Source organism: Mesorhizobium sp. BR1-1-13, from assembly GCF_020165515.1.
GTDB lineage: Bacteria > Pseudomonadota > Alphaproteobacteria > Rhizobiales > Rhizobiaceae > Mesorhizobium.
In genome coordinates, this window is sequence record NZ_JAIUIH010000004.1 from 57,672 (window position 1) to 115,080 (window position 57,409).

The 57,409-nt window shown below is 63.3% G+C and carries 53 protein-coding genes, 1 pseudogene and 1 riboswitch (2 of these 55 only partly in view); of the genes and pseudogenes, 21 read left to right on the plus strand and 33 right to left on the minus strand.

Translation table 11 applies throughout. The annotated features are described in order from the left end of the window. Positions 1-349: the beginning of a PleD family two-component system response regulator gene (locus LB533_RS11020; protein ID WP_224677162.1), read on the minus strand. The gene continues 1,031 nt to the left of window position 1, outside the view; only the first 349 of its 1,380 coding nucleotides appear in the window; it begins with the start codon at positions 347-349; the stop codon falls past the left edge of the window. 33 nt (positions 350-382) lie between these two features. Continuing rightward, complete coding sequence (locus LB533_RS11025; RefSeq protein ID WP_140501538.1) at positions 383-754, minus strand: response regulator; 372 nt, start codon at positions 752-754, stop codon at positions 383-385. 235 nt (positions 755-989) lie between these two features. Between LB533_RS11025 and LB533_RS11030 the strand changes: the two genes are divergently transcribed. Further along, on the plus strand, positions 990-1,289 hold the full coding sequence (locus LB533_RS11030; protein WP_140501536.1) for a DUF3572 domain-containing protein: 300 nt from the start codon (positions 990-992) through the stop codon (positions 1,287-1,289). Between the two features lie 204 nt (positions 1,290-1,493). Here the strand turns inward: LB533_RS11030 and LB533_RS11035 are convergent, their stop codons facing one another. Beyond that, positions 1,494-2,960 (minus strand): hypothetical protein, encoded by a 1,467-nt coding sequence (locus LB533_RS11035; RefSeq protein WP_411970881.1) that lies wholly within the window; start codon positions 2,958-2,960, stop codon positions 1,494-1,496. 85 nt (positions 2,961-3,045) lie between these two features. Continuing rightward, on the minus strand, positions 3,046-3,633 hold the full coding sequence (locus LB533_RS11040) for a GNAT family N-acetyltransferase (RefSeq protein ID WP_224677163.1): 588 nt from the start codon (positions 3,631-3,633) through the stop codon (positions 3,046-3,048). Between the two features lie 65 nt (positions 3,634-3,698). Between LB533_RS11040 and LB533_RS11045 the strand changes: the two genes are divergently transcribed. Beyond that, positions 3,699-5,027, plus strand: a complete 1,329-nt coding sequence (locus LB533_RS11045) for a DNA polymerase IV (RefSeq protein WP_224677164.1) — start codon at positions 3,699-3,701, stop codon at positions 5,025-5,027. 237 nt (positions 5,028-5,264) lie between these two features. Here the strand turns inward: LB533_RS11045 and LB533_RS11050 are convergent, their stop codons facing one another. After that, the gene (locus LB533_RS11050) at positions 5,265-5,771 is read right to left on the minus strand and encodes a hypothetical protein (RefSeq protein WP_224677165.1); all 507 of its coding nucleotides are present in this window, start codon (positions 5,769-5,771) and stop codon (positions 5,265-5,267) included. A 179-nt stretch (positions 5,772-5,950) separates the two neighbouring features. Here LB533_RS11050 and LB533_RS11055 point away from each other — a divergent pair, with 179 nt between their 5' ends. Then, positions 5,951-6,832, plus strand: coding sequence for a DMT family transporter (locus tag LB533_RS11055; protein WP_140562437.1), 882 nt, complete (start codon positions 5,951-5,953; stop codon positions 6,830-6,832). A 28-nt stretch (positions 6,833-6,860) separates the two neighbouring features. Here LB533_RS11055 and LB533_RS11060 read toward each other — a convergent pair. The 3 genes and pseudogenes from LB533_RS11060 to LB533_RS11070 all read right to left on the minus strand — a co-directional run bounded on the left by LB533_RS11060 (position 6,861) and on the right by LB533_RS11070 (position 13,383). Further along, positions 6,861-7,663: pseudogene (locus LB533_RS11060) on the minus strand (potassium channel family protein). Positions 7,664-7,730: 67 nt separating this feature from the next. After that, on the minus strand, positions 7,731-11,258 hold the full coding sequence (gene dnaE, locus LB533_RS11065) for a DNA polymerase III subunit alpha (RefSeq protein WP_140638880.1): 3,528 nt from the start codon (positions 11,256-11,258) through the stop codon (positions 7,731-7,733). Positions 11,259-11,370: 112 nt separating this feature from the next. Then, positions 11,371-13,383, minus strand: a complete 2,013-nt coding sequence (locus LB533_RS11070; protein ID WP_140638881.1) for an acetyl/propionyl/methylcrotonyl-CoA carboxylase subunit alpha — start codon at positions 13,381-13,383, stop codon at positions 11,371-11,373. 202 nt (positions 13,384-13,585) lie between these two features. Here LB533_RS11070 and LB533_RS11075 point away from each other — a divergent pair, with 202 nt between their 5' ends. The 9 genes from LB533_RS11075 (at position 13,586) to gcvP (ending at position 23,127) form a co-directional block, all read left to right on the plus strand. After that, positions 13,586-14,713, plus strand: a complete 1,128-nt coding sequence (locus LB533_RS11075) for an S-(hydroxymethyl)glutathione dehydrogenase/class III alcohol dehydrogenase (protein WP_140638882.1) — start codon at positions 13,586-13,588, stop codon at positions 14,711-14,713. A 63-nt stretch (positions 14,714-14,776) separates the two neighbouring features. After that, entirely contained in the window at positions 14,777-15,346 is a 570-nt protein-coding gene (gfa, locus tag LB533_RS11080) for an S-(hydroxymethyl)glutathione synthase (RefSeq protein WP_140638883.1), read from the plus strand. Between the two features lie 63 nt (positions 15,347-15,409). Further along, positions 15,410-15,877 carry a YaiI/YqxD family protein gene (locus tag LB533_RS11085; protein ID WP_140638884.1) on the plus strand — a complete coding sequence of 156 codons (468 nt, stop codon included), beginning with the start codon at positions 15,410-15,412 and terminating at the stop codon, positions 15,875-15,877. Positions 15,878-15,902: 25 nt separating this feature from the next. Continuing rightward, entirely contained in the window at positions 15,903-16,580 is a 678-nt protein-coding gene (locus tag LB533_RS11090; protein WP_140638885.1) for a DUF1345 domain-containing protein, read from the plus strand. A gap of 116 nt (positions 16,581-16,696) precedes the next feature. Next, positions 16,697-17,575, plus strand: a complete 879-nt coding sequence (locus tag LB533_RS11095; RefSeq protein ID WP_140639218.1) for a cytochrome b/b6 domain-containing protein — start codon at positions 16,697-16,699, stop codon at positions 17,573-17,575. 1 nt (position 17,576) lies between these two features. After that, a complete protein-coding gene (locus LB533_RS11100; protein WP_140638886.1) occupies positions 17,577-18,368 on the plus strand; it encodes a molybdopterin-binding protein in 792 nt (263 codons plus the stop codon). A gap of 222 nt (positions 18,369-18,590) precedes the next feature. Next, a riboswitch (glycine riboswitch) is annotated at positions 18,591-18,677 on the plus strand. Positions 18,678-18,825: 148 nt separating this feature from the next. Further along, a complete protein-coding gene (gcvT, locus tag LB533_RS11105) occupies positions 18,826-19,923 on the plus strand; it encodes a glycine cleavage system aminomethyltransferase GcvT (RefSeq protein ID WP_140638887.1) in 1,098 nt (365 codons plus the stop codon). A gap of 7 nt (positions 19,924-19,930) precedes the next feature. Further along, positions 19,931-20,299 (plus strand): glycine cleavage system protein GcvH, encoded by a 369-nt coding sequence (gene gcvH, locus LB533_RS11110; RefSeq protein ID WP_224677166.1) that lies wholly within the window; start codon positions 19,931-19,933, stop codon positions 20,297-20,299. 17 nt (positions 20,300-20,316) lie between these two features. Then, positions 20,317-23,127 carry an aminomethyl-transferring glycine dehydrogenase gene (gene gcvP / locus LB533_RS11115; RefSeq protein ID WP_140638888.1) on the plus strand — a complete coding sequence of 937 codons (2,811 nt, stop codon included), beginning with the start codon at positions 20,317-20,319 and terminating at the stop codon, positions 23,125-23,127. Positions 23,128-23,136: 9 nt separating this feature from the next. On the opposite strand, the gene LB533_RS11120 is transcribed toward gcvP, so the two are convergent. From LB533_RS11120 to cpaB, 10 genes are all read right to left on the minus strand, one after another. Continuing rightward, positions 23,137-24,312, minus strand: a complete 1,176-nt coding sequence (locus LB533_RS11120; protein ID WP_140638889.1) for a GGDEF domain-containing protein — start codon at positions 24,310-24,312, stop codon at positions 23,137-23,139. A 174-nt stretch (positions 24,313-24,486) separates the two neighbouring features. Beyond that, positions 24,487-24,957, minus strand: coding sequence for a tetratricopeptide repeat protein (locus LB533_RS11125; protein ID WP_140638890.1), 471 nt, complete (start codon positions 24,955-24,957; stop codon positions 24,487-24,489). A 161-nt stretch (positions 24,958-25,118) separates the two neighbouring features. Then, positions 25,119-25,964 carry a hypothetical protein gene (locus LB533_RS11130; RefSeq protein WP_224556630.1) on the minus strand — a complete coding sequence of 282 codons (846 nt, stop codon included), beginning with the start codon at positions 25,962-25,964 and terminating at the stop codon, positions 25,119-25,121. Between the two features lie 51 nt (positions 25,965-26,015). Then, the gene (locus LB533_RS11135; RefSeq protein WP_140638891.1) at positions 26,016-26,978 is read right to left on the minus strand and encodes a type II secretion system F family protein; all 963 of its coding nucleotides are present in this window, start codon (positions 26,976-26,978) and stop codon (positions 26,016-26,018) included. A 1-nt stretch (position 26,979) separates the two neighbouring features. Next, positions 26,980-27,945, minus strand: a complete 966-nt coding sequence (locus LB533_RS11140) for a type II secretion system F family protein (RefSeq protein ID WP_224677167.1) — start codon at positions 27,943-27,945, stop codon at positions 26,980-26,982. A gap of 4 nt (positions 27,946-27,949) precedes the next feature. Next, complete coding sequence (locus tag LB533_RS11145) at positions 27,950-29,371, minus strand: CpaF family protein (protein WP_140564048.1); 1,422 nt, start codon at positions 29,369-29,371, stop codon at positions 27,950-27,952. Beyond that, entirely contained in the window at positions 29,368-30,582 is a 1,215-nt protein-coding gene (locus tag LB533_RS11150; RefSeq protein ID WP_140638894.1) for a CpaE family protein, read from the minus strand. Before LB533_RS11150 ends, LB533_RS11145 begins: the two co-directional genes overlap by 4 nt. A 24-nt stretch (positions 30,583-30,606) precedes the next feature. Further along, entirely contained in the window at positions 30,607-30,876 is a 270-nt protein-coding gene (locus LB533_RS11155) for a hypothetical protein (protein ID WP_140638895.1), read from the minus strand. Between the two features lie 4 nt (positions 30,877-30,880). Further along, positions 30,881-32,320: a type II and III secretion system protein family protein gene (locus LB533_RS11160; RefSeq protein WP_140638896.1), complete on the minus strand. Its 1,440-nt coding sequence runs from the start codon at positions 32,318-32,320 to the stop codon at positions 30,881-30,883. Positions 32,321-32,382: 62 nt separating this feature from the next. Continuing rightward, entirely contained in the window at positions 32,383-33,309 is a 927-nt protein-coding gene (cpaB, locus tag LB533_RS11165) for a Flp pilus assembly protein CpaB (protein WP_246674427.1), read from the minus strand. A gap of 235 nt (positions 33,310-33,544) precedes the next feature. Between cpaB and parE the strand changes: the two genes are divergently transcribed. Further along, complete coding sequence (gene parE / locus LB533_RS11170; protein WP_140638897.1) at positions 33,545-35,605, plus strand: DNA topoisomerase IV subunit B; 2,061 nt, start codon at positions 33,545-33,547, stop codon at positions 35,603-35,605. 38 nt (positions 35,606-35,643) lie between these two features. Continuing rightward, positions 35,644-37,710: an FUSC family protein gene (locus LB533_RS11175; RefSeq protein ID WP_140638898.1), complete on the plus strand. Its 2,067-nt coding sequence runs from the start codon at positions 35,644-35,646 to the stop codon at positions 37,708-37,710. A gap of 15 nt (positions 37,711-37,725) precedes the next feature. Here LB533_RS11175 and LB533_RS11180 read toward each other — a convergent pair whose 3' ends face one another. Further along, entirely contained in the window at positions 37,726-38,850 is a 1,125-nt protein-coding gene (locus tag LB533_RS11180; protein WP_140638899.1) for a DUF2336 domain-containing protein, read from the minus strand. A gap of 150 nt (positions 38,851-39,000) precedes the next feature. Between LB533_RS11180 and LB533_RS11185 the strand changes: the two genes are divergently transcribed. Both LB533_RS11185 and LB533_RS11190 read left to right on the plus strand, forming a co-directional pair. After that, a complete protein-coding gene (locus LB533_RS11185) occupies positions 39,001-39,453 on the plus strand; it encodes a MaoC family dehydratase (RefSeq protein WP_140551514.1) in 453 nt (150 codons plus the stop codon). Then, complete coding sequence (locus tag LB533_RS11190) at positions 39,453-40,334, plus strand: HpcH/HpaI aldolase/citrate lyase family protein (protein WP_140638900.1); 882 nt, start codon at positions 39,453-39,455, stop codon at positions 40,332-40,334. The genes LB533_RS11185 and LB533_RS11190 overlap by 1 nt, the downstream gene beginning before the upstream one ends. A 3-nt stretch (positions 40,335-40,337) precedes the next feature. Here LB533_RS11190 and LB533_RS11195 read toward each other — a convergent pair whose 3' ends face one another. The 3 genes from LB533_RS11195 to LB533_RS11205 all read right to left on the minus strand — a co-directional run bounded on the left by LB533_RS11195 (position 40,338) and on the right by LB533_RS11205 (position 42,408). After that, positions 40,338-41,012 carry a methyltransferase family protein gene (locus tag LB533_RS11195; protein ID WP_140638901.1) on the minus strand — a complete coding sequence of 225 codons (675 nt, stop codon included), beginning with the start codon at positions 41,010-41,012 and terminating at the stop codon, positions 40,338-40,340. Positions 41,013-41,214: 202 nt separating this feature from the next. Next, positions 41,215-41,823 (minus strand): flavin reductase family protein, encoded by a 609-nt coding sequence (locus LB533_RS11200; protein WP_140638902.1) that lies wholly within the window; start codon positions 41,821-41,823, stop codon positions 41,215-41,217. Next, the gene (locus LB533_RS11205; RefSeq protein WP_140638903.1) at positions 41,824-42,408 is read right to left on the minus strand and encodes a nitroreductase; all 585 of its coding nucleotides are present in this window, start codon (positions 42,406-42,408) and stop codon (positions 41,824-41,826) included. It abuts the gene before it with no gap. 154 nt (positions 42,409-42,562) lie between these two features. Between LB533_RS11205 and LB533_RS11210 the strand changes: the two genes are divergently transcribed. Further along, positions 42,563-43,522, plus strand: a complete 960-nt coding sequence (locus LB533_RS11210) for a hypothetical protein (RefSeq protein ID WP_140638904.1) — start codon at positions 42,563-42,565, stop codon at positions 43,520-43,522. Positions 43,523-43,577: 55 nt separating this feature from the next. Here LB533_RS11210 and LB533_RS11215 read toward each other — a convergent pair whose 3' ends face one another. The 4 genes from LB533_RS11215 to yidD form a co-directional block, all read right to left on the minus strand. Further along, positions 43,578-44,516 carry a lysophospholipid acyltransferase family protein gene (locus tag LB533_RS11215; RefSeq protein WP_140638905.1) on the minus strand — a complete coding sequence of 313 codons (939 nt, stop codon included), beginning with the start codon at positions 44,514-44,516 and terminating at the stop codon, positions 43,578-43,580. Between the two features lie 101 nt (positions 44,517-44,617). Further along, the gene (gene thrS, locus LB533_RS11220; RefSeq protein WP_224677168.1) at positions 44,618-46,594 is read right to left on the minus strand and encodes a threonine--tRNA ligase; all 1,977 of its coding nucleotides are present in this window, start codon (positions 46,592-46,594) and stop codon (positions 44,618-44,620) included. A 164-nt stretch (positions 46,595-46,758) separates the two neighbouring features. Next, entirely contained in the window at positions 46,759-47,577 is an 819-nt protein-coding gene (gene blaOXA, locus LB533_RS11225) for a class D beta-lactamase (protein WP_224677169.1), read from the minus strand. 140 nt (positions 47,578-47,717) lie between these two features. Next, entirely contained in the window at positions 47,718-48,092 is a 375-nt protein-coding gene (gene yidD, locus LB533_RS11230) for a membrane protein insertion efficiency factor YidD (protein WP_140638908.1), read from the minus strand. Between the two features lie 326 nt (positions 48,093-48,418). Here yidD and LB533_RS11235 point away from each other — a divergent pair, with 326 nt between their 5' ends. Continuing rightward, a complete protein-coding gene (locus tag LB533_RS11235) occupies positions 48,419-49,324 on the plus strand; it encodes a LysR substrate-binding domain-containing protein (protein WP_224677170.1) in 906 nt (301 codons plus the stop codon). Positions 49,325-49,340: 16 nt separating this feature from the next. On the opposite strand, the gene LB533_RS11240 is transcribed toward LB533_RS11235, so the two are convergent. Continuing rightward, positions 49,341-49,787 carry an iron-sulfur cluster assembly scaffold protein gene (locus LB533_RS11240; RefSeq protein ID WP_224677171.1) on the minus strand — a complete coding sequence of 149 codons (447 nt, stop codon included), beginning with the start codon at positions 49,785-49,787 and terminating at the stop codon, positions 49,341-49,343. A 241-nt stretch (positions 49,788-50,028) separates the two neighbouring features. On the opposite strand from LB533_RS11240, the gene folE reads away from it, so the two are divergent. The 3 genes from folE (at position 50,029) to LB533_RS11255 (ending at position 52,282) form a co-directional block, all read left to right on the plus strand. Next, a complete protein-coding gene (gene folE, locus LB533_RS11245) occupies positions 50,029-50,664 on the plus strand; it encodes a GTP cyclohydrolase I FolE (protein ID WP_140517057.1) in 636 nt (211 codons plus the stop codon). A 90-nt stretch (positions 50,665-50,754) separates the two neighbouring features. Then, positions 50,755-51,213 (plus strand): phosphoribosyl-AMP cyclohydrolase, encoded by a 459-nt coding sequence (gene hisI / locus LB533_RS11250; RefSeq protein ID WP_140551552.1) that lies wholly within the window; start codon positions 50,755-50,757, stop codon positions 51,211-51,213. Between the two features lie 97 nt (positions 51,214-51,310). Then, positions 51,311-52,282, plus strand: a complete 972-nt coding sequence (locus LB533_RS11255; RefSeq protein ID WP_140638910.1) for a patatin family protein — start codon at positions 51,311-51,313, stop codon at positions 52,280-52,282. 11 nt (positions 52,283-52,293) lie between these two features. Here the strand turns inward: LB533_RS11255 and recJ are convergent, their stop codons facing one another. The 6 genes from recJ to LB533_RS11285 all read right to left on the minus strand — a co-directional run. Further along, positions 52,294-54,078 carry a single-stranded-DNA-specific exonuclease RecJ gene (gene recJ, locus LB533_RS11260; protein ID WP_224677172.1) on the minus strand — a complete coding sequence of 595 codons (1,785 nt, stop codon included), beginning with the start codon at positions 54,076-54,078 and terminating at the stop codon, positions 52,294-52,296. A gap of 60 nt (positions 54,079-54,138) precedes the next feature. Then, complete coding sequence (gene glpX / locus LB533_RS11265; protein ID WP_224677173.1) at positions 54,139-55,122, minus strand: class II fructose-bisphosphatase; 984 nt, start codon at positions 55,120-55,122, stop codon at positions 54,139-54,141. 178 nt (positions 55,123-55,300) lie between these two features. Continuing rightward, the gene (locus LB533_RS11270) at positions 55,301-55,468 is read right to left on the minus strand and encodes a Thivi_2564 family membrane protein (RefSeq protein WP_140551503.1); all 168 of its coding nucleotides are present in this window, start codon (positions 55,466-55,468) and stop codon (positions 55,301-55,303) included. Between the two features lie 65 nt (positions 55,469-55,533). Next, complete coding sequence (locus LB533_RS11275; RefSeq protein ID WP_224677174.1) at positions 55,534-55,902, minus strand: hypothetical protein; 369 nt, start codon at positions 55,900-55,902, stop codon at positions 55,534-55,536. Positions 55,903-56,030: 128 nt separating this feature from the next. Next, a complete protein-coding gene (locus LB533_RS11280) occupies positions 56,031-57,344 on the minus strand; it encodes a homoserine dehydrogenase (protein ID WP_224677175.1) in 1,314 nt (437 codons plus the stop codon). Positions 57,345-57,392: 48 nt separating this feature from the next. Next, positions 57,393-57,409, minus strand: the 3' portion of a protein-coding gene (locus LB533_RS11285) for an LL-diaminopimelate aminotransferase (RefSeq protein ID WP_224677176.1). The gene runs 1,201 nt beyond the window's last position; 17 of the gene's 1,218 nt are visible here — the last part of the coding sequence; the start codon falls outside the window, past its right edge — the gene reads right to left on this strand; it ends in the stop codon at positions 57,393-57,395.

The window sequence follows — 57,409 nt, forward strand, 5'->3', positions numbered from 1 at the left end:
TGACGCGCGTCATCAGTTGCAGGTCGTTGACGGGTTTGGTCAGGAAATCGTCGGCGCCGGCCTCAAGCCCGCGCACCCTGTCGGAAACCTGGTCGAGTGCGGTGATCATCACCACTGGAATATGCGACGTCGCCGGATCGCTCTTCAGGCGGCGGCAGACCTCGAAGCCGTCCATATCCGGCATCATGACGTCGAGCAGCACGACGTCGACCTTGCCGTTCTCGCAGGTCTCGATTGCATCCGGGCCGTTGGTGGCGGTCAACACCTCGAAATATTCGGCCAGCAGCCGAACCTCCAGCAGCCTCACATTGGCAGGGATGTCGTCGACGACGAGAATCCGAGCGGTCATTTCACAAGGCTCCGGCTTTGGCGGCAAGGTGCATCAGGAATCACCCAAGTAGGACTTGATGGTTTCGATGAAGCGCGGCACCGAGATCGGCTTGGAGATATAAGCCTCGCAGCCGCCCTGGCGAATGCGCTCCTCGTCGCCCTTCATCGCGAAGGCGGTGACGGCAATGACCGGGATGACGTGCAGGTCGTCATCTTCCTTCAGCCATTTCGTCACCTCCAGCCCCGACACTTCAGGCAACTGGATGTCCATCAAAATGAGATCCGGCCGGTGCTGACGCGCCAGATCGAGCGCTTCCAGACCGTTGCGGGTGCGAACTGTCTCGTAACCGCTTGCTTCGATGAGGTCCCGAAAGAGCTTCATGTTGAGCTCATTGTCCTCGACGATCATGACCTTCTTAGGCATCGATATCCCGTCCCGGCCGCTGTTCCGATCGAAGCGGCCGTTATGCGCCCTTCCGGAACGCACCAAACCCTGGTTGACTGTACGGCAATATGATTGACGAAACGGAAACCTGCGGCGAGAAAAGCTGCTCCGCTTCCACCTCGGGCCCCGCACTGAAGAGGTAGTGACTTGCCGCAAGCGACGCTTGCCATTACTGCGGAAGAGACTCACATTCCGCATACCCTGAAAGGTAATGATGGCAAACGCAGCGTCAATGCGCGAAGAGGCCGAAACCATTGCCGTGAAGGCTCTGGCCTTCGTCGCCTCAGATCCCGAACTGCTGCCTCGCTTCCTGGCGATCACCGGCATCGAGGCGCATTCGATCCGCAAAGCTGCCGGCGAGCCGGGATTTCTGGCCGGTGTGCTGCAGTTCGTTCTCGCCCACGAACCCACATTGCTGCGTTTTGCCGAGGAAACCGGCACGCCACCGGCCTCCGTCGGCAAGGCGTTGCGCGCGCTGCCGCTGGGCGACGACAACCACGAGCATTCGATATGAGTGACAATCCCAAGACGGCGCCGCCGATCGCCAGGTCGCGCGAAGTTTGACGCTTGTCGACCAACGGATTTCGGTTTGGGAGAACGACATGCACAAAATGACGGCTTGAAGCGCGTCGCCTGAATCTGTTCGAACGCGACGCGCTTTGGTGAGCCGAGTGGTTACTGTGCCGGATCCGCCTGGTCCGTCTCGTCGCCGCCATCGTCAATGCTGTCGTCCTCGGCAGGATCGGCCGGCTTCAGCATGACGCCATTGACAATGACCGAACCGTCCGGCTTGGCGTTGATGACCCATTCCATACGGCCGTCCGTCAAGGTCTTGCCGAACCCTTTCACCATCAGGACCACAGGCACGTACTGCGCCACTTCTGGTTCCGATTTCGCCGCTTCCTGCAGGCCTTCGACGATCTTGTCGAAGCCGGCGACGTCCCGTCACATTGGCTTCGGGCTTCTCGCTAGGAAATGTCATTTCGCCTTCCAAGGCGATTTCGGTATCCTTGTTCTTGATGGTGCTATGGCCAATGACGACCTTCGGCGTCTTGGCCATGAAGTCGGTTTTGAGCTGCTCTCCGAATTCGGCCGACAGCGGCGGGTTCTTATTGAGATCAAAGGCTTCGATTGCCTTCTTCGCCATGCTGTCGAGATCGATATTGGCGCCGCCGACGTTCAGATCGATATCGGTCGGCAGCAGCGCCATGCTCCAGCTCGGCAGAAGCTGCTGCGGCACGGTCAACCCCGACGCCTTGATGCCGTAGCCGAGCGTACCGCTCTGGGCGACGCCATCCATTCCGAAGGCGGTGCTGAGCTGCGCCGCGCCGAACGTGCCGACCGGGCTCTCGACCGCGAAATCCTTGAACCCGTATGTCCCGTCGATGCGCTCCCACACGGGTAATGCGGCGAGCAGAAGCGATTTGAGCTGCGCCTGGTTGGCTTTCAGCGTGGCTTCGTTCTCATTGGCGACGGCAAATGCCAGGAGATTAAGCAGCGGCTTCGCCTGCACGCCCTTACCATTGGCCTCGACAGACAGTTCCGGTGATTTGATGGTGACCGGGAATTTCAATCCGCTTTCAGGATCGTCGAACTTGATCGCCTCGACAAAGTTCGAGATTTTTTGCGACATCGTGAAATCGACGCCGCCATTGGCAGCCTTGGTGGCGGCCATGGTCGCGGTGCCGGCGTCGGCGCTGATTTCCATGTGCTGCTTGGCATCTTGCGAGGCCATCGTCATGCCCGCCATCGAACTGGTGCCGCTGGTAAAGGCCGCCAGATTGGGATCGTAGACACCGGAACCCTTGCCGTCCTTGATCGAAAATTGCGTGCTTTGCAGCCCCTGGGGCCCGTTGAACGCGAAGGACGCGCTTTGCGAAAGATCCATCGAGACATCCCAGGTCCCATCGCTGCGCGGCTTGACCAGCAGGGCGTAGGGCGCAAAGTCGAATTTCAACAGCTTCTGGTCGGGCAAAGTGCCGGCGAGCGCCTTGAAATCGAACACGATCTTGTAGGCGCCGCCTTCGACCGAAACCTTCAGAATGCCCTTGTCGAGCGCCTGTTTGCCGACATAGCGGGACAGGTCCTCGGATAGTTGCCTTGCACCCTGGCTGTCGACGCTCTGGCCGAAAGCGGGCGCGCTGAGCAGAAGCGCGATAAAGGCGATTGGCAACATCCGGTTCACGTAGAATTCTCCGTTTGGTCGAAAAGGCAAAATCGTATCCTGCCTGTGGTAGGGAATGACCGTCGCAACTGCAAGATGGCGAAGTTCAGGCGCTCGGCTCCAGCACCAGCCGCATCAACGGCCGGCCCGCCTTGCGCTCCAGGAGCCGCTCAAACCCGGCCTTCTCGAACACGCGCGACGAGCCCACGAACAGCCCGATGGAGCGTGAATCCTTCGACAGGTCTATCGGGCAGGCTTCGACCATTCGCGCGCCGTTCCTGCGGGCGAAATCGATGCCGCCTTCGACCAGGCGATGGCTGATGCCCCGGCCCCGCGCCTTGGCGCGGATGAAGAAACAGGAAATCGCCCAGACGCCCGGATCCGACGCATCCGCGGGATCGACCGGAGCCGAGCCCCGGCCCCGGTTGTTCCATTCGGGCACGTCGGCGCGCGGCCCGATCTGCATCCAGCCGACTGCTTTGCCGTCCTCGAACGCCAGCATGCCCGGTGGCGGGCCTGCTTCGATGCGTGCCCGGATGTGGTCCTTGTTGCGTTCGCGGCTGCTTTCGCGACGGACCGCCGGCGCCAACCGGAAATGCGTGCACCAGCAGCCGTAGCAGGCGCCCTGCTTGCCGAAGAGATCTTCGAATTCAGGCCAGAGCTCAGGCGTCAGCGGCACTATGGTCGTGCTCATGCGTTCTCCCCAGGCCAAGCTTGTCGCTAGCCTTGCACTGTCGTACCATTGCGTTTGTTCTCTTTATGTTCGCAGCGATGGCGGCTCCTGTCAATAATCCTGATCACGGTTTCTGCCGCGACTGCCTGGCCTTTCAGCGCAGCGATGCCAGGCGCTGCGAGCGATGCGGCAGCCCCAGGCTTGCTCGTCATCCCGAGCTGTACCGGCTGCATCTGGCCCATATCGACTGCGACGCTTTCTATGCGGCGATCGAAAAACGCGACAACCCGGCACTGAAGGACAAGCCGCTGATCATCGGCGGCGGCAAGCGCGGCGTCGTCTCCACCGCCTGCTACATCGCCCGGATAAGGGGCGTGCGTTCCGCCATGCCCATGTTCAAGGCGCTCGAGGCTTGCCCCGAAGCGGTGGTTATCCCGCCCAACATGGAAAAATATGTGGCCGTCGGGCGCGAGGTGCGCGCCATGATGCAAGCGCTGACGCCGCTGGTCGAGCCGCTCTCGATCGACGAGGCGTTTCTCGACCTTGCCGGAACCGAACGGCTGCACGGCCTGCCGCCGGCGGTGGTGCTGGCCCGTTTCGCGCTGGCCGTCGAGAAGGAGATCGGCATCACCGTTTCGTCAGGTCTGTCCTACTGCAAGTTCCTGGCCAAGGTGGCGTCGGATTTCCGCAAACCGCGCGGCTTCTCGGTTATCGGCGAAGCGGAAGCCGTGGGCTTCCTCGCCGCACAGCCGGTGAGCATGATCTGGGGTGTCGGCAAGGCATTCAACGCCACGCTCGAACAGGACGGCATCCGCACCATCGGCCAGATCCAGAAGATGGACCGCGGCGACCTCATGCGCCGCTATGGCGTGATGGGCGACCGGCTTTACCGGCTCTCGCGCGGTGAGGACGTTCGCCGCGTCGATCCCGACCAGGACGCCAAGAGCGTATCGGCCGAAACCACTTTCGACACCGATATAGCTTCGCTGGACGAGCTGATCTCGGTACTGCGGGGCCTTTCGGAAAAGGTCTCGGCACGATTGAAGAAATCCGGTATCGCCGGACGCACGGTGGTGCTCAAGCTGAAGACGCAGGATTTCAAGATCCGCACCCGCAACCGCCAGCTCGGCGACCCGACCCGGCTCGCCGACCGCATCTTTTCGACCGGGGTCGAGCTGCTGCGCAAGGAAACCGACGGCACCAAATACCGGCTGCTCGGCATCGGCGTCAGCGATCTTTCCCCCGATGACAAGGCCGATCCGCCCGATCTGGTCGATATCCAGTCGCGCAAGCGGGCCATGGCCGAAGGCGCCATCGACGCGCTGCGCGACAAGTTCGGCCGCAAGGCGGTGGAAACCGGCTATACGTTCGGCAAGGGCCGCGACACCCACACGCCGGAGCCGCTGGAAGACTAAGCTTTAACGGGCTGATGAAGAAGGTCCACCAGTGTGGCAAAGCGCGTCACACCGCTACCACCTCCGTCATCCTCGGGCTTGTCCCGAGGGTCTACGTGCCTGGAAAGAAAAGCTATTACATCCAGTTAGTTGTGGTGATGATGGCAGGTCCTCGGGACAAGCCCGAGGATGACGGGAATCGCGGTGCGCTGCACTCCTGGCGCCGGTTTGAAATTGAGAGCCTCTTTCAGCAGCCCACTAAGTTCGGGTTAGGTCTATCCTGCTCGTCACCATGCTCTTGCCGGTTTTCGGATCAGTGTCGATCACCGTCAGCCGCATGCCGTTCTCGCCTCGTTTCTCGACCTTCATCTGCGCCTTTCGGTCACCATTGACTTCCTTGGCCCAACGGATGCCGAGATTGATCGCGTTGCCCGAACGGGTGCCGTTCAATTGCGCAGGCCCGGTACGAGACCCGACATAAGTGCCGCTATATTTCGCTCCGGCAGTCCTCAGGTCCGCGCTGATGGCGCGGGTCACCACGATAAGCCCTCGGCAATTGCCATCGAGCGACAATGAGGTCGACGTCGCGTTTGACCTGAACGTGCAGGACACATTCACCGTCGGCGCGTCGGTGGTCACCTTGACGATGCCCTTGCCGGTGAAATTGCCCTTGAACGACTGGAGAAATCTGGACTCGTCGGCATGTGCCGCGCCTGCCGTGACCAACAGACAGCCAGCAAGCGCAAATTGCGCAAATGATCTCATCGAAGTTCTCCTATCGACATTGAAAGGCACCTGCGAAGCACTTCCGATATTCGGAACTCAACGCCCCCTGCCGTGCCAGGTTCCGCCTTCAACATGACTGTTTTGCAACATCCGGCTGGCCCAGAAGAATGCGGCTGCTAGCGGTTGCGGCAAAAGCCACGGCCTGCGACATAGCGGAGATGGCACCCACCCCTTCCATCCCCAAGGCCGCGTTCTGGATGGCGCTGTCGATCGCCTCGTTCCTGGCGATGTCGGTCGCGGGCCGCGCCACCACGGCCGAGCTCAACGTTTTCCAAGTGCTGGAGCTGCGCTCGGTGATCGGCTTTTTCATCCTGCTGCCGCTGGTCATGCAAAATGGCGGCTTTGCCGCTATGCGCACTGGGCGGCCGCTCGCCCATGTCACGCGCAACGTGGTTCACTATACGGGCCAGGCGGCGTGGCTCTACGCTCTGACGCTGATCCCATTGGCGGTACTGATCTCGATCGAATTCACGACACCGATCTGGACGGCGATCCTGGCGGTCACCTTTCTCGGCGAAAGGCTCACCCGGCCGAAGCTCGGGGCCGTGGCGCTCGGGCTGATCGGTGTTGTGATTATTGTGCGCCCCGGCGTCGGCTCGGTCGATCCGGGACATCTGGTCGTGCTGGGCGCGGCAATGTGCTTCGGCATCTCGCTGGTCCTGGTCAAGTCGCTGACGCGGACCGACAGCGTTGTGCGAATCATCTTCTGGATGCTGATCATCCAGTCGGTGCTCGGCCTGATCCCGGCGCTCTACGAATGGCGTAACCCGTCGCTCGAGCTGTGGCCGTGGATCCTGCTGATCGCCTTCACCGGCATGTCGTCGCATTTCTGCATGGCCTGGGCGCTGAGCTACGCCGATGCCACTGTCATTTCGCCGATGGATTTCCTGCGCGTGCCGCTGTCGGCATTGATCGGCTGGCTGCTCTACCAGGAGCAGATCGACGCCTTCACCGCAGGCGGGGCATTGCTGATCCTCATGGGCAATATGCTCAACCTGCAGCGCCGGCAGCCAAAGCCGGCGCAAGCGGCGGCATCGTAGCGCGCCTCAATCGCCCCTCAACCTCCCCTCAATCACCACTGTCGGGTATGTTGAGGAGGTGGCCGCAGGCCTTGCAGTGAACGGCGTCCGGCTCGTGCCGTTGCAGGCCGCATTGTGGACAGGGAAAGAACACCTTGGCCGGTCGGAAGATCGCCTGCGCCAGCCTGACGAACAGCGATATGCCGATGATCATGGTCACGATCGCCGTCAGTTTGCCGGCCATTCCCGGCAGCACGATGTCGCCGAACCCGGTCGTGGTTACCGTCGCGACGGTAAAGTAAAGCGCGTCGATGTAGCTTTCCAGCCCGCTCCGCTGCGGAAGAAGAAAGTGTAGACGAAACCGGTGATCACGAAGAGGAACGTCAAGAGATTGATCACCGCGTGGCTCGCTTCGCGCCAGGGCCGCAGGCCCTGCATCTCGAAATGGCGCCAGAGCGAACCGCTGCGCGACAGCGACCATAGCCGCAGGATACGCAGAAAGCCGAGATTGGCGAGCGCCGTCGGCATCAGCAGCGTCAAAAGGATGAAAATGTCCACCCAGGAGGTCGGCTGCTTCATCAGCCGCAGCATGTCATTCGAGGCAAGCAGCCTGGCAACCAGGTCGGCGGCGACCAGAGCCGCCACCGCATAGTCGAGCCACAGGAATGAGGCCGACTGCTGGATGACGGGCGTTGCGATGAAGAAGGCGATGATGGCTAGGTCGATGATGATCGCAACCAGCTGAAACCAAAAGGCCGCCGGCGTGCGGCCGTGGTAGAGCTTGCGCAACGTGTCGCGCAGCCGCGCCGTTGTGGAACGGTCCTGCAATCCGTCGCTGTCTTTCGTCTTCATGGCAATTGCGGTGATTTGAGCGGCGGATGCCGCCCGGCGGATTGCCACCAGTCCCCGGACGGGGCGATCACACCAGCTCCACTTCGACCACGCCTGGCACGGCGCGCATCGCCGAGGCGATTTGCGGCGAGACGCGGTAGCCCCCCTGCAGGGCAATCTCCACCTCGCCCTGCGCTTCTTCCTTGATAACGATGATGCTCACCTGACTTTCACCGCGCTGGGTAAGCTGCGACTGAATGATCGAGGCAGGCGCATCGTTTCTGACGAAGATGCGCAGCGCCTTCTGGATGCGGCTGGCCTCGTCCTCAAGCGACTGCACGGTCTGTATGCGCAGGTTGACGCCTTCCGGCCTGTCTTCCGCCGCCACGGTGATGACGACGGAGCGGCCCGGCTCCAGCATGTCGCGATACTGCGCCAATCCTTCGGAAAACAGCACCGCCTCATACTGGCCGGACGTGTCCGAGAACTGCACCACGCCCATCTTGTTGCCGGTCCGCGTCTTGCGCTCCTGCTTGGTGGTCACGGTGCCGGCGAGGCGCCCTGCGGTGGCACCGCGCTTGACCGCGGCCGAAAACTCCGCCCAGTTCTGCACCCGCATCTTCTGCAGCGCCGCCTTGTACTCGTCCAGCGGATGGGCGGAGAGATAGAAACCGACCACCTGGAATTCGCGGTGCAGGCGGTCGGCGGCGAGCCACGGTTCGGTCACGGGCAAGTTGAGCGCCTGCGACTGTGCCCCTAGAGACGCGCCGAAAATGTCGGCCTGGCCTGAGACGGCGTTCTGCTGCGCCAGTGACGCCAGCCCCATCATCCGCTCGACGCCAGCCATCATCGCGGCGCGGTCATGGCCGAAACAGTCTAGCGCTCCGGCCATGATCAGGCTTTCGAAGACGCGCTTGCCGACGATTTTCGGATCGACCCTTTCGCAGAAATCGGCCAGGCTCTTGAACGGCTTCTCGCCGCGCATGGCGACGATATGCTCAACCGCCGCGTCGCCGACGCCCTTGAGCGCGGCCATCGAATAGTAGATGCGGTTCTCGCCGACCTCGAAGGGACGAAAGCTTGATATCACCGACGGCGCCACCACCTCGATGCCGAGGCGCAGCGCATCCTGGCGAAAGTCGGCGAGCTTGTCGGTGTTGCCCATGTCGAGCGTCATCGACGCCGCCAGGAATTCGACCGGATAATGCGCCTTGAGATAGGCGGTCTGGTAGGAGACGACGGCGTAGGCGGCCGCGTGCGATTTGTTGAAACCGTAGTCGGCGAACTTTGCCAGCAGATCGAAGATGAAGTCGGCCTGCGGCTTTGCGACGCCACGTTCGACCGCGCCCGAGACAAAGCGCTCACGCTGCTTGTCCATCTCGGCGCGGATCTTCTTGCCCATGGCACGGCGCAGAAGGTCGGCTTCGCCGAGCGAATAGCCGGACAGCTCCTGCGCGATCTGCATCACCTGTTCCTGGTAGACGATGACGCCTTGCGTTTCCTTCACCAGATGGTCGATCTTGGGATGGATCGACGCCATCTCCTCCTCGCCATGCTTTCTGGCGTTGTAGGTCGGGATGTTCTCCATCGGCCCCGGCCGGTAGAGCGCCACCAGCGCGATGATGTCCTCGATGCAGTCGGGTCGCATGCCGATCAGCGCCTTGCGCATGCCGGCACTTTCCACCTGGAACACGCCGACCACTTCGCCGCGCGACAGCATCGCGTAGGTGTCGGGATCGTCGAGCGGGATCGTCGCCAGGTCGATGTCGATGCCGCGGCGGCGAATCAGCTTCACCGCCGTCTCCAGCACGGTCAGCGTCTTCAGGCCGAGAAAGTCGAACTTCACGAGCCCGGCCTGCTCGACATATTTCATGTTGAACTGGGTGACCGGCATGTCCGAACGAGGATCGCGGTACATCGGCACCAGCTCCGACAGCGGCCGGTCCCCGATGACGATGCCGGCGGCGTGCGTCGACGCGTGGCGATAAAGGCCTTCCAGCTTCTGTGCCATGTCGAGCAGCGTCTGGACGATCGGCTCCTTTTCGGCCTCCTCGGCGAAACGCGGCTCGTTGGCGATGGCGTCCGCCAGTTTTACCGGATTGGCCGGGTTCTGCGGCACCATCTTGGACAGCTTATCGACCTGGCCGTAAGGCATCTGCAGCACGCGGCCGACGTCGCGCAGCACGGCGCGGGCTTGCAGCGTTCCAAAGGTGATGATCTGGCCGACCTGGTCGCGTCCATATTTCTGCTGGACGTAGCGGATCACCTCTTCGCGGCGGTCCTGGCAGAAGTCGATGTCGAAATCGGGCATCGACACGCGGTCCGGATTGAGGAAGCGCTCGAACAGCAGCGAGAAACGCAGCGGATCGATGTCGGTGATGGTGGTGGAATAGGCGACCAGCGAGCCCGCACCCGAGCCGCGCCCCGGCCCCACTGGAATGCCTTGCGACTTGGCCCATTTGATGAAGTCGGCAACGATCAGGAAGTAGCCCGGGAATTTCATCTTCTCGATGATGCCGAGCTCGAATTCGAGCCTCTCGCGGTATTGCTCGACCGTATACCCCGGCGTCGGTCCGTGCGCGGCAAGCCGGGCCTCCAGCCCTTCACGCGCCTGGCGGGCGAGTTCGGCGGCCTCGGCCTTCTCGGCTGCGTCCTTGTCGGACGCGTCGCCGCCGGTGAATCGCGGCAGGATCGGGCTGCGGGTTTTCGGATAATAGGAGCAGCGCAACGCGATCTCGACCGTGTTGTCGATCGCTTCCGGCAGGTCGGCGAACAACGCTGCCATCTCAGCCTGGCTACGCAGGAAATTGTCCGGCGAAAGCCGGCGGCGATTGTCCACGGCGACGACCGAGCCCTCCGCTATGGCGATCAGCGCATCATGCGCCTCATAGTCGTCGCGCGACGAGAAGAACGCCTCGTTGGTGGCGACGAGCGGCAATTCGTGGGCATAGGCGAGATCGATCGTGGAATGTTCTATCAGCCGGTCGTAACCGGAAACTCGTTCCAGTTCGACATAGAGCCGATCGCCGAACAGGGCTTTCAGGGTCGACAGCCGGGTCTCCGCGAGATCGCGTCGATCCTCCTTCAGAGCCGCGCCGATAGGGCCGCGGGGACCGCCGCTGAGGCAGATCAACCCCTCGGCCTGGCCCTCCAGCATCTCGCTGGTCAGATGCACCGCCTCGCCGGGCGGCGTCTCCAGGTAAACGCGGCTCACCAGCCTGACCAGATTGGAATAGCCGGCTTCGGTCGCCGCGATAAGCACGACTGGTCGCATCTCGGGCCCCTGCCGTCGGCGGTCGCGCTGGCCGTCAACGTTCTCGCCGGAAAAGGCGAGCGCGATCTGGCAGCCGATGATCGGCTGGATGCCGTCCTTCACCGCCTTCTGCGCGAATTCGAGCGCGCCGAACAGATTGTTGGTATCGGTGACCGCGATAGCCGGACACTCGTCCTTGACCGCATGGCCGACGATCTTCCCGAGCTGGAGCGCGCCTTCCAGCAGCGAATAGGCCGAATGCACGCGAAGATGCACGAAAGGACGCGCCGGCGCTTCGGGCGCCGCCGCCTTCACGGCCGCTTCGCGCAGCAAGGGGTCGCGTGGAAGTCTATCATCCGCCATGGTTTTTCGCGTTTCCCGAAGGACTTGAGTCGATCAAGATGTATTGTCCGGCACCGGGCGATGCCAGTCCAGCACAAACGAACATCGGCCACAGGCTTCCGCCCGCCCCGCTTCAGGCGAATTCCATGATCACTGCGTCGACGGCCAGGCTGTCGCCCGGCTTGGCGTTGAGTTTCGCCACCACGAGATCGCGCTCGGCGCGCAGCACGTTCTCCATCTTCATCGCCTCGACGACGGCCAGAGTCTCGCCGGCCTTGACCTCCTGGCCCTCGGCGACGGCGATCGACACGACGAGGCCGGGCATGGGACATAGCAGCAGGTTGGACGTGTCGGGCGCCAGCTTTTCCGGCATCAGCCTTTCCAGCGCGGCAATGCGCGGCAGCATGGCGCGCGCCGTCACCGAAAGCCCTTTCCAGGCGATGCGAAGGCCGTTTGGCGCCGGGCGCAGTTGCGCCACCATTTCACGCCCGCCGACGATGCCGCGCCAGACCAGTTCGCCCGGCCGCCAGGCCGATGAAACCGTCAGCGGCTTGCCGCCCTCGATGGACAAGTCGACTTCCATCGGAATGGAGATCATGCCCTCCAGGATGCACGCGGACAAATAGTCCTTGCCAATCTTCACCACCCAGTCGCGCTTGAGTGTTCCCGAATGCGGCGCCAAGCGCCCGCCCAGCCGGTCGAGCCGGTCGCGGCGCAGCAATTCGATCACGGTGGCGACCGCCGCCAACACGGCCTTGTCGTCATGATCGGGCAGGATCGGCGCAAAGCCGTCGGGATATTCCTCCGCGATGAATCCGGTCGAAATCCGCCCTTCCCGCCAGCGCGGATGCTGCATGAGCGCCGCCAGGAATGGAATGTTGTGCTCGATGCCGTCGACGACAAAACTGTCCAACGCTTCGGACATCGCGTCGATTGCCTCCAGCCGGGTCGGCGCCCAGGTGCACAGCTTGGCAATCATCGGGTCGTAGAACATCGAAATCTCCGATCCCTCGGTGACGCCGGTGTCGTTGCGGATGACGACGTCGCCGACTTGCCCTTCCTGTGGCGGTCGATAGCGCGTCAGGCGACCGATCGACGGCAGGAAGTTGCGGTAGGGATCCTCGGCATAAAGCCGGCTCTCCACCGCCCAGCCATTCAGTTTCACGTCGCTTTGCTTCAAGGCGAGCTTCTCGCCGGCTGCCACACGGATCATCTGCTCGACCAGATCGACACCGGTGACAAGCTCCGTCACCGGATGCTCGACCTGCAATCGTGTATTCATTTCAAGAAAATAGAAGTTTTTCTCAGCGTCGACGATGAATTCCACCGTGCCGGCGCTCTGGTAGTCGACGGCCCTGGCCAGCGCCACCGACTGCTCGCCCATGGCCTTACGCGTCCTGGCATCGAGAAAAGGCGATGGCGCCTCCTCGGCTACCTTCTGGTTGCGGCGCTGGATCGAGCATTCGCGCTCGCCGAGATAGAGTGCGTTGCCATGCGCGTCGGCCAGCACCTGGATCTCGATGTGGCGTGGATCGACGATGAACTTCTCGATGAACACGCGATCGTCGCCGAACGAGCTCTTGGCCTCCGAACGCGCCCGGTCGAAGCCGTCGCGCACTTCCGATCGGTTCCAGGCGATGCGCATGCCCTTACCGCCGCCGCCGGCCGAGGCCTTGATCATCACGGGATAGCCGATCTCTCCGGCGATCTTCTGAGCGTGGTCGGCGTTCTCGACGACGCCGAGCCAGCCGGGAACCGTCGAAACATTGGCGGCGTTGGCGAATTTCTTCGATTCGATTTTGTCGCCCATGGCCTTGATGGCCTTCGGCTTCGGCCCGATGAAGACGATGCCCTCCTTCTCTAGCGCCTCGCAGAAGGATGCGCGCTCAGACAGGAAGCCATAGCCGGGATGCACAGCCTGAGCGCCGGTCGCCTTGCACGCCGCGATGATTTTCTCAGGCACGAGATAGCTCTGCGCGGCTGGCGACGGTCCGATATGCACCGCCTCGTCGGCCATCTCGACATGCACGGCATCGCGATCGGCGTCGGAATAGACAGCGACCGTGGCGATGCCCATCCTGCGCGCGGTCTTGATGACGCGGCAGGCGATCTCGCCACGGTTGGCGATCAGGATTTTGGTGAACATGCGGGCAAATTCCCCTCCTGCGGACGGTCCAGTTCTATGTATTATGTCGCTATGTCTCAAGTACCGTGTGCGTGGCACGAACGCCTGCGGTCAAGGGTGTGCTACCTGCGTCAAGAAAGCCGATATTTCGTCTCATCTGACGGTTGATGAGCAGGCCAAAACCTGAAAGCCTGAGCGCAAAATTGCGTTGGAGGATTGCCAGATGAAAACCCGCGCCGCCGTTGCCGTTGCTGCCGGAAAGCCGCTTGAGATCATGGAGGTCGACCTTGACGGTCCGCGCGAGGGCGAGGTGCTGGTCGAGATCAAGGCGACCGGCATCTGCCACACCGACGAGTTCACGCTGTCGGGTGCCGATCCCGAGGGCCTGTTCCCGGCCATTCTCGGCCATGAGGGCGCCGGCGTGGTGGTCGATGTCGGCAAGGGCGTCACCTCGGTCAAAAAGGGCGACCATGTGATCCCGCTCTATACGCCCGAATGCCGGCAGTGCCCGTCCTGTTTGTCGCGGAAGACCAATCTGTGCACCGCCATCCGCGCCACGCAGGGCCAAGGCCTGATGCCGGACGGCACTTCGCGCTTCTCGATTGAGGGCGAGAAATTGTTTCACTATATGGGCTGCTCGACCTTCTCCAACTTTACCGTGCTGCCGGAGATCGCGGTCGCCAAGGTCAATCCCGACGCGCCCTTCGACAAGATCTGCTACATCGGCTGCGGGGTGACCACCGGCGTGGGTGCCGTCATCAACACCGCCAAGGTCGAGCAAGGCGCGACCGCGGTGGTCTTCGGCCTCGGCGGCATCGGGCTGAATGTCATCCAGGGCCTGAGGCTTGCCGGCGCCGACATGATCATCGGTGTCGATCTCAACAACGACAGACGAGCCTGGGGCGAAAAATTCGGCATGACGCATTTCGTCAATCCGAAGGAGATCGACGGCGACATCGTGCCTTACCTGGTCAACATGACCAAGCGGGGCGCCGACCAGATCGGTGGCGCCGACTACACGTTCGACTGCACCGGCAACACCAAGGTGATGCGCCAGGCGCTGGAAGCTTCGCATCGCGGCTGGGGCAAGTCGGTGGTCATCGGCGTCGCCGGCGCCGGCCAGGAGATCTCGACCCGGCCCTTCCAGCTGGTTACCGGCCGGACCTGGATGGGCACCGCCTTCGGCGGCGCGCGCGGCCGCACCGACGTGCCCAGGATCGTCGACTGGTACATGGACGGCAAGATCGAGATCGACCCGATGATCACCCACACGCTCAAGCTCGAGGACATCAACAAGGGGTTCGACCTCATGCATGAGGGCAAGTCGATCAGGAGTGTCGTGGTTTATTGAGGGCGGCCACACGCCGCGGGCAACGGCCCCCGACCTTTGTGGTCAAAAACGGGAGGAGAAAGCATGGCGGAAAAACTGCATCCGAAAATCGACAATGGTCTGCCCAGGGAGAGTGCGAGCTTTACCGGCGGCACGCTGGTCTGCGCCTGTACCAGCAATCCGGTCAAGGTGAAGGTAAAGGGTCAGATCGCCCACAACCACGCTTGCGGCTGCACCAAATGCTGGAAGCCCGAAGGAGCGATCTTCTCGGTGGTGGCGGTAGCCGGGACCGCCGACGTGACCGTAACCGAGAACGGCGACAAGCTGAAGGTGGTTGACCCCTCAGCGCTGATCCAGCGCCATGCCTGCACCGGCTGCGGCGTCCATATGCATGGACCCGTCGAGCGCGACCATCCGTTCAAGGGCCTGTCCTTCATCCATCCCGAGCGCTTCGAGGAGGATGGCTGGTCGCCGCCGGGCTTTACCGCCTTTGTTTCTTCGATCATCGAATCCGGTGTGGACCCGAGCCGCATGGACGGCATTCGCGGCCAGCTGAAGTCGATCGGGCTCGAACCTTACGATTGCCTCAACCCCGGCCTGATGGATTATATCGCCACCTGGACCGCCAAGAGGTCGGGAGCGCTTCCGGCCTGACGATCATGAGATCTTGAGCATGGGGCCGGACGGGTTACCGGCCCCATGCTCATTGGAGAGACAATGCCCGCACCCGCCATCCTCGTCGACGCAGACGCTTGCCCGGTCAAAGCCGAAGTGGAAAGGGTTGCCGAGCGCCACGGCGTCGTCGTCACCTACGTTTCCAATGGCGGCCTGCGTCCTTCCCGCGATCCGATGATCCGCAATGTCGTCGTCTCCAAAAGCGCCGACGCTGCCGACGACTGGATCGTCGAAAACGCAAAACCCAACGACATCGTGGTGACCGCGGACATTCCACTGGCCGCACGCACGGTGGCGCTCGGCGCGCATGTGCTCGGCCCAACCGGGCGCCCCTTCACGCCGGAAACGATTGGCATGGCGGTGGCGATGCGCGACCTCAAACAGCATCTGCGCGAGACCGGCGAAAGCAAGGGCTACAATGCCAGCTTCGCGCCGCAGGACCGCTCCCGGTTTCTCGGCGAACTCGACCGCATCTTGCGGCGTGCGCTGAAATCCGCCACACCGCAGTAGAAGCCCAGCGCCATTCGGAACCGTCATGGCCGCCGAAATCCCGTCCAGGACGCCCATGCACCGGCACATGCTGTTCGCGGTGTCGGCTTGTGTCGGCGTCTTTGCGCTTCTGATGGCGTTGCTGCTTCACGCGCCGCTCGCTTATTCGATCGGCGCCAACGCTTTTTTTGCCGCCTATGTCACGCTGGTTGTCGCGCAGATGCCCAAATTCACTGGCACCTATCTCAGCAAGAATGCGCGCGCCACCGATCAGCCCGTTCTGGTCATCTTCGCCGTAACGCTCGTCGTCGTTGGCGTTGCCCTTGTCTCATTGTTCCTGCTGATCAACCAGAAGGACAAGGGCCATCCCATCGAGCTCACCTTCGCGCTGCTGTCGATACCCCTCGGCTGGTTCACAATCCACGCCATGGCGGCGTTGCACTATGCGCATGTGTACTGGATGGACGGCGACCTGGTCGATGCCGGAACCAAGAAGAAAATCCCGGTCGGCGGCTTGCTGTTCCCCGGCGACAAACGGCCGGAAGGCTGGGATTTTCTGTACTTCTCGACGGTCATCGGCATGACGGCGCAGACCGCCGACACCAACATCTCGACAACCCACATGCGCCGCGTCGTGCTTGTTCATTCGATCCTTTCGTTCTTCTTCAACACGGTCATCGTCGCCGCCGCCGTCAATCTCGCCGTCAGCCTGGGCGGGCCTTGAGCTTAGATCTGATATTTTCGTGATCGATGAAACATCGGCTTGGCTGGCGACGTATCAGGAGGAGAATGATGCGAACAGCGGCCGCGCCGGATGGAACGGCCAGGAAGCGAGACCAGATGGAATCGGTTGCCATGAACCAACCCGCCGCCAGCGCGGACAGTGACGCTCCGAAGGCCACGACATTGATCTACCGGCAATCGGCCTGGACGCGGCTGACGCACTGGCTGTGGGCCATCTCGCTATTCTTCATGCTGCTTTCCGGCCTCCAGATCTTCAACGCCCGTCCGCAGCTCTATCTCGGCAAGCAGTCCGGCTTCGACTACAACAACACCATCTTGGCTATCGGCGCCGAGAACACGAATGCCGGGCCGCGCGGCTATACAGAAATCCTCGGACACCGCTTCGACACCACTGGCGTGCTCGGCTGGTCCGGGGCGGCAGGACAGGAGACGCCCCGCGCCTTCCCCTCCTGGGCGACGATCCCGTCATACTACGACCTCGGAACGGCACGCGTCGTGCATTTCTTCTTCGCCTGGGTGCTGACGACGACGCTGCTTGTATGGCTGGTCGCCAGCCTGGCCAACGGCCACATCAGACGTGACCTCGCCCCTCGCCTGGACGATCTCAGGCGGCTGCCGCAGGATATCGCCAATCACGCCAGGCTGAAGTTCCACCACACGCGCGAATACAACACACTGCAGAAAATGGCCTATGGCGGCGTGCTGTTCGTGCTGTTGCCGCTGATGATCCTCACCGGGCTCGCAATGTCGCCAAGCATGAATTCGGTGCTGCCGTTCCTCAACGACTTGCTCGGCGGCCGGCAGACGGCGCGCACCATCCATTTCACCGTCATGGTGCTGCTCGTTGGTTTCTTCATCATCCATATTCTGATGATCGTCGCCGCCGGTCCGATCAACGAACTGCGCTCGATCGTCACCGGATGGTACCGGACCGATCCGCCGCATCACGCAAAATCCTCCGAAAGGAGCGCCTGACATGGCAAAATTCGAGATCAACCGCAGGAAATTCCTGACCGCGGCCAGCCTTGGCCTTTCCGGCATCACACTTTCAGGGTGCGACGCCTTCGACAGCCAGCTCGGCGTGGGCGACGGCCTGCGCAGCTTCCTCGAAAACGCCAACGATCTCACGCACCGCGCGCAACGTCTGCTCGCGGGCCGCGATTCGCTGGCGCCGGAGTTCACTGAAGCCGATATCCGTCAGCCGATGCGCCCCAACGGCGTGACGTCACCCGACGACGATACCTACAAGGCCCTGCTCGCCAACAACTTCGCCGACTGGCGACTGGCGGTTTCGGGTCTGGTCGAAAAGCCGCTGTCGCTGACCCGCGAGCAGCTCATGAACATGCCGAGCCGAACGCAGATCACCCGCCATGATTGTGTCGAAGGCTGGAGCTGCATCGCCAAATGGACCGGCACGCCGCTGTCGCTGGTGCTCGACCAGGCGGTGGTCAAACCCGAGGCGCGCTACGTCATGTTCCATTGCCTGGACACGATCGACCGCAGCCTTTCGGGCGACATCAAATATTACGGCAGCATCGACCTCATCGACGCCCGCCACCCGCAAACGATCCTGGCCTACGGCGTCAACGGCAAGCCGCTGCCGGTCGAGAACGGCGCGCCGCTGCGTGTCCGGGTCGAGCGCCAGCTCGGCTACAAGATGCCGAAATATCTCTACAAGATCGAGCTGGTCGACGGCTTCGCCGCCGTAGGAGGCGGACGTGGCGGTTATTGGGAAGACAATGGCTACGACTGGTATGGCGGGATCTGATCGCAATCGGCACGCTGCTACCGAGCCAGGCATTGCCTAAGCGGCCCTGCCTCGTCGTCAGGAGCTGGGCCGGCCCGCACAGCCTCGCAATCCCAGCGATATCGGCCATGTCTTGACCAGCAAACAGCCTGGTTAGCGAAGACTGTCAGCAACAGGTCGCCGGCAGGTGACAATCTGTCGTTGACGGGCTATGGATAACGAGTCGAGGGCTTTTGCGAGCCCTACCTGTTTGCGGGAGAGAGCAGCGAAAGCTGTCGCCGAAGGGGAAATCGCCCGAAATCTCTCAGGCAAAAGAACCGTAGACGGGAAAGACACTCTGGAAAGTCGGGGCCTGCCCCCGCGCCGAAGGTGTAAGCGCTGCCGACAGAGTTACGGGGCGCGAGTCTCTCAGGCTTCAGACAGAGGGGCACGGACTGGTCGCCATTCGCGACCGATTGCGTGCGACTCTGGAGAACACATGACGGGCGACACCAAACACCTTCCTCTCGAAGACGTCCATGCAGCTGCCGGTGCGCGCTTTGGCGCCTTTGCCGGCTGGTCGATGCCGCTGACCTACCCGGCCGGTGTCATGAAGGAGCATCTTCACACCCGTGAACATGCGGGCCTGTTCGACATCTCGCACATGAAACTGTTCAGGGTCAGCGGGCCGGGCGCGATTCCCCTGCTCAACCGTGCCTGTCCGCTCGATGCGGGCGCCCTCGAAATCTCACAGTCGAAGCTGACGTTTTTCCTGAACGAGGCCGCGGGCATCCTGGACGATCTGATCGTCACCCGGCTGGGCGATAGCAACTTCATGATCGTCGCCAATGCCGGCAATGCGATCGCCGACGAGAAGCATTTGCGCGACCTTGCGACCGGCTTCGATGTCAAGGTCGAACCGCTCGACCGGGTCTTCCTCGCCATCCAGGGTCCCGAGGCCTGGGCGGCACTTTCGCGCGCCGGTATCGAGACCGGGTCGCTGCTTTTCATGCATGGCATCGAACCGCGAAAGAACTGGTTCATGAGCCGGTCCGGCTACACCGGCGAGGACGGCTTTGAGATCGGCCTGCCTGAGGCAGACGCGCGCGGTCTCGTCGCGAAGCTGCTCGAAGACGAGCGCGTGCTATGGATCGGCCTTGCCGCCCGTGACAGCCTGCGGCTGGAAGCCGGCCTCTGCCTGCACGGCCAGGACATCACCGCGCAAACCGATCCGGCAAGCGCGACGCTGATGTGGGCCATCCCGAAGGACATCCGCGCCAACGGCACGTTTATCGGCGCCGGTGCGCTGCGCGCCGCCGTCGAGCGCGGCACCGCCCAGAAGCGCGTCGGCCTGAGGCCGGACGCCCGCCAGCCGGTGCGCGCCGGCGCCACGCTCTTTGATGCCGACGGCAATCCCGTCGGCCACGTCACCTCGGGCGGCTTCGGCCCGTCTGCCGGCCATCCCGTCGCCATGGGTTATGTCCCGACACCGCTGGCAAAACCCGGAACTCGGGTTTTCGCCGACGTACGCGGAACGAAGATACCTGTCGACGTTTCTTCCCTGCCCTTCGTCCCGCACCGCTATCGCAAAGGATAATTTTCAGATGGCAAAGACCTATTTCACCGCCGATCACGAGTGGCTCAGCGTCGAGGGCGGCATCGCCACCGTCGGCATCACCGACTACGCGCAGGAGCAGCTGGGCGACCTCGTTTTCGTCGAACTGCCCGAAACAGGCAAGAAGCTCGCCAAGGGCGACACCGCCGTCGTGGTCGAATCCGTCAAGGCGGCCTCCGACGTCTACGCGCCGGTCGACGGCGAGATCACCGAGGCCAACGCAACGCTTTCGTCCGATCCGTCGCTGGTCAATTCGGCAGCGACCGGCGCCGGATGGCTGTGGAAAATGAAGCTTGCCGGCGAAAGCCAGCTCGCCAGCCTCATGGATGAGGCCGCCTACAAAGCCCATATCGGCTGAAATCAGGACGCATTGACATGACCGCAGCACCCTACCCCTTCTCGGCCCGCCATATCGGACCCGGCATTGCCGATGTGAGAGCCATGCTGGCCGTCATCGGCGTGCCCTCGGTCGAGACGCTGATCAGCCAGGCCGTGCCGAGATCGATCCGCCTCGACCAGCCGCTGTCCCTGCCCGCGCCGGCCAGCGAAGCCGAAGCGCTGGCCGAATTGTCGGCGACCATGGCCCGGAATACGGTGCTGAAGAGCTTCATCGGCGCCGGATATCACGGCGTCCACGTGCCGCCGGTCATCCAGCGCAACCTGTTCGAGAACCCGGCCTGGTACACGGCCTATACGCCCTACCAGGCGGAGATCAGCCAGGGCCGCCTGGAAATGCTGTTCAATTTCCAGACCTTGGTCGCGGAATTGACCGGCCTGCCGGTAGCGTCGGCTTCGTTGCTCGACGAGGCGACAGCGGTCGCCGAAGCGATCGGCATCGCATTGCGCCATCACCGCGACAAGCGCACCAAGGTGGCTCTCGCCGGCACGCCGCACCCGCAGACGCTGGATGTGGCGCGCACCCGCGCCGAACCGCTCGGCATCGAGATCGACGGCGAGGAGATCGACGACAACACAGCCGCCCTGCTCGTCTCCTGGCCGGACACTTTCGGCGTCTATGGTGACCACAAGGCCGCCATCGACAAGGCCCGCGCGGCCGGCGCGCTGGTCGTCTTCATCGCCGACCCGCTCGGCCTGGCGCTGACCGACGCGCCTGCGAAACTCGGCGCCGACATTGCCGTCGGTCCGATGCAGCGCTTTGGCGTGCCGATGGGCTTTGGCGGCCCGCACGCCGCCTACTGCGCAGTTGCCGACAAATTGACCCGATTGATGCCCGGCCGCCTGGTCGGCCAGTCGACCGACAGCAAGGGCCGTCCCGGCTACAGGCTTGCCCTGCAGACGCGCGAGCAGCACATCCGCCGCGACAAGGCGACGTCCAACATCTGCACCGCCCAGGCGCTGCTTGCCAACATGGCGACAGCCTACGCCATCTGGCACGGCCCCGCCGGCCTGCAGGCGATCGCCGGGCGCATCCACACACTGGCCAACCGCCTGGCGGCCGGTCTCAAGGCGGGCGGCTTGCCGGTAATCGGCACGAGCCGCTTCGATACGGTGACGGTGGAGACGAAGGGCAAGGCCGCACAGATCGCCGCCGCCGCCGAAAAGGGCGGCCGGCTTCTGCGCGTCATCGATGCCGACCGTGTCGGCGTCGCCTTCGACGAGACCTCTGACGAAGCCGACCTGGAGGCCATTGCCGCCTTGTTTGGGGCAAAGCCAGGCGTGGAGGCCGCCGCCACCATGCCCGGCAAGCCGCGCGGCAAGGAGTTTCTCACCCAGCCAGTCTTCCACGAGAACAAGTCGGAAACCGAGATGATGCGCTTCCTGCGCAGGCTGGCCGACAAGGACTTGGCGCTTGACCGCGCGATGATCCCGCTGGGATCCTGCACGATGAAGCTCAATGCCGCTGCCGAGATGATGCCGGTGAGTTGGCCTGAAATCGCCAACATGCACCCATTCGCACCGGCCGCGCACTCGGCAGGCTACCGCGCCATGATCGATGACCTCGAAGGCTGGCTTTCGGAGATTACCGGCTTCGATGCGGTAAGCCTCCAGCCCAACGCCGGCAGCCAGGGCGAATATGCCGGATTGCTGGCCATCCGCGCCTATCACCGCTCGCGCGGCGAGGGCCATCGCACGGTCTGCCTGATCCCGTCCTCCGCGCACGGCACCAATCCGGCGAGCGCGGCGATGGCCGGCATGAGCGTGGTCGTCGTTCGCTGCCTGGAAGACGGTAATATCGACATGGACGACATGAGGGCCAAGGCCAACGAGCATTCCAGGAATCTCGCGGCGCTGATGTTCACCTATCCCTCGACGCATGGCGTCTATGAAGAGGGAGCGCGACATCTCTGTGCCCTCATTCATGAGCATGGCGGCCAGGTCTATTTCGACGGCGCCAACCTCAACGCCCTGGTCGGCCTCGCCCGCCCGGGCGACATCGGCGCCGACGTCTGCCACATGAACCTGCATAAGACCTTCTGCATCCCCCATGGCGGCGGCGGCCCGGGTGTCGGCCCGATCGGCGTCAGGGCGCATCTGAAGCCCTATCTGCCGGGCCATGTCACCGAAGGCTCCGCGCATGCCGTGGCCGCCGCCCCTTTCGGTAGCGCCTCCATTCTGCCCATCACCTGGATGTACATCCGCATGATGGGCGCTTCCGGCCTGAAGCAGGCGACCGAGACGGCGATCGTTTCGGCCAACTACGTCGCGACGCGGCTCGCCCCACACTTCCCGCTTCTTTACAGGGGCAGGAGCGACCGCGTTGCCCATGAGTGTATCCTCGACACCCGCGTGCTCAAGGAGAGCGCCGGCATCAGTGTCGAGGACATCGCCAAACGCTTGATCGATTACGGTTTCCATGCGCCGACCATGTCGTTCCCGGTCGCCGGCACGCTGATGGTGGAACCGACCGAATCCGAGCCCAAGCGCGAGCTCGACCGCTTCTGCGAGGCGATGATCGCCATCGCGGGCGAAGCGGCCAAGGTTGCGAGGGGCGAGTGGCCCCTGGCTGACAATCCCCTGGTCAATGCGCCGCACACCGCCGCGGAGGCGTTGGCCGGCCAGTGGAGCCATCCCTATTCGCGTCTGGAAGCGGCCTACCCCGCCGGAGACGCCGACATGGCGGCGAAATACTGGCCGCCGGTATCGCGCATCGACAATGTCGCCGGAGACCGCAACCTGGTCTGTTCCTGCCCGCCGCTGTCGGACTATTTGGGCGCCGCCGAATAGTCTCGCAAATTATGCTGAGCGCAAGGCCGGCTTGATCGGCTCGGCCTTGCCCATCCTTTTGTGGCTGACGACGCAATTGCGGCCCGCGCGCTTGGCGGCATAGAGCGCTGCGTCCGCCTCGGCCAGCACCTCGCCGAGGCTGTTGCCGTTGGCGCCGCCAAAGCCGATGCCTCCGCTGACGGTGCTGCGCAATGGACCGCGAGGGGTGGCGACGATCTCGGTGCCGAAGGCGACGCCGATCTTGCTTGCGATCTCGTAAGCCCTCTCTTCGGTCACCCGGGACATGACGATCGCGAATTCCTCGCCGCCGAGACGAAAGGCGTCGACGCCCGTTCTGGCGTATTTTCTGATGACTGCGGCGAACCGGCACAGAACCTGATCCCCAACCGGGTGACCATAGATGTCGTTCGTCCTCTTGAAATGATCGAGGTCGAACATGACGACCGCCATGAAAGGACCGAAGGTCCGTTCGCCATGGAGCGACATCAATCCCCGGCGGTTCATCAGCCCGGTCAACGGATCGGTCATCGTCTCGGCCTTCAGCTCGATCTGCGCCTGCAGGTGATGCAGGGAAAGCGTCAATGCGCCGAGGCCGGTCATGCAGGCCACAGCCACGACCGAGTTCAGGCGTTCGGCCCAATTATCGGGGGCTGCCCCGAGCGTCCATTGCCCCTTGGCTATCAGGACGACCGCGCAAAGCGCAAACGACACTGCACAGGTGCCGCCCAGGAACGAAACCACCAGCAGGATTTTGCGATCGTGACTGCCGTTGAGCCAGAACATGGTTCCGATCGCCGAGAGCAGCACAGTCACAGTTGCGTAGGTAACGATGAAGCCTACCCCGTCGAGACCGAGGGAAGTCACCGCCGCGCAGACCGTCATGGCGGCCAATGTCGGCAAAATGGCACGCCGGTAATCCGGCACGCCGAGATACTGCATGGCCGACAGGCAGATGACCAGGAAACCGAGGCTGAGCAGCGCCAGCGCGATCTGGCAAAGCAGCGGATCAGGCTCCTTCGTGTATCGCCAGAACAGGATGACATGCACAACGAGCACGAGAATGCCGCACCCCACCGTCAGCACGAAGCTGGCCCGGGGCGCGGCGAACCAGATCGCGAACATGGTGATGCTGAGGCAGATGCCCGACAGCGCGGCTGCGAGCAGGAGCGAACTGAAATCCAGCATATTGGGCGGGGGTTCCCTGAGCGTCGGCCTTGGTGCTGCATTCTAGGTCAGCGACAGCCATCGGACATGTTTTTCAGCCGACCTTTCGGCCGAGACTTCGGATAGGGTTTACAAAGCGTCGACGCCGGGTGTCCCAAAATCGTCCTCGCGACGATCATGGCCGCCGAACAGCCGTCAGCCCTTGTTCAGGAGGGCAAGATTGGCATCGACGACCGTGGGGTCGGCCATGCCGGCCTTGGCTTCGAGCAGCAGCGCCCTTGCCTTTTTCCTGTTGCCGCGCAGCAATTGCGAATAGCCCATATTGTTGACGATCTGCGGTTTGCGCCCGGCGACCCTGAGCAATTGGTCGTAGGCACGATCGGCAAAATCGAAGCGGCCGAGTTCGTCATAAGAAGCGGCGAGCCCCATCCAGGCTTCCGCATTGTCGGCCTTCAACTCGACGGCCTTGCGGAAATGCTGTTCGGCAAGACCGTAATTCGCGTCGCGAAACTGCGCCTTGCCTTCCGCCAGATCGGATGTGCTGACGTTCTTCGCGGCCGGTTGAATGGCGGTGGTTTTGGTGGTGTCGACGCCACTCGTCGTACAACCAGACATCATCAAGACGGCCGCCATCGCGGCCATTGCCGTTAAATTACTGTGACGCATGCCCCTGCCCCATCGCCCGGTTTTCGCCGGGCCGTTCTTCAGAAAACACACTATACCAGAGCAATTAAACTTGGGTGCCGAAACGCCGCCAAAATTAGGCCTCGGGTACACCAGTTGTTAACCACCAGGCCGCAACGCCTCAATCACGGCCAGCGGCGTTCTCACGGTTCCAGGGCCTTGAGCCTCGCCGGAACCGTATACCGGCTGCCGTCATAGCGCAGCCGGTAGGTTTGGCTCACGGACTTGCCGGGGTAGGACTGGCACTCGCCATTGCTGTCGGGCAACGGATTGTCGGTATCCATTCGTTCGACCACCGCGATGTCGTGGTAGCCATGATGTTTGGCCGGGCTCATCGCCAGGCTCACCTGACTGGTATGGAAGGATCCGGCGCAATTGGTATCGCCCTCGCCGCCATTGCCGGCCACGACCAGGCCATCGAGCACCATCCGCAGGGCATCGCCGTCGACGGCATAGAGCCGCAGGTCGGTTTCACTGAAAGGGTTAGGCAGCGAATTGTTCGCCATTTCGATCCGCAGGCCGAAGGCGGAGACATCGGGCGCCAGCGCATACCGGCCGGTATCGAGTTCGACCTTGCGGATGGCGATGGCATCATCATCCATCAGCCCGGGCTGCAGCAGGCGCTGGCGCACCTGCCGGCTCTTCCGGTCGATGACCAGAAGCTCGATATCGCCGGCATGCGCGTAGCCGCTGGGTTGGGAAGTGTCCATCAGCGGCACGGCGACCAATAGCAGGTCGTCATGGGCGGGCCAGATCTTGCAGACCAGCCCCGGCGGGTCGCCATATGCAGACGTCAGAGCAATGCTGGTGTGGGGTTCGAGCGTGAACGAAGCACCGTCAGCGCTCTTGCGGGCCCTGGGATAGGCCTGCTGCACCAGGGCGGCGGCATCGCCGCAATCATCGGCCTCAGCCCAGGCAGGCGACAGACTGGCCGCGGCAAGGACGAGGACGAGGGCGCGCGACAGCATTCGCATGGACTTCTCACTCATTTGCGGACTTTGCAGATCGCTCAGGCGGCCCTCACTGAATATCAGCAAATCCTAATGGCCGGTCATTTTGACGATGATCGGAATGACCGCGATCATCAGCACCACCGGCAGGATGCAAACCACGACCGGCACCGACATCTTGGCAGGCAAGGCATGCGCCTTTTCCTCGGCCAGCGACATGCGCTTGTGGCGCATCTCGTCGGAAAAGACGCGCAGCGCCCCCGACAGGCTGGTGCCAAGCTCCTTGGACTGTTGCAGCAGCGTGGCGAAGGAACGCACCTCGTCCAGGCTCAGGCGGTCGGCGAGCGCCTTCAGCGCATCGTCGAGGCTGCGCCCGGCCCGCAGCTCCAGCGACACGAGCTGCAGGTTCTGGCTGAGCGACGGATAGGTCCTGGCGAGTTCCTTCGAAACGCGCTCGACGCCCGCTTCCATGCTCATGCCGGCATCCGAACAGACGATCATCAGGTCCATGAAATCGGGGAAGCCGTTGCGGTATTCGCGCATCTTTTCCCGTATCTTCTGGGTCAGCACCAGCCCAGGCAGGAAATAGCCGGCCACGCCCGACAGCACGACGAAGGCCCAGCGGCTGGCCATCGTGGCGTCGGGGCTGGCCATCCAGCGGTTGAGCACGAAGACGGCGAGCGCGATGCCCACCATCGCCGTGAAACGGATGAGGAAGAACATCCCGACGGCGCGCGGCTCCATGTAGCCCGCCTGGATGAGTTTCAAGCGCAGGCGGGCGACATTTTCGGGATCGCTTTTGGCGTAGAATTCCTGCGCCTTCTTCACCGCCTTCTCGCGAACGACACCGGTATTCTTCTTCTGGGCCGGTTCCGGCCTGGCGGCCACTGGACTCTCATCGACCTTGAGCCTGCGCCTGACTTCGTTGCGATCGCCCTTTGCCACCACCATCGGCCAGGCAAAAGCGGCAGCGCCCACGGCCAGCAGCAGGACAGCCACCGGCATCAGCGAGGTCGGCGCGAGCGAGGCGAGGAATTCGACGACCTTCTGCATGTCAGAATTTGAAGTTCGACATTTTGAACATGATCAGATTGCCCAGCATCAGCCAGGTGACCGAGCCACCAACCATGTACCACGTCTTCGGCACGCCCCAGACGTCGCTGTAATATCCCGGCATGAATGCCATGATGGTCGTGAACAGCAGCGCCGGCACGGCCGTCAGGATATAGGCCGACAGGCGGCCTTCGGTTGAAATGGCGCGCACCTTGCGGCGCAGCTTGCCGCGCTCGCGGATCGTCGTCGACAGCCCGTCGAGGATTTCGCGGAGATTGCCGCCAGAACTCGTCTGGATCGACACGGCGGTGACGAACAGCGGCAGATCCTCATGGCCGACCCTGTCGAACAGCGAATTCAGCGCCGAAACCAGATCCGAACCAAAAGTCACCTCATCGGCAATCACGCCGAACTCGGTGCCGATCGGGTCGGGCATTTCGCGCGACCCCATGGCGATGGCCACCGGCACCGGATGGCCGGCCTTGAGGCCGCGCGTGATCAGTTCCAGCGCTTCCGGCAACTGCATGCCGAACCGCTTCAGCCTGCGCTTGCGCATGGAGCGCATCGCCATCACCGGCAGCACCGGCACCAGCACGACAAACAGAATGGCGCCCATCAGCAGCGGCAAGCCATACCAGATGGCGACAAGGGCCGCCGCCAGCGCCAGCCCCGAAGTGATCATCAGGAACTTCGACAGCGGCATGATCATGCCCGACTGGGCGCGCAGCGCGCGAAAACGGTCAGGCGAGAACAGCGACGTGCCCGCATCGAGACCACGCTCCTTACGCAATTGGATCAGCACCTGTTCCTGGCTGATCTTGTTTTCCTGCAGCTTCATGCGCCGGTTGATGGCAGTGCGCCTGTCGCTGCGGCCGGCATAGAGCAGGTAAACGGCCTCGGCGATCATGATGCCGGTCAATGCAGCCCCGGCATAGACGACATAGATCGCGCTGAACCCATCCAACACCGGGTTACTCCTGCGGCCGGCCGGGTTCGAAATAGCGCCCGGGAAACTCGATGCCCATGGCGCGCAGGTCCTCCAGGAAGCGCGGCCGGATCCCGGTCGCTTCGAAATGGCCGAGGATTGTGCCATCGGCGTCCATGCCGGTGCGCACGAAGCGGAAGATCTCCTGCATCTGGATGACGTCGCCTTCCATGCCCGTCACCTCGGCGACGCTCGTCACCTTGCGCTTGCCGTCGGAGAGCCGGGTCAACTGGACGATGATGTCGATGGCGCTGGCGATCTGGCTGCGGATCGACTGCACCGTCATCGGCATGCCGGTCATGCCCAGCATCTGCTCGAGCCGCGAAATGGCATCGCGCGGCGTGTTGGCGTGAATGGTGGCCATCGATCCTTCGTGGCCGGTGTTCATGGCCTGAAGCATATCGAAGGCCTCCTCGCCGCGGCACTCGCCGAGGATGACGCGATCGGGCCGCATGCGCAGCGCGTTTTTGACAAGATCGCGTTGCTTGAGTTCGCCATGGCCTTCGATGTTGGCCGGCCGGGTTTCCATGCGCGCGACATGCGGCTGCTGCAACTGAAGCTCCGCCGCGTCCTCTATGGTGATCAGCCGCTCGTCCTCGGGAATGAAGGCCGACAGGGCGTTGAGCATGGTCGTCTTGCCGGTGCCGGTGCCGCCCGAAATGATCGTCGTCTTGCGGGCATGCACTGCCGCAGCAAGCACTTCGGCCATGTTCTGGGTGATGGCGCCGAATTCGACCAGCCGGTGCAGGCCGAGCTTGTTCTTGGAAAATTTGCGGATCGACACCAGCGGCCCGTCGACCGCCACCGGACGGATGGCGGCGTTGAAACGCGAGCCATCCAGCATGCGGGCGTCGACCATCGGCTGCGATTCGTCGACGCGGCGGCCGACTGCGGCAACGATTTTGTTTATGATTCTAAGCAGATGCGCCTCATCCTTGAACGGGATGTGGACCTGCTGCAGCTTGCCCTTCTTTTCGACGAAGCAGTTCTGATGGCCGTTGATCAGTATGTCGTTGATATCGGGGTCCTTGAGCAGCGGCTCGAGCGGGCCGAGCCCGACCATCTCGTCGACGATGTCGTCGACCAGGGCATCGAGTTCGACGGTGTTGATCGCCATCCGCTCTTCGCGCGTCTTTTCCGACACGAAATCATGCACCTGCCGGCGCATCTCGTCCCTGGGCAGCCGCTCCAGCGCGACAAGATTGATCTCTTCGAGCAGCAACCGGTGGATGCGCACGCGCGCATCGAGCACCTTGTTGGCGCTCTTGCCCGGCACGGCTTCGACTTTCGCCGGCAAGACCTTCCGGCTCGTCGGGATGACGACCGCGTGGTGCGCAACCGCCGTCGGCTCGGCGGAGCGCTGCGGACGCGCATCGCGGTTCTGCAAGGTGGAAAAGCGGCTGCTCATCCGGCCTTCCTCTTCAAAAGGCTCTTGCCGAAGCCGAACAGCGATTTCGATTTGCCCGGCGCCGTCGCCACTTCATCCGGAAGGATGATCTTCTTCAGGTCGTTGACGACGTTGGCATTGGCATCGATCTCGTGCAGCGGCACGCCGCGATCGACAGCCTCGCGCACCAGCCGGTAATTGTTGGCGATGCCGCCGACGAAATGCTCGCCGAGGATTTCCTGGACATCCGCCTGCTTGATGCCGCTGTCGAACATCTTCTGCTCGAAACGGTTGACGATGACGTTCGGCTTCACTTCCTTGCCCGCGGTCTCGTAGACCGCCTGGATCAGCCGTTGCGTGTGGCGCAGGCACGGCACCGTCATTTCGGCGACGATGTAGAGCTTGTTTGAGCCGAGCAGCACCGTCTCCGTCCACGGAAACCAGGTGCGAGGCATGTCGATGACGACATTGTCGAAATAGGCCGAGACGAGGTCCAGCATCCGCACCACGACATCGGTCTTGAACGAGCGCATCTCCGCCGGCTGCGTCGGTGCGGCCAGAACACAAAGTCCGCTGGCATGCTTCGACAGCATCACGTCGAGCAATTGCCTGTCGAGACGCTCCGGCTGGTTCTCGATTTCGGTGATGTCGAAACGCGGCTCCAGGTCGAGATATTCGGCGCAGGCGCCCTGCTGGAAATTGAGGTCGACCACGCAGGTCGAGGCGCCGCGCGTCACTGAATGATGCAGTTGGAACGCGGTCTGCAAAGCCAGCGTGGTGGTGCCGACGCCGCCTGCCGCGGGCATGAAGGTGTAGATTTGCGACTCGGTGTTTTCCTCGCGCCCCGGCCCCTGCAGCGCACGCACCACCGAACGTACGAGATCGGCCGTGGTGATCGGCTTGACCAGGAAATCCGCGACCTTGAGCTGCACGAGGATGCGCGCGGCGGCGGCGTTGAACTCCTGGGTGACGACTACGACCGGCGCCTTGCCTTCCAGACGACGCATAACGCGTTGCAGCGCATCGATCTCCTCAAGCTTCGCCGCATCCATATCGACGATGATCGCGCCGAGATCGGCCTCCTGGACCTCGCCGCGAAGTTCGGTGATGTTCTTTTCCACCGTCGAGAGCTGGATGATCTCCGAGGCGGCAAATGCCGTCCGCGTGTCCTGCACGAAGGTTCTGTCCGTCGATATGAGCAGGATTTTCCTGGTCTTGATGCCGTTTGCCATTTCTTCTCAGCCTGTGATCCCGGATCAATTGTCGGCGCTTGCTTGCGATGCCTTGGCGCTGGCCGCCTGCTCGGCGGTGGCGGGTTCCGTGCTGCCGCGCTGGGCAGGCACGAGAAGCCTGGTGTTCTGGACGCCGTATTTCCAGGGATCGACCATCTGCATGACGGTGTTGGCGGCCTGGGCTTCCCCGACGCCGCTCGTCACGCCTTCGCTGCGCATATAGTCGTCGCTCGTGCAGCCGGCGGTGAAGCCGGCAAGCAGCAAGGCGACGCTCGAGCTCAAGACCATACGCATGGCTTCAGTCCTTCGGCAGGTCGAGAAAATGCCCGACTTTGGTGGCGGGAGCGGCACGCGCGGCGCTGCCATCAGCCAGCGCCAGCGCGCGATTGGTGTCCGACGCCCTCACCTCCTCGGTATTGTTGAGGAAATAATCGACATTGCTGGCAGGCTGCGTGCCATCGGTCGGCTCGGCCATTTTCTTCGATGGATCCACCGGCTTGACCAGGTAAGGCGTGACGATGATCACCAGGTCCGTCTCTCGCCGCTGGTAGGATTTCGACGAGAACAGGGGCCCGAGCACAGGCATCTTGCCGAGGCCCGGTATGCGCGAGGTGGTGATGTCGTTCTGCGACTGCAGCAGCCCCGCGATCATGAAGCTCTGGCCGTTCTTTAGGTCGACCGACGTCCTGGCGCGGCGCACGATGAAGCCGGGCACCGAGATGCTGCCGATATTGTAGGAAGCCGACGCGTCGATCGAGGAGACTTCCGGCGCGATATCGAGGCTGACCAGCCCGTCCTTCAGAACCGTGGGCGTGAAATCCAGGCTGACGCCGTACTTCTTGTAGCTGACGGAAATCTTGCCGTTGTCTTCGGAAACCGGGATCGGAAACTCGCCGCCGGCCAGGAAGCTCGCCGTCTCGCCGGACCGGGCGATCAGGTTCGGCTCGGCCAGCCGACGAGCCAGGCCACGCTCTTCCAGTGCCTTGATGGCGATGTCGATGGAAACGCCGTTCGACAGAAGCCTGCCGATGATCTCGCCGGTCCCCGCCGGCTCAATGGTGCCGGGAGCAATCGTAACGTCGCGTCCGCCCATGCCATAAGCGAAATTGGCGCTGTATTTGGCGCCGAGGTCCTGTCCGGCCTGACGGTTGATCTCGACGAAGCGGACATTGAGCTGGACCTGCTGCGAGGACGAGATGTTGACCGAATTGATCACCTCCTCATTGCCGGAGAAGCGGGTGGCGATCTTGTTTGCCTTTTCGGCGGCGACCGCGTCATCCGCCTCGCCCGACAGCACGACACGGCCATTGGCGGAGCCGACCTTGATTTTGGCGTCCGGCACGCTGGCGCGGATGGTGTCGGCCAACTGGTCGGTATCGAGCGTCACTTCGATGTCTACGGTGCCGACGAGCTGCTTGTTCTCGTTGAACAGGGCGATGCCGGTGGTGCCGAGATTGTTGCCCAGCACATAGAAGGATTTGTCGGTCAGCGGGTTGACGTTGGCGATCTCCGGATCGCCGATGACGATCTGGTAGAAGGCAGCACTGGTCATGATCGTCTTGGGCTTGCCCTTGGCGACCTTGATCGAGGCGTTCTTGGTCGCCGAGACATAGACGATGTCATTGTCCGCCCTGGCCGGGCCGGCGAAGATGCCGGCCGCCGCCATCGTCACCGCCATCGCCACGGCCCGCGCGACGTGCAACCGGCCTGCCACTCGATATTGAAGTTGCCTGAACATTGTTCCCGTCCCGTCCGGTCCCCACCGGTCCTGCTCTGGTCCCACTCAGGAACCTGATATTCCTATTTCTGGTCCCGCGCAGGAACCTGATATTCCTCGGCCGTCGTTCCACGTGTCACGATGACCGTCTTGAATTTCGGCTGCTCCGGCTCCTTTGCCATGGCGTCGAACAGCGAGCCGGCTGCGGCTTGCGCCTTGCCCGCCACCGATCCGCCAAAGGAGGAGATGGTGGTGACACCGTTCTTGCCGTCGCCACCTTCGCTGGCGGAGCGAAGCGACAGCGACAGCGTGCCGACCGTGCGGGCCAGCGCCACTTTCTGCGCGCCTTCGGTGGTCACCTCGATGGTTATGGAATTGGCCACCTGCGGGGTCGTTTGGCGCTCGTCGGCGCCCTGCCCGACGCTCAGCACCTTCGCGTCGGCAACGACGATCTCGGAGGTGATGGTCGAGCCGGCGGCGCCTTGCGCATTCTTGGCCACTTCCTGGATTTCGCCGGCATCGCGCGTCAGCACGACATCGACCCGATCGCCTGGCGTGACGAAGCCGCCGACGCCCGCGATCTCGTCGGTGCGGATGGTGACCGCCCGCATCCCGGGCGTCAGCATGTTGGAGAGCGTGGCGCGGCCATTCGGGCCGGACAGCTTGGTCAGCAGCACCGGTTCGTTGACTTCGATCGGCGACAGCACCACGCGGCTGCCGTCCCCGAGCAGTCCATCGATGGTGGCGAAGGCGCCCTGCGGCAGCGAATCCTGCGGCCACGGGATTTCGTTGAGTTTCGCGCGGTCGAGATCCATCCCGTACCGCAACGGTGCATTCGCCACCACGATTGTCTTGAATTCAACCCTGGGTGCGGCCGGAGCGGTGATCGACGCGGTTTTCTCCTCGGCGTCGGCCCTGGCCTGGCGCTTGACCCAGAAATCGGCGGCAAAGATCGAAATCGCGCCGAAAACGGCGGCGATGCCGATCATCGTTATGGCCTTGCCCCTCACGCCCAAACCCCTGATGCCCGTAGTTTCTTGTTATGTTGGCTCACGCTAGGCGGCATTGTTAAAGAATCAGGAATCTTCTCGCTGGCTATCCGCCCGATTTCCGCCGGCTTGGTTATCGAATGGTTTTAGGATAAGAGGGGGTTAATCCCCGAACGTAACAGGAACCTCCGTCGCTTGGCGCTGAAAAGCGTGGCAGTATCAGCGGGTGATTCGCAGCTTGGGCTCTATGGCAGGCATGGACGACAACAACGATCTTTTCGGCAATCTGGAGAAGCAGCCGCAACCGGTTCGCACACCGGCGCGTCCGGCCGATCCGCTGGTGCAGGCGGCAGCCAAGCGTCCGGCGGCCGCGTCTCGTGATGGCTCAGAGGGCTACAGCGCCGCCGATATCGAGGTGCTCGAAGGCCTGGAGCCGGTGCGGCGCCGTCCGGGCATGTATATTGGCGGCACCGACGACAAGGCCATGCACCATCTGTTCGCCGAGGTCATCGACAACTCGATGGACGAGGCAGTTGCCGGCCATGCCACATTCATCGATGTCGAGCTTTCGGCTGACGGCTTTCTCACCGTGACCGACAATGGCCGCGGCATTCCCGTCGATCCGCATCCGAAATTCAAGAAGCCGGCGCTCGAAGTGATCATGACGACGCTGCATTCGGGCGGTAAGTTCGATAGCAAGGTCTATGAAACCTCGGGCGGCCTGCACGGCGTCGGCGTCTCCGTGGTCAACGCGCTGTCGGATCATCTCGAAGTCGAAGTCGCGCGCGGACGGCAACTTTACCGGCAGCGCTTCTCGCGCGGCATTCCGGTCAGCGGCCTCGAGCATCTTGGCGAAGTTCACAACCGGCGCGGCACCAGGACCCGTTTCCACCCCGACGAGCAGATCTTCGGCAAGGGCGCCGCGTTCGAGCCGGCGCGGCTCTACCGCATGACGCGCTCGAAGGCCTATCTCTTCGGCGGCGTCGAAATCCGCTGGACCTGCGATCCCTCGCTGATCAAGGAAAAGGACACCACTCCGGCCAAGGCTGAATTCCATTTTCCCGGCGGCCTCAAGGACTATCTGAAAGCGTCGCTCGGCGACGAATTCCAGGTGACGCGCGAAATCTTCGCCGGCAAGAGCGACAGGCAAGGCGGCCATGGCTCGCTGGAATGGGCAGTGACCTGGTTCGGCGGTGACGGCTTCATCAACTCCTACTGCAACACCATCCCGACCGGCGAAGGCGGCACCCACGAGGCCGGCTTCCGCAACGTCTTGACGCGCGGCCTGCGCGCCTATGCCGACCTCGTCGGCAACAAGCGCGCCTCGATCGTCACGTCGGAAGACGTCATGATCTCGGCGGCGGGCATGCTGTCGGTGTTCATACGCGAGCCTGAATTCGTCGGCCAGACCAAGGACAGGCTGGCGACCATCGAGGCGATGCGCATCGTCGAGACGGCGATCCGCGACCCGTTCGACCATTGGCTGGCCGACAATCCGCAGGAAGCCTCGAAGCTGCTCGAATGGGTGATCGCGCGCGCCGACGAGCGGGTACGACGCCGCCAGGAAAAGGAAGTGTCGCGCAAGAGCGCGGTGCGCAAGCTGCGCCTGCCGGGCAAGCTTGCCGATTGCACGCAGAATGCGGCCGCCGGCGCCGAACTCTTCATCGTCGAAGGCGATTCGGCCGGCGGCTCTGCCAAGCAGGCGCGCGACCGCGCCAGCCAGGCGGTGCTGCCGTTGCGCGGCAAGATTCTCAACGTCGCCAGTGCCGGCAACGACAAGCTGGCCGCCAACCAGCAGATTTCCGACCTGATCCAGGCGCTTGGTTGCGGCACGCGGTCGAAATACCGCGACGAGGATCTTCGCTACGACCGCGTCATCATCATGACCGACGCCGACGTCGACGGCGCTCACATCGCCTCGCTGCTGATCACCTTCTTCTACCAGGAGATGCCGAATCTGGTTCGCGGCGGACATCTCTATCTGGCGGTGCCGCCGCTCTACTCGATCCGGCAGGGCGGCAAGGTCGCCTATGCGCGTGACGACGCGCACAAGGACGAATTGCTGCGCACCGAGTTCACCGGGCGCGGCAAGGTCGAGATCGGTCGCTTCAAGGGCCTGGGCGAAATGATGGCCGCGCAGCTCAAGGAGACAACCATGGATCCGAGGAAGCGTACGCTGCTCCGCGTCGATGTGATCGATGCCGAGGCCGCTACCAAGGACGCGGTCGATGCGCTGATGGGCACCAAGCCGGAGGCTCGTTTCCGGTTCATTCAGGAACGCGCCGAATTCGCGGAAACGGAAGTGCTGGATATCTGAGCGCAGGCCGGCCGATCAAGGCTTGCGGAGACGCGCGTGTGAGCTGGCAACGGCTGAAAGGCTATTTCGAAGCGGGTCTTGCCGGGCTGACGCAGCCGACCCGGTCGGACTGGGTCTTCGCCTTGCGTACGGTCTCGGCCGGCCTGATCGCGCTTATGGTCGCCTACGCCCTCAAGCTCGATCACCCGCAATGGGCGATGATGACGGTGTTCATCGTTGCCCAGCCGGTCGCAGGCATGGTGTTGGCGAAAGGCTTTTATCGGTTGCTCGGCACGCTGGCGGGCGGTGTTGCCGCAATTGCCATCACCACTGTCTTCGGCACGAATCCCTGGGTGCTGGTGACGGTGCTTGCCCTATGGATCGGCATTTGCACCTTCGTGTCGTCGCTGCTGCGCAACCCGGAAGCCTACGGGGCGGCGCTGGCCGGCTACACCGCCATGATCATCAGCCTGCCGGCGTTTGGCCAGCCGCATCTCGTTGTCGACCTCGCGGTCGCGCGCTGTGCCGAGATCGTGCTCGGCATTCTCTGCGCCGGCCTGACCAGCCGGCTGATCCTGCCCAAATTGGCCAGCGAGGCCATCATCTCGCGGCTGAAGCGCTGCATTCTCGACCTTGCCACCTATGCCGGCGGCGCCTTTTCCGGCGGCGACACGGCAATGCTTTCCGGCCTGCATCGGAAGCTGGTCGCCGACACCCAGACGCTCGCCGAGATGCGCGCCTATGCCAGGCTGGAGGCCCCGAGCTTCGCGCCGCGCGCCCATCCGGTCCGGCGCACCATTGGACAACTGCTTTCAGCCCTGTCCGCGGCCCGCGCGCTGCATTCACACGCCGCACCGAAGAACGCGGCGCTCATTCCGATGCGCTCGGAGCTGCAAGCCCTCGTCACTGAATTGGCAGCGACGCCGGGCGCACTCGACGACACGGCGCCCTGGCTGGCACGGCTCGACGCGATCGGCGCCAAAGCGACGCAAATGCCCGGCGCCTTGGCCGACCAGGACGGCGACAGGGTCGGCACCGTCACCCGGCTCACCATCGCCGCCGATTTCGCCGAAGCGCTGAAGCAGGCGCTGCGCGGTCTCGATGCCTTGCGTGCGCCCGTTACGCGGCCTTCACGCGAACGCAGGCCCCCGGCGCTGGTGGTGCATCGCGACTATCACGGGGCGAGCCGCAACGCGGTCCGCGCGGCACTTGCAACGCTGCTGGTCGCCGCTTTCTGGCTGACGACGAGATGGTCGGAAGCCGCCGGCACGGTCATTCTGGTTGCCGTCGTGTCGAGCTTGTTTGCCGCCCGCCCCGATCCGGTGCGGGTAGCCTGGGGCTTCTTCGAGGGAACACTGTTGGCCCTGCCCTTTGCCTTTCTCGTCGGCGAGATCGCGCTTCCCGTTTTTCCTGGTTTCGGCTGGTTCATGCTGTTCGTCGTACCGATCCTGGTGCCGGCGGCGCTCGCCATGGCCAATCCCCGCTATGTCGGCGTGGCGACGGCCTTCGCCATCAATTTTCTTGCTTTCCTCAGCCCGCACCAGGCGATGACCTACGATCCCGGCCCGTTCTTCGCCGGCTCGGCCTCGATCCTGGTCGGCATCCTTTTGGCAATCGGCGTCTTCATCGTCGTGCTGCCCGCCGACCCATGGCTCGCAGCGCACCGCATCGTGCGGGCCATGCGCGAGGATCTGGCGCGGCTTTGCCTGCACGAGCGCGTGCCGCGGCGTTCAGCCTTCGAGAGCCTCGCCTATGACCGCATCAACCAGCTGATGCCGCTGGTGCAGACCAGCGGCAGGAAGGGTGAAGCGGTTCTGGGCGGCAGTGTCGCCGCCGTCACCGTCGGTCTGGAGATCCTGCGGCTGCGCGCTGCCGGGCAAAGCTCCGCGATCCCGTCCGAAACCGCGCTTTCGATTGCCAACTTCCTCAAGGGATTGGCGCGCGAACTGCTTTTTCGCCAGCCCGGCGATCCGCAGACATCGACCGTCGCCGTCGCCCGGCAATATGCGGCGGGCATCGCTCAGCGCAACGGCGCCGGCGACATGCTCCAGATCGCGGCATCGCTGCGCATCATCGCTGCGGCCATGGAGGATTTTCCTGAATTCTTCGCCCGGCAGCGAAGCTAGGCCCGTTCGCCGATCCTATGCGGCGGCGATAGCCAGCGCGTGTCCGCGCGCGTTTTCGCGCAGTGCGTCGAGATGGATCGAGCGGACCAGCCCGGCGAGCTCGCCCTGAGTGGCTTCCCCGCCGAGTTCCTTCAGCATCAGCCAGCTGACCTCCTGGACGCCGGCAACACGCTTGCCATTGGCCACTTCCCGCCAGATTTTCAGCGCGCGCAAGATGACCGCGTGCGTGGCGGCAGCCAGGCCGGCACTGCGGAACAGCGCCTGCAAGGCCACGTCGTGTCCGCCGGCCAGCAGTGCCCTCACTCTTTGGGCGGACTGCTGGCTGAGCGCGACCAGCGCCGAGCCGAAGAAGTCGACCTTGCCATGTGCGATGGTGCGGATGAGGAAGCTCGCGGTGAGATCGCCGCGTAGCCTGAGATGCTCGATCAACGCCGCATGTTCTTCCTGGCGCGTGCCCTCGATCAGCGTCACGCAGGCCTTAACGCAGGCGTCGCGCATGACGCGGTCGGCCCGGGCGGCTCCCATCAAGGCCATGACCAGCGGCGAGGTCTTGAGCATCTCACCGAGTTTGACGAGCAGCATGTGCCGGCAGTCGGCAGGCAGGCGTGCATCCGATATAAGCGCCTCGCGCACCAGCGGCAGATGGCCGTGGCGCTCGGCCATGCGGCGGAAACTCAACGAAGCGATATCGGCGCCGCTGTTGGCCAAAAGCACGGCGCAGGCCTCCGCCTCGCCGATCTCTGCGATAGCCGCCGACAGCGCCATCGAGACCACTGGCCGATCGGCGATCAGTTTTTGCGTCGCCTTCGCACCTGAAGCCACGCGATTGATCAGGTCTGCGTCGGTAAGCAGTGGCGATCGCGTCAGCACGACGCCGGCGACTTCCGGCTGGTCGGAAGCAAGCGCGCTGATGATCTGGGGCGGTGCGTGATGGCTCATGGACAGCGCCTCGGCCACCGCCAGCCGTACCTTCGACGATGCGTCGTCGAGCAGCAAGGTCAGCGCCGCCTCTGCGGCGCAGCGATCCTCGAACGGCAATTCCGCGTCGACATAGGCGCGGGCGAGCGCGCTTGCCGCCGCGGCGCGCTCCGATACCCTGGCCGTGTAGATCCATTTCAGGAAATGCGAGACAACAATCATACCGCCTGCTTACGCCCTTGCCGGAAGGTTTCCGACCCCGTGCCGGACGTTAGGCCGAATTGGTTTATGAAGCGTTCACCATGTTCGTTAACTGGCTTGCGAGCGCTGGATACAGCGCCTATCAACCGTCAGCAGCGGAGGAGACCGAAAATGGCTGGGCTTTATCTCGAGGAGTTCGTCGTCGGCCATGTCTTCCAGCACACGCTGCGCAAGACCGTCACCGAGAGCGACAACATGCTGTTCTCGGTGATGACCCTGAACCCGCAGCCGCTGCATATCGACTTCGATTTCGCCGCCAGGAGCGAATGGGGCAAGCCGCTTGTCAACTCGCTGTTCACGCTCGGCCTGATGATCGGCATTTCGGTCAACGACATCACCGTCGGTACGACGGTCGCCAATCTCGGCATGAAGGAAACGGTGTTTCCGCATCCGGTCTTCCATGGCGACACCATTCGCGTCGAGACCACTGTCGTCTCGGTGCGTGAATCCAGGTCGAAGCCCGATCGCGGCATCGTCGAGTTCGAACATCGGGCCTATAACCAGAACGGCGACCTCGTCGCCAAATGCACGAGACAGGCCATGATGCTGAAGAAGGCAGCCTGATGCGTTCGCTGCTGTTCGTCCCAGGCGATTCCGAGAGGAAGCTGGAGAAAGGCTTTGGCGCCGGCGCCGACGTGGTCATTGTCGACCTCGAGGATTCGGTGGCGCCCCACAGCAAGGCATCGGCGCGAAAGATCGCGGCGCGCTTCATCGTCAACCACCGGGCGCAAACAAGATCGGCGATCTACGTCAGGGTCAACGACCTGTCGACCGGACTGACGGACGACGACCTTGCGGCGCTCATCCCGGCAAAGCCCGACGGCGTCATGCTGCCCAAATCGGCTGGCGGCCAGGATGTCCAGCACCTCTCGGCAAAGCTCAGGCTGAGCGAAGCGGAGAACGGCCTGGCCGACGGCGCGACAAAAATTCTGCCGATCATCACCGAAACACCGGCGGCCGTGCTGGCAGCGGCGAGCTACGCCGGGGCAAGCGCGCGGCTTGCCGGGCTGACTTGGGGCGCGGAAGACCTGTCGGCGGCGATCGGCGCGCGCACCAGCCGCGACCAGCATGGTCGCTATACCGACGTGTTTCGCCACGCTCGCCTGATGACCATCCTCGCAGCGGGCGCGGCGGAAGTCGCGGCGATCGACACCGTCTTCCCGAATTTCCGCGACATGGCGGCCTTCCAGGCCGAATGCAGGGAGGCCGAACGTGACGGCTTCACCGGCAAGATGGCGATCCACCCTGATCAGGTGCCGGTCATAAACGCCGCCTTCACGCCCTCGGTGGAAGCGGTGCAACAGTCGGCGGCAATTGTCGCGGCGTTCCAGGCGGCGGGAAATCCCGGCGTCGTCGGCATTGACGGCAAGATGTATGACCGGCCGCATCTGCGGCTGGCCGAGCGGCTTCTGGCACGCGCCCGGGCAGCCGGAATCTCCGCCTGACCGCTACCAGACCAGCGGGATCAGGCGGTAGCGGACATGGGCCGCATAGTCGTCATAGCCGCGCAGGCCGGTGCGAAGCGTCTTCTCCTCGATGAATGTGCGGATGGCCAGGAGAACGATGAACACGACCACCAGTGCCAGCCCCCACCAGGAGCCAAGCAGGAGAGCCGTGCCGGCAAAGAAGAGGATGGCGCCGGCATACATGGGGTGGCGCACATAGCTATAGGGACCCGTTGTGATCACTTGCTGGCCGCGTTCGGCCTGGATTTTCACGACCGGCGCCGCGAAGCTGTTCTCCAGCATCGTCAGATAGCTGATCCATAGTCCGACCAGCAGGACGAGCGCACCGATCAGTTGTACCCAGACCGGAACCGCGGACCAGCCGAAGCGGTGATCGAAACCCGTGAAGGCCAGCCAGGCAAAGATGCCGAGCAGGAGCATGCTCAACAGAACCTTGTCGGCCGCGGTCTGGTCCTCCTGGATGGGAGAGCTCAGCCGTTCGTTCATCAGGCCGGGATCGCGCCGGGCCAGCGTCACGCCAAGGGTCAGGCTTAGCCCGACCATCACCGCCAGATACACCCAGGCTCCCGGCCAGGTCAGCGTGCCCGCTGTCAGGAAAAGCAGCGCGCCCATGGCGCCGAACCACAGGAACGTCTGGAGAATCAATCTCGAGACCATGACCAACCTTCCACAATATTTGCCGCAGGCATCTACCAGCAACAGAGTACCGCCGACGCTCAGCGGGCTCTCGCCCATCACGCGCCTGGACGAAACGGTCCTGGTGTGCAGAAGGTTTCGTCATGCCGCGTCATCAAGCTCAGGCGCGTCGTGATGACGGCTCGCCGTCAGGAAAGCACAGTGACTGGGCGCCCCTTGCGGGCTAATCCTTGCCCCAACGCGGCCGGCGCATCGAAAACACCTCGTTGACGCTGGCATAGTCCATGTAGCCGAGGCGAGCGACATTGCCGGCTTTGCTGATATCGAACAGGCCGTCCTTCAGGTAGGCATCGTCAATATGCACGCCGATCACTTCGCCGGCCACGACGACGGCGCTGGTCGGCGTTCCGTCCAAAGCCTTTGGCCGGAACACTTCGGTCACCTTGCATTCGAGTGCGGCGGGTGCGGCCGCCACGCGCGGCGGCGCGACAAGACGCGACGGCGCCATGGCGAGATCGGCATAGACGAACTCGTTGACGCCGCGCGGCGCGGCGACCGACGTCCGGTTCATCTTCTCGGCGAGATCGCGGCCGACCAGATTGGCGACGAACTCGCCGGTCTCCTGGGCGAAGGAGGCGCTGTCCTTCTCGCCCTCGGAGGAAAACCAGACGATGAAGGGCCTTGTCGAAACGGCATTAAAGAAGGAATAGGGCGCGAGGTTGATCTCGCCAGCCCCGTTCAGGGTCGAGATCCAGCCGATCGGGCGCGGCGCCACGATCGCCTTCGACGGATCGTGCGGCAGTCCGTGCCCCTTTGACGGCTCGTAGAACACTTAGCCCGCCCAGGGCCCGGCATAGTCCGCATAAAGCTTTGCCGGATCGGGGCGCGGCCGCTCCGGCGCCGGGCCGCCATAGGAGCCGATATGGACGAAGCCGATGACGCGCTCCTGCGGCGCCAGCCCCAGGATCGCCCTGCCCTCCGGCACGTCCGAATACCAGTTGCTGATCATGTTGGTGCCATAGCCCAGTGCGTTGGCGGCAATCATCAGGTTCATCGCCGCCATGCCGCCGGACAGGAACATCTCCCATTGCGGGATTTTCGGATTTTCCTTCGGCACCGACACGACGCCGATCACCAGCGGCGCGCGCGAGAAGCGCGCCAGCTCCTGGTTGCGGCGGCCATCCGGTAAAGGTCCCTCCCGCTGTTCGGCAAGGGCCGCCAGCTTCCTGCCGATCTCGATGCGGGCATCGCCGCGATAAAGAATGAAGCGCCAGGGCTCGAGCCGGCCATGATCGGGCACGCGCGTGGCGGCGGCGATCATCGTGGCGATCTCGGCGTGGCCGGGCGCAGGCTCCTTCAACTCCGGTATCGGCGCTGAATTGCGGGTCAGCAGGAAGTCGATGATCGGGGACGCCATGGGCGCAAGTCTCCTAAGTTCGATTTTGAGCTGAAGCGCGCCATGGGGATGCGGGGCGGCTCGGGCATCGACGCGGGCGCGCCAGGCTGGAGAGTCGTATCGGTCGGACTCTTAAGCCTTGAAATTGCCACCGCCATGGGCTTCAACGCAAGGCATGTTTGAGGGGACTTTGCGTCTTTTCCTGATCTGGGTCTGCACCCTGCTGCTCATGGCGCCGGTTTCCTTTGCCGTGGCACAGAATGTGGATGGCGTCAGCGACCTGAAGCTTCCCGGAATTTCGAACTACGCGACGCCGAAAGGCGAGACATCGCTGGCGCTGGGCGGCGGCGCCATCACCTTGTCCGCGCAGTTGACCGACAAGGGAGGCGATATCACTCGCGGCATCGTCTGGCGCGTCTTCAAGCCGGAGGCCGTCAACGGCAAATTGCCGATGGTGGCTTCCGCCCATGGCGGCACGGCGGTCTTCCAGCTCGAACCCGGCAGCTATCTGGTTCACGCTTCCTACGGCCGGGCCGGCGCCACCAAGCGCATCACCGTCGGCAAGGACGCCAAGCGCGAGAGCCTCGTGCTCGATGCCGGCGGGCTGAAGCTCGATGCCGTCCTTTCCGGAGGGGCGCGCATTCCACCAAAGAAGCTGCGCTTCTCGATCTATGAGGGCAATGCCGAACCCAATGGCGATCGCGCGCTGATCATTCCCGACGTCGAGCCCAACAGCGTCGTGCGTCTCAATGCCGGTATCTACCACGTGGTCTCGACCTATGGCGCGGTCAATGCCGTTATCCGCTCCGACATCCGCGTCGAGGCCGGCAAGCTGACCGAAGCCACCGTCGAGCATCACGCCGCCGAGATTACCTTGAAGCTGGTGCGTGAAGCGGGCGGCGAAGCGATCGCCGACACATCATGGTCGCTGCTCAATGAATCGGGCGATCCGATCAAGGAAACCGTCGGCGCCTTCGCCTCCATGGTTCTGGCCGAAGGCGATTACACGATCATCGCCAAGAACCGCGACCGGATCTACCAGAAGGATTTCACTGTCGTGGCCGGACAGAACCAGGAAATCGAGGTTCTCGCGACGGAAGCCGCCGCGATGGATCCGGAAGAAGGCGCGGATTAGTCAAAACCCCGGGTAAGCCTGAGGCGGTTTCCTTCGGATCGTCGACGAAATGGACCTAGGCCGCCAGCTTGGCCCGTGCCGGCAGGAATGGAATCCGGCGGCGAGGCACCGGCGGCGCCAGATCGAAGACGCCTTTATAGAGACGCTCGAGCAGCGCCTTGCGGTCGCGCACGGGCTCCAGTTCGTTCCAGCTCAGCACATCGCCGACACGCACGTCGATCGACTTGCCGGAAAGCCGGGCGAACTCGTGGATAAGCAACGAAATGCGCAGCGTCAGCGATGCCTTGCCGACGAACTTCGCCACGCGTCCGTCGCGCTCGGCCATGTTCATGGGACCGCTGACCAGATGGAACAGCCTGCCGTTCTGGCCGGAGAAATGCATCGGCACTACGGAAGCCTTGGCATCCTGCACCAGACGCGCCGGAAACATCTTCCATGGCAGGTCGCGTGCCTGGCCAAAACCTTTCGGCGCGGTGGCGACGCCGCCGGCCGGAAATACCACGATGGTGACACGTTCTTTCAGGAGCCGCACAGCCTCATGACGCACCGCCATGTTGTTCTTCAGAGCGTCCTTGGTCTCGGAAAAGTCGATCGGCAGCGAGTAGGGCTCCATCTCGCTGATCTTGAGCAGATCCTTGTGGATCATGACCCGGAACGGCCGCCCAAGCTGCTCGGCCAGCGACAGCGCGGCAATGCCGTCGCCGATGCCGAAGGGATGATTGGCGACGATCACCAGCGGCGTGTCGGGCAGGTTCTTCGGGGGCCATTGGTCGGGGGTTCGTACCCGCACGTCGATCAATTCGAGCATGCGACTGAACACGCGCTCGCCGGTCGGGATCACCTGGCGGCGCCAAAAATCATAAAGCGCTGCAAAGCGGTCGCGTCCGGACAGGCCCTCGATGGAATGGATGACCCACCGCGTCAGCACCGGCTGTCGTGGATTGGCATAGGAAAGCTCGGGAAAAGGTTTTTCGCGCAATTTCAGCTTGAGCATGAGGGCTTGTTACAAGACTGCCGTGACAAGGATGTGAAAACGGCGAGATGTGAAATGGCGGTGGACTGCTCCACCGCCATTTCGCTTGAAATACTACCGGATCAGGTCGCGCGTTTGCGCCGGCGATCGGGCGTGATCGCTTCTTCGGTCAGTTGCGCGACCGCTTGGGCGAGACCCAGCGACTCCTGGTCGCGCGATCCGAGCCGGCGCATGTTGACCGTCTGCTCCTCCGCCTCGCGCTTGCCGCAGACAAGAATGACCGGAACCTTGGCCAGCGAGTGCTCGCGGACCTTGTAGTTGATCTTCTCGTTGCGCAGATCCGCCTCGGCGGACAAGCCCGCGGCTTTCAGCTTCGCCACCACTTCGTTCGCATAGCCATCGGCGTCCGAAGTGATCGTCGCCACCACCACCTGCAGCGGCGCGAACCACAGCGGGAAATGGCCGGAATAGTTCTCGATCAGGATGCCGAGGAAGCGCTCCATCGAGCCGCAGATGGCACGGTGCACCATAACAGGCTGTTTCTTCTCGGAATCCGAGCCGATGTAGAAGGCGCCGAAACGCTCCGGCAGGTTGAAGTCGACCTGCGTGGTGCCGCATTGCCATTCGCGGCCGATGGCATCCTTCAGCACATATTCGAACTTCGGCCCGTAGAAGGCGCCCTCGCCAGGATTGATCGAGGTCTTGATGCGGTTGCCCGATCGCGTCCTGATCGTCTCCAGCACGCCGCTCATGATCGCTTCGGCGTGATCCCAGGCCTCGTCTGTGCCGACGCGCTTGTCTGGCCGGGTCGACAGCTTCACGCTGATTTCGTCGAAGCCGAAATCAGCGTAGGTCGACAGAATCAGATCGTTGATACGCAGGCACTCCGACGCCAGCTGCTCCTCGGTGCAGAAAATATGCGCGTCATCCTGCGTGAAGCCGCGCACCCGCATCAGCCCGTGCAGCGCACCCGATGGCTCGTAGCGATGCACATTTCCGAATTCCGCAAGCTTTACCGGCAGGTCGCGATAGGATTTCAACCCATGCTTGAAAATCTGCACATGGCCGGGACAGTTCATCGGCTTCAGCGCGAACACGCGGTCGTCATCAGTGTCGTCGCCGGCGACCGTCACCTTGAACATGGCATCGCGATACCAGCCCCAGTGACCCGACGTTTCCCACAGGCTCTTGTCGAGCACCTGCGGCGCGTTGACCTCCTGGTAGCCCTGCTCGTCGAGGCGGCGGCGCATGTAGTTGACCAGGTTCTGGAACATCTTCCAGCCTTTGGCATGCCAGAAGACGACGCCCGGCCCCTCTTCCTGGAAGTGGAACAGATCCATCTCGCGGCCGAGTTTTCGGTGGTCGCGCTTTTCGGCTTCCTCCAGCATTGTCTGGTAGGCGTCGAGCTGCGCCTGATCAGCCCATGCCGTGCCGTAGATGCGCGTCAGCATCGGGTTATTCGAATCTCCGCGCCAATAGGCGCCCGCCACCTTCATCAGCTTGAAGGCATTGCCGATCTGCCCGGTCGAGGCCATGTGCGGACCGCGGCAGAGGTCGAACCAGTCACCTTGCGCATAGATCTTGAGATCCTGATCGTCAGGAATGGCATCGATCAGTTCCAGCTTGTAGCGCTCGCCCTTGTCGGCGAAGACCTTTTTGGCCTTGTCGCGCGACCAGACCTCTTTGGTGAATGGCTTGTTGCGCGCAATGATCTCGCGCATCTTCTTCTCGATCACGGGGAAGTCGTCCGGGGTGAACGGCTCGTTGCGGGCGAAGTCGTAGTAGAATCCGTTCTCGATCACCGGCCCGATGGTCACCTGCGTTCCCGGCCATATCTCCTGCACGGCCTCCGCCAGCACGTGTGCCGCATCATGGCGGATGAGTTCCAGCGCGCGCGGATCGTCGCGGGTGATGATCTCGATCTTGCCGGACTTGCCGAGCGGATCGGAGAGATCGCGCACGGTGCCGTCGATGGCATAGGCCACGGCCTTCTTGGCCAGCGACTTGGAGATCGATTCGGCAAGTCCGGCACCGGTCATCGCCGCGTCGTAGTCGCGTACGGAGCCATCGGGAAATGTCAGGGAAACGGAATTCAGCATCAGGTATCTCCTATCCAGTCCCGCAAACGAGCGCGGGTGGTGAAATGCAGGTCGTCAGCGGTTCGAAGGCCAAGACATGCGCGGGTAAGCCGGAAGCGTCCGGCGGCGGGCTGTCTTTTATGGGCAGTTTCCGCCGCCGTAAAGCCGGATTGACACCCAGCGTTTCATTTGATGAGTTGCGGCAGGTCCTTCAGGAAGGCGGCACGGGTCGCAAGCCCCTTCGGCATGTCGCTCCGCTTCGTATCGACCACGAGCCGGGCAAACACGATCTGACGGCCGTCCTTCTGCGCCCAGCCGACGAACCAGCCGAGCGAACGCCTGTCCTTGCCACCCTCGCCGAGCCTGGTGCTGCCGGTCTTGCCCTGAACGGTCCAGGCGCCGGCCTTGAAGCTCGGTATGATGGCTTTCGTCATGTCGTGGGCCTTGGCCGAGACCGGCATCTTGCCGGCGAGGAGCTTACGCAGGAAATCGACCTGTTCGACCGGTGTGATCTTGAGCGAGGAGTTCACCCAGGAATGGGTCAGGCCGTCATTCTTGCCGGGATCGCCGGAAACGTCCGCATTGCCGTAGCCGAACTTCGAGACGTAGCCGGCAAAACTCTCCGGTCCAAGCCGGCGGGTGATCTCGCGCGAATACCACAGCACCGAGTCCCGCTCCCAGATCGTTGGATCGACGGTCTTGTGGTCCCGCTTGACCGCCTTGAATTCAGGCTTGTAGTCCCAGCTCGGCGTGTGTTCGTCGCTGAGTATGCCGGCATCGTAACCGATCAGCGACAGCGGCACCTTGAACGTCGAGGCCGGGCTGAATCGCTGGTCGCAGGCGCCGTTCTGGTAAAGAGTTTTGCCGGTCTGCGCATCGGCGATCAGCGTGCATTGCACATCCCCGAGCGGCGCCGATTGCGCGCGCATCGGAAATCCCAGAAGCCAGGCAAGCAGGAACAGGACTCCGGCAAGTATGAAGGGAAGACGGTCGACATTGCGCATTGATGCTCGCTCCAGAGGGGGTTCGGCGAGCGGTTTAGCGAGGTCTCTTGTCTCGAATTTGTCTCAAATTCGCAGTTGTTGTGGAGGCTGCCGTTAACCCTACCAGATCGTAAACGGTTGCCGTGAAGACTGATCGGGACTCAGCTTCGCGCATCGTCGCGATTGCCGCCGATCCGCCAATATCGCCACGGCGCGAACCAGACATAGCGACCCGCCAGAACCTCCGGAACAAGGTCGACGCCATGGGTGCCGAATGGGCCGCAGCGCAGAACCCTGAAAAATCCCATCCAGCCGCCGGCCCAAAGACCATGGCGGGCGATCGCCTCATGCGCATATTCCGAGCAGGTCGGCAGATGACGGCAGGAACTGCCGATGAAGCCGGACAGCGTCAGTTGATAGAGGCGCACCAGCGACGTGCCCAACACCCGGCCAGGGGTCTTGCGCCACGGGCCGGGCCAGTTGCGGCCGTGCCGCGGCGGCCCGGCTGTATGTGCATGCCCATGCTGGTCGCCCACTGCGATCTCCGTCTTTCCACACGATAGATGTGGGCTTCATCGGGAGAACGCAATCCCGCCCCTGCTTGCTGAGCTTTCACGGGCGGAAGCGGCGGAGTGGCTGTCGATCAACCGGCGGTGCCCACCGGCAGGGGCTAGACTGCTCCTCGCAATGCTTTCGACAGGTTCTTTCGTCACGCCACTGAAAGGTTGCAATCCGCATCACATCGCCAAAAATCTCCAGCAACTGGGTCATGGCCGCATCTCCTTGGCGACGAGTAGACCGCCGCTGGCCTTCGCCTTCAAACGAGTATAATTTCCACTTCGGATAATCCTGGGTTATGCGAATGAAGCGCGGGCGACTGCCGCTGACGGCTTTGAGGAGCTTTGAAGCAGCCGGGCGGCACCTGAGCTTCAGCAGGGCGGCCGAGGAGCTTTTCGTCTCGCAGGCGGCGATCAGCCGGCAGATCCGCGAGCTCGAGGTCTTTCTGCGCCGGCCCCTGTTCGAACGTCACCATCGCCGCGTCGAACTGACCGATGCGGGCCGCCGCCTGCTCAGTCAACTGGTCAGGAGTTTCGACGCCATCGACGCGCTGCTTTCCGAGTTGGTGGCGGCCCCCGCGCAGACAGTGGTTCGTGTCAGCGTCGAGCCGTCGCTGGCATCGGTATGGCTGGTGCCGCGGCTCAACCGTTTTCGCCAATTGCGGCCCGATATCGACGTCGCGCTCGAAGTCGATCCAAGGCTGATTGAGTTTCGCGGCGACCAGCCTGAACTCGCCTTGCGCTTCAGTGCGCATGCTGTCTCATGGCCGCGCAGCGAGGCCGAGCGGCTTGCCTCGACGGTCGATTCACCGGTCCTGTCGCCGGCGCTGCTTGCCGCGGGACCTCCCCTCGACAAGCCGGCCGACCTTGGCCGCTACACGCTGTTGCATGAGGAAAACCGACAGGGTTGGGCGCGCTGGTTCGAGGCGGCCGGCGTGCCTGCCGATGTGGTGCCTGCGCGCGGTCCCATGTTGGCGGATGCCTCGCTTTCGAAGCAGGCCGCCCTGCTCGGACACGGCGTGGCGCTGGGCGATCTCCTGCAGATCGGCGAAGAGCTCGCCTCCGGCACGCTGGTCAAGCCGTTCGACATCGACGTCGCGTCCGGCGCCTATTGGCTGGTGGCCAGAAGCCTGCGTGATCTCCCCGAGCCTGCCGCCGCGTTCGCCGACTGGGTGAGAAGCGAATTCGCCGAAAGCAGGCGGCCCCGATAGGCAGCCAAGTGGGCTATCAGGCGGCTTCTTCGGCGCGCTTCTTCTCGATCTGGCCGATCGCGTCGACCACGGCGTCGAAGGTCAACATGGTCGAGGCATGGCGCGCCTTGTAGTCGCGCACCGGTTCCAGATATTTGAGATCGGCGAAGCGGCCTTCCGGCGGCGCTCCGTTCTCTTTCAGCATTTTCAGCATGGTCTCGCGCAGCGCGCGCAATTCGTCGGCCGTAGCGCCAACCACATGTTGCGCCATGATCGAAGACGAGGCCTGGCCGAGCGCGCAAGCCTTCACGTCATGGGCGAAATCGGTAACCACGCCGTCCGCCATGTTGAGATCGACGGTAACGGTAGAGCCGCACAATTTGGAATGCGCCCTCGCGCTGGCGTCGGGATGATCGAGCCGGCCGATCCGCGTGATGTTTCCGGCAAAACCGAGAATTTTCGCATTATAGACGTCGTTGATCATTATTTTCCAGTCCGTCGCCGCCAAGCGAACAGCGTTTGCCGCTGACGCGTCTTCCTTTCGCTCGTCATGACCATATATAATGGTGGCAATCCGGTATCGACAAGGCGACGAAAGCCCGCGTCTTTGCCGCAGTTTGCTCACGCCGCTTACGGGGCTGGAAACGGGGCGAGTTTCCGACGCCGAAAGGTCGTGGTCCGTTCAACTCGTTCCTCCTGAGAGAGGGACTACGGGAGACGCCTTTATGGATGCCGTTATCAAGAAGTTCATGCCCCAGTCGGCCTACATGGAAAAGCCTGTCACCGACAGGCCGAGCGAGGCCGAGGTCGAGGCCGCGGTGCGCACGCTTTTGCGCTGGACCGGCGACAACCCCGATCGCGAAGGCCTGGTCGACACCCCCAAGCGCGTGGCCAAGGCCTATCGGGAAATGTTCGGCGGCTATGACATGTGCCCGGCCGAAGAGCTTGGCCGCACCTTTGAGGAAGTGGCCGGCTACGACGATCTTGTCATCGTCAAGGACATCCAGTTTCATTCGCATTGCGAGCATCATATGGTGCCGATCATCGGCAAGGCCCATGTCGGCTATCTGCCGGACGGCAAGGTCGTCGGCCTGTCCAAGATCGCACGCGTGGTCGACATCTTCGCCCATCGCCTGCAGACCCAGGAAGCCATGACCGCGCAGATCGCGGGCGTCATCCAGGACGTGCTCAATCCGCGCGGCGTCGCCGTGATGATCGAGGCCGAGCATATGTGCATGGCCATGCGCGGCATCCGCAAGCAGGGCTCCACCACGCTGACCTCGACCTTCACCGGCGTGTTCAAGGATACTCCAGAAGAACAGGTTCGTTTCGTCACCATGGTGCGCGGCGGTGGGGTGTAAGCTCCCTCGCCCGGCATCGCCGAACCATGATTCCGAAAGGTGGATACCGGTTTTCGGTTGATCATGGTCAAACAGGAAGATAGCCCGGCGATGTCGGCACTGGAATTTCCGAAGGCTCCCTCAGACAAGAAAGCGCTGGAAGAAGGCGCGGTGTTTTCACCGCGCTTCGATGCCGCCGGCTTGGTCACCGTCGTCGTCACCGATGCGGCGGACGGCATGCTTTTGATGGTCGCGCACATGAATGCGCAGGCTCTGGCGTTGACGCTTGAAACAGGTATCGCCCACTACTGGTCGCGTTCGCGCAATGCGCTGTGGAAGAAGGGCGAGACGTCAGGCAATCTCCAGCATGTCGTCGAGGTGCTCACGGATTGTGACCAGGACGCCATATGGTTGCGCGTCAAAGTGCTAGGCCACGACGCAACTTGTCACACGGGCCGGCGTTCCTGCTTCTATCGGACGGTGGGGTTGATCGACGGCAAGGCGACGCTTGCCGACGATGGCAGCGAGCCCTTGTTCGATGCGGAAAAAACGTATCGGAAGCTCCCGTGAATGACCAGCTTGAACCTTCTTCCCGCAGCCAACCACATAGATTCACCATTTCGATACGGCCCGCCTGTATATTAGCCGTGGGACAAGGGAGATCATGATGCTCGAGTGGGCGTCATTGCGTAACAGAGCGGACGTACGAGAGGCGAATGGTCCCGCTTCGTCCGGCGGCGCGTCCGAAATAACATCACCAAAGAAAACTGGCATTTCGCTTGCCTTGGGCGGCGGTTGCGCAAGAGGCTGGGCGCACATTGGCGTGCTGCGCGCGCTCGATGAAGCCGGCATCGAGGTTTCGATGATTGCCGGCACCTCGATCGGCGCGCTGGTCGGCGGCTGTTACCTCGCCGGAAAACTGGACGAGCTGGAAGAGTTCGCCCGCAGCCTGACCAGGCGGCGCATCTTCGGCCTGCTCGATCTCAACCTGCGCGGCAGCGGTCTGTTCGGCGGCATGAAGCTGGATGCTCGCCTGCGTGAGCATGTGGCCGGCATTCGCTTTGAGGATTTGTCCAAGCCGTTCGTCGCGGTCGCTTCCGAAATCCGCACCGGCCATGAGATCTGGCTGTCGAACGGCTCGCTGATAACAGCCATGCGCGCTTCCTATGCCTTGCCCGGAGTGTTCGAGCCGGTGACTTGCAATGGTCGCGTGCTGGTCGACGGAGCTTTGGTCAATCCGGTGCCGGTGTCGGTCTGCCGCGCCTATGAGCAGCCGCTGGTTGTCGCGGTCAACCTTCATTACGACCTGTTCGGCCGTGCCGCCGTCATCAAGCATAGCGCCGGCGAACTGGTCGTCGAGAACGATGCGCCGCGCAGTGGCCAATCCGACCCGGAGCACCGGGCGCATCAGACACGGCTTGGCATCACCGGCGTCATGGTCGAGGCCTTCAACATCATCCAGGATCGAATCTCGCGCGCCAGGCTTGCCGGCGATCCGCCCGACATGTCGCTGCAGCCCAAGCTCAGCCACATCGGTCTGACCGAATTCCACCGCGCCGACGAGGCGATCCAGATCGGCTATCGGGCAACGATGGCACAGATCGGCGAACTGACCCGGCTTCAGACGGTTCTCGCCTGATCAAAGACGCATCAGGCCCGTGCCGCGTCGACGATACGGAACTGCACGCTGCGATTGCCGTTCCAGTAATTGCCCGACAGTGAGCCGGCGACGTGGATCGTCATGCCGCGGTTCTTGAACAGGAAGTCGCCGAGAACGGTGTCGACGGCACGAAAGGCGATCGCCTGGATGCGGCCGCCGCTGCCCGACTGCAGGTCGGCGCGGATGTGGTTGGTGCCGACCAGCCGGGCGTCGGCCAGCCGATGGCGAGGCAGCGCGAAAACAGGCGCGACATGTCCCGCACCGAACGGGCCGGCCTTTTCCAGCGCATCCAGCAAAGCCAGCGTCGCACCCTCGGCGGCAAGCGCGCCGTCGATCGCCAGGCTTTCCTCGCCCTGCAGTCGGAACACGTCGGCTGCTGCGCGTTCCTCGAAAAATGCCCTGAGCTCGCCGAGCCGCGTGCGCTCAACGGTAATGCCGGCCGCCATGCCATGGCCGCCGCCCTTGACGATCAGCCCGGCATCTGCGGCCTCGCGCACCAGCCGGCCGAGATCGAAGCCCGACACCGAACGGCCCGAACCGGTGCCGGTGCCGGTGGCGTTGAAGGCGATGGCGAAGGCGGGCCGGCGCGCATGGTCCTTGAGCCTGGAGGCGAGCAGGCCGACGATGCCGGGATGCCAGTTGGTGCTGGCGGTGACGACGATGGCCGGCCCGCTGCCGCCGGCAAGCTCGGCATCGGCCTCGGCACGCGCCGCGGCCAGCATCTCCTGCTCCATCAGCTGCCGCTCCTGGTTGAGCCGGTCGAGCGTCTCGGCGATGGTGCGGGCCTCGACTGGATCGTCGGTCGCAAGCAGCCGGCTGCCGAGGGCGGCGTCGCCGATGCGTCCGCCGGCGTTGATGCGCGGTCCGATCAGGTAGGCTAGATGGAAGGTGCTGAGCGGCTCGCCGACGCGTGAGACCCGCGCCAGCGCAGCCATCCCCTCATTCCTCTGCTGGCGCGCCACTTGCAAGCCCTTGACGACGAAGGCGCGATTGACGCCGGTAAGCGGCACCACATCGCAGACCGTGGCCAGCGCCACGAGATCGAGCAGCGAGAGCAGGTCCGGCGGCGTGGCGTCGGCCAGCCGGCCGCGCAGGACCTTGGCGGTCTGCACCAGCGCGAGAAAAACCACGCCGGCGGCGCAGAGATGGCCCTGCCCGGAAAGGTCGTCGTCGCGGTTGGGGTTCACCACCGCGTGTGCCGCAGGCAAAGCGCCGCCGACCTGGTGATGGTCGAGCACCACGACATCGGCACCGGCGGCATTGGCCGCGTCGATGGAAGCCGGGCTGTTGGTGCCGCAATCGACCGTGACGATCAGCGTCGCGCCACGCGAGACGAGCTCGCGCATGGCTTCGGGATTGGGACCGTAACCCTCGAAGATTCGATCGGGAATGTAGATTTCCGACGATATCGAGAAATGCGCGAGGAAGCGTTTGAGCAAGGCCGATGAGGCGGCCCCATCGACGTCGTAGTCGCCGAAGATCGCCACCCTCTCCCGGGCCATCACCGCGGCGGCTATGCGAATGGCCGCCTTGTCCATGTCGGTCAGCGATGCCGGGTCCGGCAGCAGGTCGCGGATCGTCGGGTCGAGAAAGCGCTCCGCCTGTTCCACCGTCACGCCACGTCCGGCAAGCACGCGCGCGACGATATCGGGCACGCCGTGCCCCTGTGCGATGGCAAGCGCGACCATCTCCTGCCGCTCGGTCAGCCGATGTTCCCAGGAAACACCGGTGGCCGACTGCCGGACATCGAGAAAAAGGCGTCTTTCGCCCGTCATGCGAGGCGGCGTTTGCGGATGGTCATTGCCCACAATATGTGATGGCCAGTCAGGAATGCATCAAAACTTTTCCAGGTCCTGATGCCGGGCCTTGATCTCGCGCACGGTGCGCGACGATGAACGCAGCACGATGGTGTGCGTGGTGATGTAGTTGCGGCCGAACTTGACCCCTGCCAGCATGTTGCCATCGGTGACGCCGGTGGCCGCGAACAACACATCGCCGCGCGCCATGTCCTCGGCCCGGTAGACCCGCTTCGGGTCGGCAATACCCATCTTGCCGGCGCGAACGACCTTTTCGGGCGTGTCGAGGATCAAGCGGCCCTGCATCTGGCCGCCGGTGCAGCGCAGCGCCGCTGCCGCCAGCACGCCCTCCGGCGCGCCGCCGGTGCCGAGATAGATGTCGATGCCGGTTTCCTCGGGATCGGTGGTGTGGATGACACCGGCGACGTCGCCATCGCCGATCAGCCGGATCGCTGCCCCGGTGGCGCGCACCGCGTCGATCAGCTTGCCATGGCGCGGGCGGTCGAGGATGCAGGCGGTGACGTCGGACACCGCGACGCCCTTGGCCTTGGCCAAGCTGGCGATATTTTCGGCCGGCGAGGCATCGATGTCGATGACGCCCTCGGGATAGCCCGGACCGATGGCGATCTTGTCCATGTAGACGTCGGGCGCGAACAGCAGGCTGCCCTTCTCGGCGATGGCGATGACGGCCAGCGCGTTGGGCAGGTTCTTGGCGCAGATCGTGGTGCCTTCCAGCGGGTCGAGCGCGATGTCGACCGCCGGGCCTTTGCCGATGCCGACCTCCTCGCCGATATAGAGCATCGGCGCCTCGTCCCGCTCGCCCTCGCCGATCACCACCGTGCCTTTGATGGCGAGACGATTGAGCTCCTGGCGCATGGCGTCCACCGCGACCTGGTCGGCGGCCTTTTCGTCACCGCGTCCGCGCAGCCTGGCGGCCGCGACGGCGGCGCGTTCGGTGACGCGCACCAGTTCCATGGTGAGTATCCGGTCAAGTCCGGCGACAATGTTGGGGGCCACGTTCATCTGGTTGATCCTCGTTCGCATGCCGCCTCCCGCCGGAGGCGCGCCTCTTGTGTCAAACGAGCATGACAACGGCAAGACCTCTCGAAGGTTTTCTCGAAAAGCCTGCAATATCAATCGATTAAACTATGGACAACACGATTTGCAGCGAACCGGGGCTTTCCCCTACAAGGAACGGGATCTAGAACACGGCCAGATATTTGAGCAGCGAAACGATGCCGATAATGATGACGATGATCTGCGCGATCTGCCGCATCCTGCCGTCCAGCGGCAGACGCTGGATCAGATAGAGCACGAGAATGATCACCAGGAACGTGATCAGGATGCCGATCAGGACGGAAGAAGCCATGGTGCTCCCCTGGACATTGCGGGACGGACGAGTAAGCCGGCCAAACCGGCTCCGTCGTTACCGGATCAATACCAGCGGCGCTGGGTGTCATTCATCGACTGGCCAACGACGAGGCCGGCCAGAAAACCCAAGAGGCCGATGACGCCGACCACTGCCGTCGTGGTGCCCGGATTTTCGCGCGCGACCTCCGAGACCGCCTGGGCCTGACTGCGCAACTGCTGTGCCGTTCGCGACGCACGGCTCGTCGCGCTGTCGTACACATCCGATGCCCGCGCCGAGGCGTCGTCAACCAGCTCCGCGGCTCGTTCCGAAAGGCTCTTGTTGATCTTGGTGATTTCCTTGCGCAGATCGGCGATCTGCTTTTCGAGCGCCTTCTGGATATCGTCGATCTGGGGAGTATCCCGGGGGGTCTCGGATTTCGATGTTTCGGCCATAAGCATCCCCTTGATTTGCACCTCGGGAGAACGGCGCTGGCCGGGATTGGTTCCGGCGAGCCAGACAGCGGCATCCCCTGAACACTATCGGTCGCGGCAATCCAGTGGTACGCGACCGAAAGAAATATCTATCCTGCCCGTTCGATCCGGATGACCTGCGGCTTGTCGGTCAGGTGACCATCCTTGGTGATGCCGTCAACAGCCTTGCGCACGGCAGACTCCGTGGTTTCGTGGGTGACCAGGATCACCGTCTTTTGCGCCGCCGCTTCGCCGTTGATCGCGTGCTGGACGATCGATTCCAGCGAGATATCGTTGTCGGCCATGCGCTTGGCGATGGCCGCGAACACCCCGATGCGATCATGCACGGTCAGCCGGATGAAATAGCCGCCCGCATGGCTGCGCATCTGTGCCTTCTTGTAAGGCTTCAACTCCTTCGCCGGCCTTCCGAAGACCGGGCCGTGCTGGAAGCCGGGCCGGCTCTTGGCGATATCGGCGATGTCGCCGATGACGGCCGAGGCGGTGGCATTGCCGCCGGCACCGGGGCCGGAGAGCAGCAATTCGCCGAGGATATCGGTCTCGATCGCCACCGCATTGATGACGCCGTGGACCTGCGCGATCACCGAGGCCGTCGGCACCATGGTCGGATGCACGCGCTGCTCGATGCCGCTGTCGGTGCGCTGGGCGACGCCAAGCAGCTTGATCCGGTAGCCGAGATCGCCGGCCGCACGTATATCGGCCTGGGTGATGTTCGAGATGCCTTCCATGTAGATGTCGTTGGCAGCGATCTTGGTGCCGAAGGCCAGGCTGGTCAGGATCGACAGCTTGTGCGCGGTGTCATGGCCCTCGATGTCGAAGGTCGGGTCGGCCTCGGCATAGCCCAGCCGCTGCGCGTCCTTGAGGCAGGCGTCGAACGAGATGCCTTCGGCCTCCATACGGGTCAGGATATAGTTGCAGGTACCGTTGAGAATGCCGAAGACGCGGGTGACCGAGTTGCCGGCCATCGCTTCGCGCATCGTCTTGATGACGGGAATGCCGCCCGCAACCGCGGCCTCGTAGTTGAGCAGCACGCCCTTCTTCTCGGCGATCTCGGCCAGCGCGACACCATGTTTGGCCAGCAGCGCCTTGTTCGCGGTAACGACATGACGGCCTGCCTCGAGCGCCGTCTTCACAGCCGCGAACGCCGGCCCCTCGTCGCCGCCGATCAGCTCGACGAAAACGTCGATCTCGGCGGTCTGCGCCATCTTGGCCGGATCGTCGAACCATTTCGCGGTATTGAGATCGACGCCGCGGTCGCGCTTGGGATCACGCGCCGAAACCGCCGACACGACGATGTCGCGCCCGCACTGCCGTGTCAGCTCCGCCGCCTTGTCGCGCAGCACGCGCGCCACCCACGCGCCGACCGTGCCGAGGCCGGCAATTCCAACACGCAGAGCTTCAGCCATGGCCAGCGATGTCCCCCGAAAGATCAAACGAAATTGTGTGCGGAAAGCTTACCGATGGGCGGAAA

Coding starts and splice junctions, on each gene's coding strand:
- LB533_RS11025 (WP_140501538.1), bottom strand. CDS start 754: ATGCCTAAGAAGGTCATGATCGTCGAGGACAATGAGCTCAACATGAAG.
- LB533_RS11030 (WP_140501536.1), top strand. CDS start 990: ATGGCAAACGCAGCGTCAATGCGCGAAGAGGCCGAAACCATTGCCGTG.
- LB533_RS11040 (WP_224677163.1), bottom strand. CDS start 3,633: ATGAGCACGACCATAGTGCCGCTGACGCCTGAGCTCTGGCCTGAATTC.
- LB533_RS11045 (WP_224677164.1), top strand. CDS start 3,699: ATGTTCGCAGCGATGGCGGCTCCTGTCAATAATCCTGATCACGGTTTC.
- LB533_RS11050 (WP_224677165.1), bottom strand. CDS start 5,771: ATGAGATCATTTGCGCAATTTGCGCTTGCTGGCTGTCTGTTGGTCACG.
- LB533_RS11055 (WP_140562437.1), top strand. CDS start 5,951: ATGGCACCCACCCCTTCCATCCCCAAGGCCGCGTTCTGGATGGCGCTG.
- dnaE (WP_140638880.1), bottom strand. CDS start 11,258: ATGGCGGATGATAGACTTCCACGCGACCCCTTGCTGCGCGAAGCGGCC.
- LB533_RS11070 (WP_140638881.1), bottom strand. CDS start 13,383: ATGTTCACCAAAATCCTGATCGCCAACCGTGGCGAGATCGCCTGCCGC.
- LB533_RS11075 (WP_140638882.1), top strand. CDS start 13,586: ATGAAAACCCGCGCCGCCGTTGCCGTTGCTGCCGGAAAGCCGCTTGAG.
- gfa (WP_140638883.1), top strand. CDS start 14,777: ATGGCGGAAAAACTGCATCCGAAAATCGACAATGGTCTGCCCAGGGAG.
- LB533_RS11085 (WP_140638884.1), top strand. CDS start 15,410: ATGCCCGCACCCGCCATCCTCGTCGACGCAGACGCTTGCCCGGTCAAA.
- LB533_RS11090 (WP_140638885.1), top strand. CDS start 15,903: ATGGCCGCCGAAATCCCGTCCAGGACGCCCATGCACCGGCACATGCTG.
- LB533_RS11095 (WP_140639218.1), top strand. CDS start 16,697: ATGGAATCGGTTGCCATGAACCAACCCGCCGCCAGCGCGGACAGTGAC.
- LB533_RS11100 (WP_140638886.1), top strand. CDS start 17,577: ATGGCAAAATTCGAGATCAACCGCAGGAAATTCCTGACCGCGGCCAGC.
- gcvT (WP_140638887.1), top strand. CDS start 18,826: ATGACGGGCGACACCAAACACCTTCCTCTCGAAGACGTCCATGCAGCT.
- gcvH (WP_224677166.1), top strand. CDS start 19,931: ATGGCAAAGACCTATTTCACCGCCGATCACGAGTGGCTCAGCGTCGAG.
- gcvP (WP_140638888.1), top strand. CDS start 20,317: ATGACCGCAGCACCCTACCCCTTCTCGGCCCGCCATATCGGACCCGGC.
- LB533_RS11120 (WP_140638889.1), bottom strand. CDS start 24,312: ATGCTGGATTTCAGTTCGCTCCTGCTCGCAGCCGCGCTGTCGGGCATC.
- LB533_RS11125 (WP_140638890.1), bottom strand. CDS start 24,957: ATGCGTCACAGTAATTTAACGGCAATGGCCGCGATGGCGGCCGTCTTG.
- LB533_RS11130 (WP_224556630.1), bottom strand. CDS start 25,964: ATGAGTGAGAAGTCCATGCGAATGCTGTCGCGCGCCCTCGTCCTCGTC.
- LB533_RS11135 (WP_140638891.1), bottom strand. CDS start 26,978: ATGCAGAAGGTCGTCGAATTCCTCGCCTCGCTCGCGCCGACCTCGCTG.
- LB533_RS11145 (WP_140564048.1), bottom strand. CDS start 29,371: ATGAGCAGCCGCTTTTCCACCTTGCAGAACCGCGATGCGCGTCCGCAG.
- LB533_RS11150 (WP_140638894.1), bottom strand. CDS start 30,582: ATGGCAAACGGCATCAAGACCAGGAAAATCCTGCTCATATCGACGGAC.
- LB533_RS11155 (WP_140638895.1), bottom strand. CDS start 30,876: ATGCGTATGGTCTTGAGCTCGAGCGTCGCCTTGCTGCTTGCCGGCTTC.
- LB533_RS11160 (WP_140638896.1), bottom strand. CDS start 32,320: ATGTTCAGGCAACTTCAATATCGAGTGGCAGGCCGGTTGCACGTCGCG.
- parE (WP_140638897.1), top strand. CDS start 33,545: ATGGACGACAACAACGATCTTTTCGGCAATCTGGAGAAGCAGCCGCAA.
- LB533_RS11180 (WP_140638899.1), bottom strand. CDS start 38,850: ATGATTGTTGTCTCGCATTTCCTGAAATGGATCTACACGGCCAGGGTA.
- LB533_RS11185 (WP_140551514.1), top strand. CDS start 39,001: ATGGCTGGGCTTTATCTCGAGGAGTTCGTCGTCGGCCATGTCTTCCAG.
- LB533_RS11190 (WP_140638900.1), top strand. CDS start 39,453: ATGCGTTCGCTGCTGTTCGTCCCAGGCGATTCCGAGAGGAAGCTGGAG.
- LB533_RS11195 (WP_140638901.1), bottom strand. CDS start 41,012: ATGGTCTCGAGATTGATTCTCCAGACGTTCCTGTGGTTCGGCGCCATG.
- LB533_RS11205 (WP_140638903.1), bottom strand. CDS start 42,408: ATGGCGTCCCCGATCATCGACTTCCTGCTGACCCGCAATTCAGCGCCG.
- LB533_RS11210 (WP_140638904.1), top strand. CDS start 42,563: ATGTTTGAGGGGACTTTGCGTCTTTTCCTGATCTGGGTCTGCACCCTG.
- LB533_RS11215 (WP_140638905.1), bottom strand. CDS start 44,516: ATGCTCAAGCTGAAATTGCGCGAAAAACCTTTTCCCGAGCTTTCCTAT.
- thrS (WP_224677168.1), bottom strand. CDS start 46,594: ATGCTGAATTCCGTTTCCCTGACATTTCCCGATGGCTCCGTACGCGAC.
- blaOXA (WP_224677169.1), bottom strand. CDS start 47,577: ATGCGCAATGTCGACCGTCTTCCCTTCATACTTGCCGGAGTCCTGTTC.
- LB533_RS11235 (WP_224677170.1), top strand. CDS start 48,419: ATGAAGCGCGGGCGACTGCCGCTGACGGCTTTGAGGAGCTTTGAAGCA.
- LB533_RS11240 (WP_224677171.1), bottom strand. CDS start 49,787: ATGATCAACGACGTCTATAATGCGAAAATTCTCGGTTTTGCCGGAAAC.
- folE (WP_140517057.1), top strand. CDS start 50,029: ATGGATGCCGTTATCAAGAAGTTCATGCCCCAGTCGGCCTACATGGAA.
- hisI (WP_140551552.1), top strand. CDS start 50,755: ATGTCGGCACTGGAATTTCCGAAGGCTCCCTCAGACAAGAAAGCGCTG.
- LB533_RS11255 (WP_140638910.1), top strand. CDS start 51,311: ATGCTCGAGTGGGCGTCATTGCGTAACAGAGCGGACGTACGAGAGGCG.
- recJ (WP_224677172.1), bottom strand. CDS start 54,078: ATGACGGGCGAAAGACGCCTTTTTCTCGATGTCCGGCAGTCGGCCACC.
- glpX (WP_224677173.1), bottom strand. CDS start 55,122: ATGAACGTGGCCCCCAACATTGTCGCCGGACTTGACCGGATACTCACC.
- LB533_RS11270 (WP_140551503.1), bottom strand. CDS start 55,468: ATGGCTTCTTCCGTCCTGATCGGCATCCTGATCACGTTCCTGGTGATC.
- LB533_RS11275 (WP_224677174.1), bottom strand. CDS start 55,902: ATGGCCGAAACATCGAAATCCGAGACCCCCCGGGATACTCCCCAGATC.
- LB533_RS11280 (WP_224677175.1), bottom strand. CDS start 57,344: ATGGCTGAAGCTCTGCGTGTTGGAATTGCCGGCCTCGGCACGGTCGGC.